Genomic DNA, 54,656 nt, shown 5'->3' with positions numbered 1-54,656 from the left:
GGTCGCCACCTCTCCGATCGACCGGAATGCCTCTGCGCCTTTCGCCATGGGGTCGGGCCGGGGCTATCGCTTGTTTCCGGCTGCCACGCGATCCTTCATCAGGTGCGAGGGCCGGAAGGACAGCACGCGGCGGGGCGTGATTGGCACCTCCTCGCCGGTCTTGGGATTGCGGCCGATCCGCTCGTTCTTGTCGCGCACCGAAAAGGTGCCGAAGGACGAGATCTTGACCTGCTCTCCCTGCACCAGCGCGTCCGAGATGTGGTCCAGCACGCTTTCGACCAGCTGTGCCGATTCGTGACGGGACAGGCCGACGTCACGGAATACCGCTTCGGCCAAGTCCATCCGGGTCAAGGTCTTGTCGCCCATGATTGATCCTCTTGAATGCGGGAAGGATGGTTCGAATTCCCATGGCTGTCAACGAGGCCCGCGGGGAAATCGTTCCCCGCCCGATACTTGTCATGCGCCGGCACGCCCTTGGACAGGGTAGGGCGATTGATTCCGGCGCGATGCATCCCATCTGTTGAGGACGCAGGATAGCGATGGAGGACAGGATGGCAGGCGGATGGGCCCGCGACGACGCGGTGAACGACCAGATCGATGTCAGCACGGCCGAGGCGATCGCCCGCGCCCGGCTGGCCGCGTCGCGCCGTCAGGCCGGCGACAGCGCACGGATCTGCGCGGAATGCGATGAACCGATCCCCGAGGCACGCCGCGCTGCGCAGCCCGGGGTACAGCTGTGCGTGGCCTGTCAGTCGGGCCATGATCGCGCAAAACGGCCCGCGGGCGGGATGAACCGCCGCGCCAGCAAGGATGCGTTGCTGAGATAGCCTACCAGCGCAGGACGACGGCGCCCCAGCTGAGACCGCCGCCGATCGCCTCGGTCACCAGAACCTGGCCCGGCGCGAACCGACCCTGGCCATCGGCGACGGACAGGGCCAGCGGGATCGACGCGGCCGAGGTGTTGCCGTGATCGGCCACGGTCAGCACAACCTTGTCCAGCGGCAGCTGCATCTTCTGTGCGGTGGCGGTGATGATGCGCATGTTCGCCTGATGCGGGACCAGCCAGTCCACGTCGGCAGGCGTCAGCCCGGCACGGTCCAGCGCGGTATGCGCGGTCTTGGCCAGCTTTTCGACCGCGTGGCGGAAGACCAGGTTGCCCTGCATCCGCAGCTGGCCTGCCGTTCCGGTGGATGACACGCCGCCATCGACATACAGAAGCTCGCGATAGGTGCCGTCGCTGTTCAGGTCGCTGGCCAGGATGCCCCGGTCATCGCTGGTGCCTGCACCGTCCTCAGCCTGCAGGACGACCGCGCCGGCGCCGTCGCCGAACAGCACGCAGGTGCCGCGGTCGGTCCAGTCCATGATCCGCGAGAAGGTCTCGGCCCCGATCACCAGGATGCGGTCAGCCTGGCCCGCGCGAATCATCGCGTCCGCATTGGCCAGCGCAAAGACGAAGCCCGCGCAGACGGCCTGCACGTCATAGGCAAAGCCGCGCTTCATCCCCAGACCGGCCTGGACCATGGTCGCGACGGCCGGAAAGGTGAAGTCGGGGGTGGAGGTCGCCAACACGACACCGTCGATGTCGTCTGCGGTCATGCCTGCGCGGTCAAGCGCGGCCTTGGCGGCACGGATGGCCAGGTCGCTGGTGGTCTGGCCCTCGGCCGCGAAGTGGCGACGCTCGATCCCGGTGCGAGAGCGGATCCATTCGTCGGTGGTGTCCAGCTTGTCCTCGAACCAGCTGTTCTCGACGATGCGTTCGGGCAGGTAATGCCCGGTGCCGCAGATGACCGAACGACGCGTCACAACGATGCTCCTGTATCGGTGGCGCTGGCGGATGCCGCGGCACCTTGGGCCACACGGGCAGCCAGGCGGTCCTGGAAGCCCGATTTGGCCAGGGTGAAGGCCAGCTTGATGGCTGCGGACACGCCGGTCGCATCGGCGGAGCCGTGCGATTTCACGACCGTGCCGTTCAGGCCCAGGAAGATGCCGCCGTTCACGCGGCGCGGGTCGATCCGCTTCTGCAGGCGCTTGAGCGAGCTCATGGCCAGGACGGCCGCAAATTTTGACATAATCGAATTCGAGAAGGCGTCCTTGAGGAAGTCGCCGACCAGCTTGGCCGTGCCTTCCCCGGTCTTCAAGGCGACATTGCCGGTGAATCCGTCGGTGACGATCACATCCACGCGGTCGGACGGCAGGTCGCCACCCTCGACGAAGCCGACATAGGTATAGCTGCCGGCGGCGGCCTGCTCGATCATCTCGTGGGCCTGCTTCAGTTCGGCGCGGCCCTTGTGTTCCTCGGTGCCCACGTTCAGCAGGCCGACGCGCGGCATGGGCAGGCCCAGGCCGTTGCGCGCATAGGATGCCCCCATCAGGGCATATTGCAGCAGGTCATGCGCATCGGCGCGGATGTCCGCGCCCACGTCCAGCATGATGTTGAACCCTTGGGGGTTGCGCGACGGCCACAGGCAGGCGATGGCCGGCCGGTTCACGCCCGGCAGCTTGCGCAGGCGCATCATCGACAACGCCATCAGCGCGCCGGTGTTCCCGCAGGACACGGCGACCTGCGCCTCTCCAGCCTTGACCGATTCCAGCGTGGACCACATCGACGTGCCCTCGCCCTTGCGCAGGACCTGGCTGGGCTTGTCATGCATCGTCACCACGCCCGCGGCATGGCGGATGTCACAGCGACCCGCCAGCACCTTGCGGCGCGCGATCAGACCCGCAAGCTCTGCCTCGTCGCCATGGACGATGAAGCGGATCTCGGGGTTCTTCTCGGCGCTTTCGGCCATGCCTGCGACGACGACGGCGGGGCCGCGGTCGCCACCCATGGCGTCAACCGATATCACCACGCTGCCCCCGGAATCGGGGACGCGCGGTGTCGGCGTGCTCGCGGAGGGGACGGACATCAGGACGGGCGCGCCGGAATCAGGCCGCGTCGTCGTCCAGGTCGATCTCGTTCGCCTTCGCGATCACTTCGCGGTCGGCGTAGTGGCCGCAGGACGGGCAGACGTGATGCGGGCGCTTCAGCTCGCCGCAGTTGGAGCATTCGTTCGGATTGCCCGCGACCAGCGCATCATGCGCACGGCGCATGTTGCGCTTGGACCGGGTTACGCGATTCTGAGGGACAGCCATGTCACCACCTCGGTTGTCAGGGTGCGGCGCCAGAACGCGATCACACCAGATTTGAATTCGTAAATGAACCGCGCAGATACGCCATGACGACCGCGCCCGCAAGCCCCGAAGGCCAGGGGACGGCCGCAAACGCACCGCACATGGCCCCCCTTTGCCGCGAACGGGCCGCGATTGCGCCCCCCGGCGGCGGGTTCGGGCGCATTTCGCGCCCGCCTGTGGCCCGATGGCCACGCAGCCCGGGTCAGGATTCGCCGTTCTTGCCGCCCAGCAGCTTGTCCAGCCCGGCAAAGGGACGCCGTGTGTCGCCGGCGGCATCGTCGTCGGCCGCCGCGGCCTGCGGCAGGCTTGCCCCCTCGGCCCGCGGATAGGCGGGCAGGGCCAGCGACAGGGCCTCGACCATGATTGCGGTCAGGTCGATGAAGCTGCCAAGGGGTTCCAGCGTCTCGTCCGGCATCTCGATCTCGTCACCCTCTGGGGCGGCCACATGCGGAGAGAACTGGATGCGGACCGGTTCCGAAATGTCAGTGCGCACGGGCTTCAAGGTGATGACGCAGGGTTGCGTCACCCGCGCGGCCAGCGTCGCTGTCAGCAGCCAGCTGTCGGTGCCATGCGCGCGCAGCGTGCCTCGAAAGTCCAGGCGCGTCAGCGCGTCCAGTCCCAGCTCGGCCGCCAGGGCCTCCCGCACGCCTTCGTCGGGGCGCAGGTGAAAGGTCGTCGGCGCGTTCGGGTTCAGATGCGCAACGCGCAGCCGCTGCGGATGCGATTCGGGGGTGATCATGTCGGGCCTTTGTCGATGCGGCGCGGGGCGCGTGACCCCGAGGATTGATATTCTTGAGCAGGGTGGCCGAGTTTGCTAGGCAGGGCGGGCCGCGTCAACCGCCCCAAGGAGGGAACCCGCCCATGTCCGCCATCAGAAGCCTGATGACACTGGCGTTTCTGGCTGTCCTCGGGCTTGCCGCCTGTGCACCCATCGAACGGAACCACGGATACGTCCCCCCCGATCTGGAGCTGGCGCAGGTCGTGCCGGGGCAGACCACGATGGAGGAACTGCCCGGCCTGATCGGTCGCCCGTCGGCCCAGGGCCTGCTGACGGGGTCCGGCTGGTACTATGTCGGATCGCGCTGGCGCCGCCTCGGCCCAGCCGCCCCGCGGGAGATCGACCGCAAGGTCGTCGCCATCTCGTTCGCGCCGACCGGCGTGGTCAGCAATGTCGAGACCTTTGGGCTGGAACGCGGCCGCGTGGTCAGCCTGTCGCGCCGCGTGACCGACGGCAGCGTTACCGACATCTCGTTCATCGGACAGCTTCTGGGCAACCTGGGCAACTTCCAGGCCGGCGATTTCGTCGACTGACGGCGCAGGCCACGCGCGTTCGCCTAGACCGCGCCGGCCAGCTGTTCCGCCAGACGGTGCAGGTCGTCACGGTGCCCGGTGCGCCCCGACGGCAGGTCCGGGTCCGACGTCATCGCGATGGACAGGGCCGGCTGGCGCCGCGTCGCGGGGAACACATAGACCATCTGCCCGCCATAGCCCCAGCCATAGCGCACGTCCCGCCCGGCCATCCGCCCCAGGAACCAGCCATAGCCGTATCCCTGGCCGCTGAAGATGCTGGAGGTGCGGCGCCGCCAGCTTTCGTCGATCCAGGCCGCGGGGACGACCTGTCGCCCGCCCGCCCGACCGCCCCGCGCGTATGTCGCACCGAAGGCCAGCAGCGACCGGGTGCTCATCGCCATCTGGTTGCCGCCCAGATAGATGCCCTGCGGATCGCGGTCCCATCCGGTGATGCGAAATCCGGGAATGGGCGACAGCCAGTCGCGTGCGACGTCCAGCAGCGGGCGGCCGGTGACGCGGGTCAGGATCGCCGCGACCAGATGCGTCGATGCGGTCGAATACTGCATCCGCGTGCCGGGATCCTGGACGAAGGGCGCGGCCAGCGCGCTGCGCACCCAGTTCGGGCTGCTGACCCATCGGCCGTAATTCTGTCCCGACTGGCGTTCCAGCCCGGCCTGCATCGACAGCAGGTTGCCCAGGGTGACGCGTGCCAGCCGCGGGTCGGCCGATGCGGGCAGGTCGCTGCGCAGCAGCGGTGCGATGGGCTGATCCGCGCTCTCCAGCAGGCCGCGGCCGATGGCGATGCCCGCCAGCGCCGACACCACCGATTTCGACGCCGACTTGATGTTCGTCGGGCTGTCCGGCGTGAAGCCGTGATAGCCCTGGGCCGCCAGTTCCACCCCTTGGGCGCTGTCGTCCTGCCACAGGGCGATGGCACGCAGGGGCGGCATCGATCCGGCCTGCGACAGCAGGGGGGCCAGGCTGGCGCGGGCGATGCGGGGGGCTGCCAGCAGGGGCAGGGCGGCGGCGGTCAGGATCAGGGCGCGTCTTTTCATGCGCACAATATGGGGCGGGGGGCCGGGCATGGGCAATCACGCTTGCGTGGGCACGGCGCGGGCTTTACCGCTTGGCCAGCCAATTCGGAAAGGCCCGACCATGAGCGCGCTGGATGATCTTGCCCCCGTCCCGTTCCACGACGCGGATGCGCCGCAGCGGGCGCGGATGCTGTCGCGGCTGGCGGATACCGAACTGACCGTGGCCCTGCTGCGCGAGCCGGTGCATGACCAGGTCGAGTTGCAGATCTTCGATCTGGACGGCGCGCGCGTCGCGCTGGCCTGCGACGCCGAGGATCGGCTGGCGGATTTCTTCGGCCATCCCGTGGCTTACGCGGCGCTGCCGGGGCGGGTGCTGGCGGGACTGCTGAATGCGGACGGAGCGGGGTTGCTGGTCAATCCCGGCCACCCGTCCGAGATGCTGCTGGACAGCGGCATGCTGGATTGGCTGACCGGTGCGCTGGACGCCGCCCCTCAGGAGGGCCAGGCCCGGCTGCGCCTGACCGCGCCCGACCCGCAGGTGGCGCAGGCCTTGGCGGATCCGCTGGCCGAACGGCTGGCCGACCTGCGCGGACTGGTCGCAGGCGCGGCGCTGGTCGGTGCGTCGGGGGACGGTGCCGGGCATCTCTTGGTCATCACCGGCGCGCCCGTCGACCGCCAGCCGGCCATCGCCAAGGCCCTGGCCGAGGCGCTGGCGTTCCTTCCCGCCCAGCCCGGCGGCGTCGACATCAGCTTTTCGGACGCGCCGCCCCCGGCCGGTGCACTGCTGTTCGACCTGACGCCCCCCGCGCCCGAGGAACCCGCACCGCGCCCGAAAGGCCCCCCGATCCTGCGCTGACCGGGCAAGTGCGGTTGCGTTGGGGGGTTCAACCTGCGATTAAACCGCATGCATATGCGTCACAAAGCCCTTTCCGTCCATCTTTTGACCGCCACCGGAGCCGTTCTGGCGATGCTGGCCATGCTGGCCGCCGTGCAGGCGGACTGGGCGCTGATGTTCCTGTGGCTGGTGGTGGCCTTCGTCGTCGACGGCATCGACGGCCCGCTGGCGCGACGTTACGACGTCAAGAAGAACTGGCCCGCCTATGACGGCGTGCTGATGGACCTGATCATCGACTATCTGACCTACGTGTTCATCCCGGCCTTTGCGCTGTTCCAGTCGGGGCTACTGTCGGGCTGGACGGGCTGGTTCGCGATCATCGTGATCGTGTTCACCAGCGTCGTCTATTTCGCGGACACGCGGATGAAGACGCGGGACAATTCCTTCGCGGGCTTTCCCGGCTGCTGGAACATGGTCATCCTGGTCCTGTTCGCGGTCAAGCCGCACTGGACCATCATCCTGCTGATCGTCACGGCGTTGAGCGCCGCGATGTTCACCAACATCAAGTTCATCCATCCCGTCCGGACCAAGCGCTGGCAGGCGATCTCGTTGCCGGTGGCGTTGGCTTGGGTGCTGTTCGCGGGCTGGGCCGCGGTGGTCGACTTCCACCCGGAAAGCTGGGCGAACTGGGGTCTTGTCCTGACCTCGGCATGGCTGCTGGTGGCCGGTGGCGCGCAGCAAATGATCCCGGTACGTCGCCGCCGCCGCCCTTAGGCCGCGCGCAGCCGTCCGGTCAGCCGCCGCAGCAGCGCACGCAGGGTTCCGCCGTGGCGCGTGGCGTTCAGTGCGCCGATCTGATGGGGCAGCAGGAACAGCCCGGCGGTTGGCCGCGGCGCACGGCGCGCCATCGCCCGGCCGGCGTCGTCAAGATACAGTCCGTAATAGGCAAGCATGGGGGTGGTCCTTTCGCAGATCCTAACCCCTATGTTGGCGCTATCAGCCCGGCAGGCAACCGCTTGGCTGGTCAATGCTGCGTTGCAGCATCCGCATGGCGGGTCGAGCGCAGGTCGAACAGCCCGAAGGCCGCGACGACCAGGAAGCACAGTCCCGGCACCACATAGGACAGCGCCGCGCCGTGGGAATCCATGACCGCGCCATGGATCAGCGGCACGGTCGCACCGCCCAGGATCGCCATGACCAGGCCCGCCGCGCCGAACTTGGTGTCGTCGCCCAGGCCGTGCAGGGCGATGCCGTAGATGGTGGGAAACATCAGCGACAGGCAGGCCGATACGGCGACCACCGCCCAGACACCCGCCAGCCCCGGCCCGGTGGCCGCGAACAGGCACAGACCCGTCCCCGCCACGGCCATCACCGTCAGCAGCGCCGCGGGGCGGATCACGCCCATCACGCCGACCATCACGAAGCGGGCGATCAGGAACACGATCAGGCTGGCCTGCAGGTACCATCCGGCCTGCGCCTCGGTCCCGCCGATGGCGGCGATCACGTACTGGATGGTGAAGGTCCAGACGCAGGTCTGGGCGGCCACGTTGAAGAACTGGGCCACCACCCCGAACACGTAATGCCGGTTCGACAGCAGCCGCCGCAGCGTCGGTGCGAACTGAACGCGGGCGGCGTCGGGGGCGATGGATTCGCGGTCGGTCGGGATGCGCAGGAAGGCGATGGCGATCCAGATGACCAGCAGCACGAAGGCCAGACCGACATAGGGCGTCATGACCGCGGACAGTTCGGCGCGCTGGATCTGCTCCAGCGTCGCGGCGGGCATGGCGGCGCGTTCGGCGTCGGTTGCCGGGTTTAGACGCGGCAGGATCAGCGTCGCGGCCAGGAACACGCCGATGTTCGTGCCGACCGGGTTGAAGGCCTGGGCCAGGTTCAGGCGGCGCGTGGCATTGCCCTCGGGGCCCATCGCGATGACGAAGGGGTTGGCCGAGGTCTCCAGGATCGACAGCCCCCCCGCCAGCAGGAACAGCGCGGCCAGGAAGTACCCGAAGGTCATCGCCTGCGCCGCCGGATAGAACAGGAAGGCGCCCGCCACCGCGCAGCCCAGGCCCGTCAGGATGCCGGTCTTGTAAGAGAAGCGCCGGTTGATGAAGGCCGCGGGCAGGGCCAGCAGGAAATAGGCCCCGTAATAGGCGAACTGGACGAAGGACGCCTGCAGCGTCGACATCGAGAAGATGCGCGAGAAGACCTGGACCAGCGGGTCGGTCATGTTCGCCGCGATCCCCCAGGCCGCGAAGCAGGTCACCAGCAGCGCGAAGGGCAACCGCATTCCGGGATGGACGAAGGGGGGCTTTGGCATCGAGGTTCTCCTGCGCGGACCGGCGCCGTTTGGCACAGATCGTCCGCGCGGACCACCGCGAATGAAAAGGGGGGCGGTTCCCCGCCCCCCTGGTCGCGTCGCTGTCGCGGGCGTTATTCGTACTTGCGGATGTCGCCGGATTTCAGACGGCTCAGATAGCGGTTCATCTCGGCCTTGACGACGGGCATCAGCAGGTACAGCGCGATGATGTTGGGGATGGCCATCGCAAAGATCATCGCGTCCGAGAAGTCGATGACCGGGCCCAGGCTGGCCGAGGCGCCGATGACCACGAACAGGCAGAAGATGATCTTGAAGATCAGCTCCTTGGTCTGGCCCTCTCCGAAGAGGAAGGTCCAGGCCTTCAGCCCGTAATAGCTCCACGAGATCATGGTCGAGAAGGCGAACAGCACCACCGCCAGCACCAGCACATAGCGGAACCAGCCGAACGCGCTGCTGAAGGCATCCGACGTCAGGGCAACGCCCGTGTTGCCGGTCACGGTGCGGATCTGGTCGCCCGCCTCGTTCAGGACGAACATGCCGGTCGTGGGGTCGGCGATCAGCTGCCCGGTGATGATGATCACCAGCGCGGTCATGGTGCAGATGACGACGGTGTCGATGAACGGCTCCAGCAGCGACACGAAGCCTTCGGTCACCGGCTCCTTGGTGCGCACGGCGCTGTGGGCGATCGCGGCGGAACCGATGCCGGCCTCGTTCGAGAAGGCGGCCCGGCGGAAGCCCTGGATCAAGGCCCCGATGGCCCCGCCCACGACACCGTCATTGGTGAAGGCGCCCGCGAAGATCTGGTAGAACGCCTGGCCGATCATGTCATAGTTCATGACGATGATGATCAGCGCCGTCCCGACGTAGAGCGCGGCCATGAAGGGCACGATCTTCTCGGTCACGCTGGCGATGGATTTCAGGCCGCCGACGATGACCAGGAACACGATGATCGCCATCACCACGCCTGTGATCCAGCCGGGATAGTCGCCCACCACGTTGATCAGCTGGGCATGGGCCTGGTTTGCCTGGAACATGTTCCCGCCGCCAAAGCTGCCCAGGATGCAGAAGATCGCGAACAGCACGGCCAGGATGCGCCCGCCCGGCAGGCCGCGTTCGGCGAATCCCTTGACCATGTAGTACATCGGGCCGCCCGACACGGTCCCGTCCGCGTATTCGTTGCGGTATTTGACGCCAAGCGTGCATTCGGTGAACTTGGCCGCCATGCCCAGAAGGCCCGCCAGGATCATCCAGAACGTGGCGCCCGGCCCGCCGATGCTGACGGCCACCGCGACGCCCGCGATGTTGCCCAGGCCCACGGTGCCCGACAGGGCGGTGGTCAGCGCCTGGAAGTGGCTGACCTCTCCGGCGTCGTTCGGATCCGAATAGTCGCCCCGGACCAGCGCAATGGCATGGCCGAAGGCGCGCAGCTGGATCACGCCGAAATAGATGGTGAAGGTCGTGGCCGCGATCACCAGCCAGGCGACGATCCAGGGAAAGCTGGTGCCGGGAAAGTTGGAAAAGATCAGGCTGACGAACCAGCCCGTGGAATTGGCAAAGACCTGGTTCACGGTCTCGTCGATGCCCTGGGCCGCGGCGGGGCCTGCGGCCAGTGCCGCGAGGGCCGCGGCTGTGATGCGTGTTCTCATTGCTCTTGTCCCTGTTGGTTGGCCGGTCACGGCACGATGACCACGGGCACCGGCGCGACCTGCGCCAGCGTCGCCGCGACCGATCCGAAGATGCGCGAGGCAAAGCCCGAATCGCCCATCCGGCCGATGAAGATCATCGCCGCGCCCTCATCCTTGGCGATGCGGCACAGCGTTTCGGCGATATGGCCGTATCGCAGCGTGGTCGCGCAGGGGATGCCCGCGTCCTCGACCCGCTTGACCATGGGGGTCAGGATGGCGGCTTCGGCGCGCTGCAGCTCCTCCTTGCGGCGGCGGTGTCGTTCCTCGACCTCGCTTGGCGTCAGGAAGCTGTAGGGCGACCATTCCAGAACATGCGCGATCAGGATGTGGTCGCCCTGCGCCTGCGCGCGCGAGATGGCAAAGTCCAAGGCGCGGATCGAGGCATCGCTGCCGTCGAAACCGACGACGATCTTGCGTGACATTCGTTGCCCTCATCTGTTGGTTGTCGTTTTTCGTTGTCGTGATCAAAGGATAGGCAGGCTTGCCGGGCGGGGCCAGACATAAATGTGTCGCTACAATGGCAAAGGTCGGAACTGCCTTGCGGACGGGCGCTGTCGATCAGGGGTTTTCAAGATGCGCGCGGGGGGGCATATTCGCGGCCATGACCCGGATGCGCCACATCGCCACCGCCCGCACCGCGCCCCACGGCGCGCGTCTGGCCGTGCAGCTTCGCGGTCTGCTGCTTCTTACGCTGCGCTGAGCGGGTCTTCCGGGCCGCCGCTCAGACAGGTCAGCGCCCGGGAAACCCCACAGGACCACGTAAGAAGGACCAAGCCAATGACCGAACAGAACCGCGTCGTGATCTTTGACACCACGCTGCGCGACGGCGAACAGTCGCCCGGCGCCACCATGTCCCATGCCGAAAAGCTGGAAATCGCCGCCATGCTGGACGAGATGGGCGTGGACGTGATCGAGGCCGGATTTCCCATCGCCTCGGAAGGCGACTTTGCAGCCGTGTCCGAGATCGCGAAACAGTCGAAGAACAGTGTGATCTGCGGCCTGGCCCGCGCCCAGCTGCCCGATATCGACCGCTGCTGGGAGGCCGTGAAGCATGCCCGCCAGCCGCGGATCCACACCTTCATCGGCACCTCGCCGCTGCACCGGGCGATCCCGAACCTTGACATGGACCAGATGGCGGACCGCATCCACCAGACGGTGACCCATGCGCGCAACCTGTGCGACAACGTGCAATGGTCGCCCATGGACGCCACCCGGACCGAGCATGATTACCTGTGCCGGGTGGTGGAAATCGCCATCAAGGCCGGCGCCACCACGATCAACATCCCCGACACGGTGGGCTATACCGCGCCGCGCGAAAGCGCCGCCCTGATCGCAATGCTGCTGGAGCGCGTGCCCGGCGCGGACCAGATCATCTTTGCCACGCATTGCCACAACGACCTGGGCATGGCGACCGCCAACGCCCTGGCTGCGGTCGAGGCGGGCGCGCGCCAGATCGAATGCACCATCAACGGTCTGGGCGAACGCGCGGGCAACACCGCGCTGGAGGAGGTGGTGATGGCGATGCGGGTCCGCAACGACATCATGCCGTTCCGCACGGGCATCGACACGACCAAGATCATGGGCATCTCGCGTCGCGTGGCCGCCGTGTCGGGCTTTCCGGTGCAGTTCAACAAGGCCATCGTCGGCAAGAACGCCTTCCTGCACGAATCCGGCATTCACCAGGATGGCGTGCTGAAGAACGTCGAGACCTTCGAGATCATGCGCCCCGCCGATATCGGCCTGACCGAGAACAACATTGCCATGGGCAAGCATTCGGGCCGCGCCGCGCTGCGCGCCAAGCTGGCCGATCTGGGATACGAGGTCGGGGACAACCAGTTGAAGGACATCTTCGTGCGGTTCAAGGCCTTGGCCGACCGCAAGAAGGAGGTCTATGACGACGACATCGTGGCCCTGGTCCTGGACGCCGCTGCCAACACGGCCGAGGATCACCTGCAGGTCAAGCACCTGCGCGTCGTCTGCGGCAGCGACGGCCAGTCCGCCGCCCTGACCATGATCGTGGACGGGGTCGAGAAGCGGGCCGAGACGACCGGCGACGGTCCGGTCGATGCATGCTTCAATGCGGTGCGGGAAATCTTTCCGCACGACGCGCGGCTGCAGCTGTACCAGGTTCATGCCGTGACCGAGGGCACCGATGCGCAGGCCACCGTCAGCGTCCGCATGGAGGAGGAGGGCCGCATCGTCACCGGCCAAGCCGCCGATACGGACACGATCCTGGCCTCGGTCAAGGCCTATGTGGGGGCGCTGAACCGGCTGATTCTGCGCCGCGCGATGACCGGTCGCGACACTGACGCCAAGCAGATCAGCATGTATTCGCACTGAGGCGCGCGGGGGGCATCGTGTCCCCCCGGCACCACCCCGGCGAGAAATGCCGCTGTCGGCCCAATGCGCGCATCGGGGCTTTTCCGGTGCGGCGCACGGCTCTATACGGGGCCACGTCCGTCAGGGCGATCACGCACCATCAAAACAGGGCAGGCCGGGCCAACCGGCGGGAAAAGGATACGGGCATGGCATTCGGCGGTTTGTTTTCGACCGACATCGCAATCGACCTGGGGACGGCGAACACGCTGATCTATGTCAAGGGCAAGGGCATCATCCTGAACGAGCCCTCGGTCGTGGCCTATCACGTCAAGGACGGCAAGCGCGTCGTCCTGGCGGTCGGAGAGGACGCCAAGCTGATGCTGGGCCGCACGCCGGGAAGTATCGAGGCCATCCGCCCGATGCGCGAGGGCGTCATCGCCGATTTCGACAGCGCCGAGCAGATGATCAAGCATTTCATCAAGAAGGTGTTCAAGCGCACGACCTTCTCCAAGCCCAAGATCATCGTCTGCGTCCCGCACGGCGCGACCCCGGTCGAGAAACGCGCCATCCGCCAGTCGGTCCTGTCCGCAGGCGCGCGCAAGGCGGGCCTGATCGCCGAACCCATCGCGGCGGCCATCGGCGCGGGCATGCCCATCACCGAACCCACCGGCAGCATGGTCGTCGACATCGGCGGCGGCACGACCGAGGTCGCGGTCCTGTCCCTGGGCGACGTGGTCTATGCGCGCTCGGTGCGCATCGGCGGCGACCGCATGGACGAGGCGATCATCAACTATCTGCGCCGCAACCAGAACATGCTGATCGGGGAATCGACCGCCGAACGCATCAAGACCAGCATCGGCACCGCCCGCATGCCCGATGACGGGCGCGGCGCGACCCTGATGGTGCGCGGCCGCGACCTGCTGAACGGCATCCCCAAGGAGATCGAGATCAGCCAGGCCATGGTCGCCGAGGCGCTGTCCGAGCCCGTCCAGGCCATCTGCGAGGCCGTGATGGTCGCGCTGGAGGCGACGCCCCCGGATCTGGCCGCCGACATCGTCGACCGCGGCGTGATGCTGACCGGCGGCGGCGCCATGCTGGGCGAGCTGGACCTGGCGCTGCGCGAGCAGACCGGCCTGTCGATCAGCTTGGCCGACCAGCCGATGAGCTGCGTGGCCCTGGGCACCGGCAAGGCGCTGGAGTTCGAAAAGCAGCTGCGTCACGTCATCGACTACGACAGCTGATCGCGCAGGCAGGGAGCGCCTGAATGGCGCAGAAGAGCACCGATTTCGCCACACCCGTGCGCCGCGTCCTGATCGCGGTGCTGGCGCTTGCGCTGCTGGCGGTGTTCCTGTTCTGGCGCATCGACAGCCCGCGGGCCGAGATGATGCGCACGGCGATGATCGACCGCATCGTGCCGCGGTTCGAATGGGCCGTGGCCCCGGTGACCAAGGTTACCCAGATGGTCGCGGGCTTTCAAAGCTATGCGCGCATCTATGAGCAGAACCAGGAACTGCGCCGCGAATTGCAGCGCATGTCCGCCTGGCGCGAGGCCGCCGTTCAGCTGGAGCAGGAGAACTCCAAGCTGATGGCGCAGAACAACGTCCGCATCGACCCGGCCCTGACCAGCGTCACGGGCGTGGTGATGGTCGACAGCGGTTCGGCCTTCCGCCAGTCGGTGCTGCTGAACGTCGGCGCCCAGGACGGGATCATCGAGGGCTGGGCCACCATGGACGGGCTGGGGCTGGTCGGGCGCATTTCCGGCGTTGGGAACCGGACCAGCCGCGTCGTGCTGTTGACGGACCCCTCGTCGCGGTTGCCGGTGACGGTCCAGCCGACCGGCGAACGGGCGCTGCTGACGGGCGACAACACGCCGCTGCCGCTGCTGGAATTCGTCGAGCAGGCCGACAACGTCCGTCCCGGCGACCGGGTCGTGACCTCGGGCGACGGGGGCGTCTTTCCCGCCGGGGTTTTGGTGGGCCAGGTCGCGCAGGGCAGCGACGGGCGGCTGCGCCTTCGCATGGCGGCCGATTACGAACGCCTGGAGTTCCTGCGCGTCCTGCGGTCGCATCCGGCTGAGGCGGTGGTCGACAGCGCCGCCATCATCCTGGGCCAGGACAGCGGTCTGATCGGGCCGCAGCTGCCGGTCTCTCCGGTCGACGCGGCGGCGGCCAGCGATCCGCTGGACCCGGGTTCCACGCCATGATCCAGCTGCCCAGCCGCAGCTTCGTCCTGGGAACGCTGGTGTTTCTGGCCTCGGTCTGGGCGCTGCTGTTCGTGCGGCTGCTGCCCCTGTCGGCGGGCATCATGGGCTGGCCCGGTCCCGACCTGGCGCTGGCGCTTATCTTGGCCTGGGTGCTGCGCCGCCCCGACCAGCTGGCCGCGCCGGTTATCGTGCTGGCCATCCTGGTCGAGGACGTGCTGCTGATGCGCCCCCTGGGCCTGTGGACCGCCATCGTGCTGCTGGGGTCCGAGGCCGCACGTCTGCGAGAGCCCCGTTGGCGCGATCAGCCATTCATGGTTGAATGGTTCCGCGTGGGCGTGCTGATCGGGCTGATGATGCTGGGCTATCGCCTGGTGCAGGTCGTGTTCGTGCTGCAGGTGCCGGCCCTGGGGCAGGTGATCCTGCAGTTTCTGGCGACGGTGGCGGCCTATCCGCTGGTCGTCTTCGGGGCACGCTGGCTGATCGGGCTGCGCCGCCTTGGCCGCGGCGATCCGACATGAGGACAAGGGCATGAAGAAGTCCCAACGCGAGATCCTGGACAGCTCCCGCCAGATCACCCGGCGCGGGCTGATGCTGGCCGGCATCCAGGTGGCCACCGTCACCACGCTGGCGCTGAAGATGCGGTCGATGCAGCTGGACCATGCCGAGGAATACCGCACGCTGGCGGACGGCAACTCGATCAAGATCCGGCTGCTGCCGCCGTCGCGCGGGCTGATCCTGGACCGCAACGGGATCATCATCGCGGGGAACGAACAGAACTATCGCGTCACCCTGACGCGCGAGGAGGCGGGCGGCGACGTCCAGGCCGTGCTGCGCCGCCTGTCGCGGCTGGTGCCCATGACCGACGCCCGCATGGCCGAGCTGATGGACGAGTTTTCCCGCCGCAGCGCCATCACCCCCATCGTGCTGGCCGACCGCCTGACCTGGGAGCAGTTCAGCGCCATCGCGGTCAACGCCCCGTCGCTGCCCGGCGTCACGCCCGAATCGGCGCTGTCGCGCGCCTATCCGCGGGCGGGCGATTTCGCGCATGTCATGGGCTATGTCGGCCCCGTCAGCGATTACGACCTGTCGCGGATCGAGGACCCGGACCCGGTCCTGCTGCTGCCGGACTTTCAGCTGGGCAAGATCGGGGTCGAGGGCCGCATGGAGGATATCCTGCGTGGCAAGGCGGGCGCCCGCCGCGTCGAGGTCAACGCCCAGGGCCGCGAGATGCGCCAGCTGTCGCGCCAGCAGGGCGAACAGGGGGCCACGCTGCAGCTGACGCTGGATGCCGCCTTGCAGAACTATGCCGCGCAGCGGATGGGCACCGAAAGCGCCGCCGCCGTCATCACCGACTGCCAGACCGGAGAGTTGCTGACGATCTGTTCGTCGCCCAGCTTCGATCCCAACAAGTTCGTGCGCGGCATCAGCAGCCCCGAATACCGCGCGCTGATGGATCACGACCACCGCCCCTTGGCCGACAAGACGGTGCAGGGCGTCTATCCGCCCGGATCGACCTTCAAGATGGTCACGCTGATGGCCGGGCTGGAGGCCGGGGTGATCGACGCGGGCACCCGGTTCTATTGTCCGGGCCACACCGAACTGGGCGGGCGGCGGTTCCACTGCTGGCGGCGCGGCGGGCATGGCACCGTCGATGCGATCAAGAGCCTCGAGGAAAGCTGCGACGTCTACTACTACGAACTGGCGCAGCGGGTGGGCATCGACCGGATCGCGATCATGGCGCGCAAGCTTGGCCTGGGCCAGCGCCACGACCTGCCGATGTCGGCGGTGGCCGAAGGGATTGCCCCCGACCGCGAATGGAAGATGGCCCGCCACGGCCAGGCCTGGCAGATCGGCGACAGCCTGAACGCCTCGATCGGGCAGGGCTTCGTGCTGGCGTCGCCGCTGCAGCTGGCGGTGATGACCGCCCGCATTGCGTCGGGCCGCGAGGTTCGGCCCCAGCTGATCCGGTCCGTCGACGGCGTGCGGCAGGCGCCGCCCGAATACCTGCCGCTGGACATCAGCCCGGAATCGCTGCGCGTCGCGCGGCTTGGCATGGACGCGGTGATGAACAGCGCCCGCGGCACCGCCCGCGGCGCCCGCATCACCCGCGAGGAATGGCGCATGGCCGGCAAGACCGGCACCAGCCAGGTCCGCAACATCACCGCCGCCGAACGCGCCCGCGGCGTCATCTCGAACGATCAGCTGCCCTGGGCGCGGCGCGACCATGCGCTGTTCGTGGCCTATGCCCCCTATGACGCGCCGAAATACGCGATCTCGGTGGTGGTCGAACATGGCGGCGGCGGATCGGCCGTGGCCGCGCCCATCGCGCGTGACATCCTGCTGTTCGCGCTGAACGGCGGGCTGCCGCCCCTGGACGCCGTGCCCTCGGATCAGCGGGCCGCGCTGGAGGAGCGTCACAACGCCATGCACCTTTACCAGCCCGAGGCCCCGCGCCCCGGCCGCAGCAGGGCGTAAGGCGATGTCCTATCTCGACTATCAGGTGGCGCAGGTTCCGACGGGGTTCCGCAAGGTCCTGTACATCAACTGGCCGCTGGTCCTGCTGATCACCGCCGTGTGCTGCATCGGGTTCCTGATGCTGTATTCGGTCGCGGGCGGCCGCATGGACACCTGGGCGGAACCGCAGATGATCCGCTTTGCCGTGGGCATGGTGATCATGCTGGGGCTGGCCTTCGTGCCCATGTGGTTCTGGCGCGGCATCTCTGTCGCGGCCTATGTGATGTGCTTCTTGATGCTGGTCGCGGTCGACCTGTTCGGGGTCATCGGCATGGGCGCGCAGCGATGGATCGACATCGGCCCGATCCGCATCCAGCCGTCCGAACTGATGAAGATCGCGCTGGTCCTGCTGCTGGCGGCCTATTACGACTGGCTGCCGCTGAACCGCGTGTCGCGTCCCTTGTGGGTGATCGTGCCGGTGGTGCTGATCCTGGCGCCGACCGCGCTGGTCCTGATGCAGCCGGATCTTGGCACGTCGATCATGCTGATCGCGGGGGGCGGGATCGTGATGTTCGCGGCGGGTGTGTCGCTGTGGTATTTCGGGGCGGTGATCGGCGCCGCGGTGGGCCTGGTCGTGGCCGTCATGCGCAGCCGCGGAACGGACTGGCAGCTGCTTCGCGACTATCAGTTCCGCCGGATCGACACCTTCCTGGACCCGACCTCCGACCCGTTGGGGGCCGGCTACAACATCATCCAGAGCCAGATCGCGCTTGGTTCGGGCGGGTTGTCGGGGCGCGGCTTCATGCAAGGCACGCAGTCGCGGCTGAACTTCCTGCCCGAAAAGCACACCGACTTCATCTTCACCGTCCTGTCCGAGGAGTTCGGCTTCATCGGGGCATCGTCGCTGCTGGTGCTGTACATGCTGATCCTGGGCTTCTGCCTGTATTCCGCACTCAGCAACCGCGACCGCTTTGCCAGCCTGATCACCATCGGCATCAGCGCGACGTTCTTTCTGTACTTCTCGATCAACATGGCGACGGTGATGGGCCTGCTGCCCGCCAAGGGGTCGCCGCTGCCGCTGGTCAGCTATGGGGGGACGTCGCTGATGATCCTGATGCTGGGATTTGGTCTGGTGCAATCCGCCCATGTCCACAGGCCCCGATGAGGGTCCGGTTCTCTGCCCGCGACGATGCGTGGTCCGATTGGGCCCCGGCCCTGCGCGCGGCCTGCCCCGAGATGCATCTGGACCGCGACGGCGATCCGGCCACGTTCGATGCGATCATCTACGCCCCAGGCGGCGACATCACCGATTTCGCGCCCTATGCAAATGTCCGGCTGGTGCAGAGCCTGTGGGCCGGGGTCGAACGCATCGTGGGCAACGCCACGCTGACCCAGCCCTTGGCGCGGATGGTCGATCCTGGATTGCGCCAGGGGATGGCGGAGTATTGCGCCGGATGGGCCATGCGCGCCCATCTGGGCATGGACCGCTATGCCCAGGACGGCATCTGGCGCAATGGGCAGATCCCGCCGCTGGCCGCGGAACGCCCAGTGACCATCCTGGGCATGGGCGAACTGGGACAGGCCGCCGCAGCCATGCTGACCGCCCTGGGCTTTCCGGTCACCGGGGTCAGCGCCTCGGGGCGAGCGGTGCCGGGGGTTTCGGTGCTGCCCATCGCGCTGCTGGACCAGGCCCTGGCCCGCGCGCAGATCCTGGTCTGCCTGCTGCCCGATACGCCGGCCACCCGCGGGCTGCTGGATGCGGACCGCCTGTCGCGCCTGCCTGACGGCGCCTGGCTGATCAATCCGGGACGCGGCACGCTGATCGATGACGAGGCGCTGTTGCGGGGGCTGGACCGGGGGCGGCCGGGGCACGCGGTGCTGGACGTGTTCCGCACCGAACCGCTGCCCCAGGATCACCCGTTCTGGGCCCATCCCGCGGTCACCGTCACGCCCCATATCGCCGCCGAGACCCGCCCCGCGACCGCCGCCCCCGTCGTCGCCCAGAACCTGCGGCGCGCGATGGCGGGACGGCCGTTGCTGCATCTGGTGGACCGCGACCGCGGTTACTGACCCGGACCGCCCCTGGCCCGATCCGCCTTCAGCTGTGCCGCGCGGGCCGAGGCGCGGGCGATGCGCTCTGCCATCTTCTTCTCGCGGCGGCGCTGATAGGCGATGAAGATCGGGACGGTCAGGTAATGCGTGATGACCCCCGCGATGGACCCCAGGATGACGCCGCCGACCATGTAGGGCCAGAATACCTGCGCCAGAAAGTCGCTGAGGTTGTACCAGTGCATCTCGGACGGGCCGAACAGGGCGCTGAGGTTGTGCCACAGCTCTCCGGTGGCCTTCGAGAATTCGTGGAAGATGAACTGGGGCGTCAGCTCGCCCTCCTGGCCCAGGATCTCGCGGCCCAGCTTGACCGACATCAGCGCGATGAAGGGCAGGGTTACCGGATTGCCCACGAAGGTCGCCAACAGCGCGGCCAGCACGTTGCCGCGGATGATCCAGGCCACCGCCGCCGCCGACAGGAAGTGGAACCCGAACAGCGGCGTGAAATTCACCATGATCCCCGCCGCGACCCCGCGCGCGATGCGATGCGGCTGGTCGGGCAGGCGGCGCAGCCTGTGGGCCACATAGGCGCTGGCCCGCCGCCAGCCGCCCGGCGGATAGATCATCTGGCTGGCCAGTTGGCCGTAGCTGCGCGGTTTGCGGCGTTTGAACAAGGCGAACCCGATCCGTGACGGGCAGGGGGCGCCTGCCTCAGGGTTTCAGCGCCGGGTCCCGCACGCGCGAGACCTGCGCGACATCGCTTTCCGCCTCGAGGGCGGTCAGCAGGTTGTGCAGATGTTCATGGTCGCGCAGCTCGACCTCGACCTCGATGCGGTAGAAGTCGGGCTTGCGGGCGATGAACTCCAGGTTCGAGATATTCGCCCCCTGCGCCCCGATCAAGGTGCAGATGCGTCCCAGCACGCCGGCGTCGTGGCGGATCGTCAAATTGAGCACGGTCGAATAGGCGGCGGGGTGGCGCCCCTCGCGCCATTGCAGGTCGACCCACCGGTCGGGGCTGTCCTCGAACTCGGCCAGCACGGGACAGTCGATGGCATGGATGACCACGCCGGCGCCGCGATAGGTGATGCCCACGATCCGCTCGCCGGGCAGGGGGGCGCAGCAGGGCGCGCGCTTGAAGTTCGCGTCGGCCTCCAGCCCCGCGAAGGGGCGCTTGCCGTCGATCTCGTCCTGGTGGTCGGCCAGTTCCGGATAAAGGACGCCCAGGACCTCCTTGGCGGAGTTCTCGGCGCTGCCGATGCGGGCCAGCAGATCCTCGGCCGAGGGCAGACCCATCTGCTTGGCCGCGGTGCGCAGCGCCTTGTCGGTGACCTTGCGGCCCACATGCTCGAAGCTGACGCGCACCAGTTCGCGCCCCAGGCGCATGAAGCGGTCGCGGTCCTCCTCGCGCAAGGACCGCCGGATCGCGGCCTTGGCGCGGCCGGTGACCACGATATCCAGCCAGGTCGCCTGCGGGCGCTGCCCCGAGGCAGAGATGATGTCGACCGACTGGCCGTTCTTCAGCCGCGTCCACAGGGGCACGCGGATGCCGTCGATCTTGGCGCCGACGCAGGAATTGCCCAACCGGGTGTGGATCGCATAGGCGAAATCGATCGGCGTCGCGCCCCGCGGCAGCTGCATCACGTCGCCCTTGGGGGTGAAGCAGAACACTTGGTCCTGGTACATCTCCATCTTGACGTGTTCCAGGAACTCGTTGTGGTCCTCGGTGTCGAACCGGTCGGTCAGCTGGGCGATCCATTCGGCGGGATCGACCGCAAAGGGGTTCCGGGTGCGCACGCCGTCGCGATAGGCCCAATGCGCCGCGACGCCGGCCTCGGCGACCTCGTGCATCTGGCGGGTGCGGATCTGAACCTCGACCCGCTTGCCGTCGCGACCCGATACCGTGGTGTGGATCGAGCGGTAGCCGTTCGATTTCGGCTGGCTGATGTAATCCTTGAACCGCCCCGGAACCGCGCGCCAGCGATGGTGAATCACGCCAAGCGCGCGATAGCAGTCCATCTCGGTCCGCGTGATAATCCGAAAGCCGTAGATGTCGGACAGGCGCGAAAAGGCCAGCTGCTTTTCCTGCATCTTGCGCCAGACGCTGAAGGGCTTCTTGGCGCGGCCGAACACGTCGGCCTCGATGCCCTCCTTCTCCATCTCGGTGCGGATGTCGGCGGTGATCTGGCCGATGATGTCGCCGCTGTCGCGCTGCAGGCTGACAAAGCGGCGTATGATCGAACTGCGCGCCTCGGGATTGATGACCTTGAAGGCCAGGTCCTCCAGCTCCTCGCGCATCCACTGCATGCCCATCCGGCCCGCCAGGGGGGCATAGATGTCCATCGTCTCGCGCGCCTTCTTGACCTGCTTGTCGGGACGCATGGAGCGGATGGTGCGCATGTTGTGCAGCCTGTCGGCCAGCTTGACCAGGATCACCCGCATGTCGCGGGACATGGCCATGAACAGCTTGCGAAAGTTCTCGGCCTGCTTGGACTGGGTGCTGGACAGCTCCAGGTTGGTCAGCTTGGTGACCCCGTCGACCAGTTCGGCGATCTCGGCGCCGAACATGCCGACGACCTCGTCCTTGGTCGATCGCGTGTCCTCGATCGTGTCGTGCAGCAGCGCGGTCACGATGGTCGCGTCGTCCAGCCGCATCTCGGTCAGGATGGCGGCGACGGCGATGGGATGGGTAAAATACGGCTCGCCGGAATGACGAAACTGGCCCTCGTGCATGCGCATGCCGTATTCATAGGCGTCGCGGATGAGGGTGCAGTTGCTGCGCGGGTTGTAGTTGCGGACAAGGGCCAGCAGGTCTTCGACGTCGATCATGATGGTGTCGAAGACCTCTGCAGTGTGACCGTGTCAGGCGCGCTGGTTGGCTTCCAGCATCATGCGCAGCATCCGTTCCTCGGATTCCTCGTCGGACGGCTTGGGGCGATCGACCTCGGCGCCCAGCAGCAGGGCCATGGCGTCCTCCTCGGGCTCGTCGACCTCGATCTGGGTCTGGGTCGATTCGATCATCCGCTCGCGCAGATCGTCGACGGGCTGGGTCTCTTCGGCGATTTCGCGCAGGGCGACCACCGGGTTCTTGTCGTTGTCGCGATCGACGGTGGGGGCGCTGCCAGCCGCGATCTCTCGGGCGCGATGCGAGGCGAGCATCACCAGATCAAAGCGGTTGGGAACCTTGTCGACGCAGTCTTCGACCGTTACGCGGGCCATGGATCACCTGTGCAGTTGCGAATCGGACATTCGGGGCGAACCGGACTGATGGTCGCCACAGCGCCGATTGTCAAGGAAAACCTGGGGATTCGACCGGCGTCATTCCGTCCAGCGCGCGGGGTCCAAGCGCCTCCAGCATCGCCGCGACGCTGAGCCCGGTCGCCGGATGACGCCAGTCCGGCGCGATCTCGGCCAGGGGGGCCAGGACGAACGCGCGGTCCTGCATCCGCGGATGGGGCAGGATCAGCCGGTCGGGCGCCTGCACCCCCTGGCGGTCGGGGGACAGGTCCATCCAGTCCCGCAGATGGCCCGCATCGGGTTCGATCCGATCGTCCAGCGCGATCAGGTCCAGGTCCAGGACGCGTGCCGACCACCGGCCCGTACTGCGGTCGCGGCCATGCTGTGCCTCGATCGCGTGCAGCGTCTCAAGGACCTGCGGTGCGTCCAGGGACGTGGCGATCAGCGCCACCGCATTGGCGAAATCGGGCCCCGATCCCGCAGGCATGGCGGGAGTCCGCCAGATGCGACTGATCGCGGTGATTGAAATGCCCGGGGCGCTGTGCAGAATGCCCATCGTCGTGCACAGGGTCGTTACGGGGTCCTGATCCGACAGGGGAAGGTTGGCCCCAAAAGCAACGATACCAAAAGACAGGTTAACCACGCTTTCCTCTTTCCTTACAGGTCCATGGCATGGGCCCGCGCATCTCAGGTCCCTCACCCTGGCCCGCGCTTGTGCCGTGAAGGACCGGGTTCATCAAAGGCAACATCCATGTTTTACAAAGACGACCGATTGGCAATCTTCATAGACGGGGCCAATCTTTATGCTGCCGCGAAGGCACTGGGCTTTGATATCGACTACAAGCTGCTGCGCCAGGAATTCGATCGCCGCGGCAAGCTGATGCGTGCCTATTACTATACCGCCCTGATCGAGGGCGAGGAATATTCCCCGATCCGTCCGCTGGTGGACTGGCTGCATTACAACGGTTTCTGCGTCGTGACCAAGCCGGCACGCGAATACATCGACGCCCTGGGCCGCCGCAAGGTCAAGGGCAACATGGACATCGAACTGACCGTCGATGCGATGGAACTGGCCCCGCGGATGGATCACGCGGTCCTGTTCTCCGGCGACGGCGATTTCCGGCCGCTGGTCGAATCGCTTCAGCGTCAGGGGGTCCGGGTGTCGGTCGTGTCCACGATCCGCAGCCAGCCACAGATGATCGCCGACGACCTGCGGCGCCAGGCCGACAATTTCATCGAGTTGGACGCACTGCGCGACATCATCGGCCGCCCGCCGCGCGAGCCGGCCCAAGTGGAGACGTGAGCCCGCGTGCACCGGGGCCTGACGGCGCCGGTGCCGCATGACGCGATGATGGTGCGGACGGCGGGACTTGAACCCGCACTTCCGTTCGGAAAACAGATTTTCGTACCACTTCGACTTTCGCCGCCGGGGGTGCGATACCCCGTTCGTGGTCTGGACTATCCCTTCGCCATGGTCCGCAAGGACGTTAGGCGCCGCCCGTCTAGTCTCTACACCTTCCCCGTCTCCGGGGCTTGGCTCGGGATTGGCACGGGGCCGGGGCCCCACAGCTTTCCCCGAATTTGAGCGGTTCTGCACCGGCGGTTTCCCGACCGGGCACTCCAATTGTCAAAGTCTGCTGCGTCTACCGATTTCGCCACGTCCGCATCATCATCACTCCTGCGTATCGCAGGCTGCGCGGCGCAGGGCAAGCGGGTGAACAAAACATAGCCCCCCGAATCAGGAACCGTTTTCATCGGCCTTTGTTGGACAGGCAACGCGCCAGCACAGGAGGACGTCATGTCCAGCATCAGCGAGACACGCGGCAACGGTGGAGAGACCCACCAGACCGGCGGCGAGGCCCTGACCACCAATCACGGGGTCCCGATTTCCGACAACCAGAACAGCCTGAAGGCCGGGGCCCGCGGTCCCACCCTCTTGGAGGATTTCGTCCTTCGCGAAAAGATCTTCCATTTCGACCATGAACGCATTCCGGAGCGGATCGTCCACGCCCGCGGCTCGGGCGCGCACGGCTATTTCGAATGCACCGATCCGATCCCGGAACTGACCCGCGCGGGCGTTCTGGCCAATCCGGGCAAGACGCCGGTCTTCGTGCGATTCTCGACCGTGGCCGGCGGCGCCGGCAGCGTCGACACGCCGCGCGACGTGCGGGGCTTTGCGGTCAAGTTCTATACCCAGGAAGGCAACTGGGACCTGGTCGGCAACAACATCCCGGTGTTCTTCATCCAGGACGCGATCAAGTTTCCCGACCTGATCCATTCGGTCAAGATGGAGGCCGACAAGGGCTATCCGCAGGCCGCCAGCGCCCATGACACCTTCTGGGATTTCGTGTCGCTGATGCCGGAATCCATGCACATGATCATGTGGGCGATGTCTGACCGCGCGATCCCGCGCAGCCTGCGCATGATCGAGGGGTTCGGCGTCCACACGTTCCGCCTGGTCAACGCCCAAGGCAAGTCGACCTTCGTCAAGTTCCACTGGAAGCCTAAGCTGGGCCTGCAGAGCCAAGTCTGGAACGAGGCTGTCAAGACCGCCGGCGCGAACCAGGACTATCACCGCCAGGACCTGTGGGAGGCCATCGATTCGGGCGACTTCCCGGAATGGGAACTGGGCATCCAAACCTTTGACGCGGAATGGGCCGCCAAGCAGCCTTATGACGTCCTGGACGCGACCAAGCTGATCCCCGAGGAGGACATTCCCGTCCGCATCGTGGGCCGCATGGTGCTGGACCGGAACCCCGACAACTTCTTTGCCGAAACCGAGCAGGTGGCCTTCCTGCCGACGAACGTCGTGCCCGGTATCGACTTTTCCGACGACCCGCTGCTGCAGGGACGGCTGTTCAGCTATATGGACACCCAGAAGTCGCGGCTTGGCACCACGAACTTCCACCAGATCCCGGTCAATGCGCCGAAATGCCCGATGCACAACTTTCAGCGCGACGGCATGATGCAGATGGCGGTGCCAAAGGGCCGCGCCAACTATGAGCCGAACAGCCTGGATCAGGCCGGAGAGGAGCCGGGCCCCCGCGCCACCGACCAAGGCTTCGCGACCTATAAGGACATGACCGACCTGGGCAACCAGCCGGACGAAAAGCTGCGCGTGCGGGCGGACCTGTTCGGTGACCATTACAGCCAGGCACGGCTGTTCTATCGCAGCCAGACCGAGGTCGAGCAGACCCACATCGCCGACGCGATCACGTTCGAACTGTCGAAGGTCGGCCTTGGCCATGTCATCCAGCGCGTTCTGGGTCATCTGCGCGTCATCGACGAGGATCTGGCCGAAACCGTGGCCAAAGGTCTGGCCGAGGATCTGCCCGATGCCGCGACCCCCATGCGCGAGCCGATCGACATGGCACCTTCGGATGCGCTGTCGATCATGAAGCAGGCCAAGCACAGTCTGAAGGGTCGCAAGGTCGGCATCCTGATCGGCGACGGCGGGGATCAAGCCAAGGTCGATGCGCTGCGCGACGCGGTCGAGGCCCAGGGCGGCACCGTCATGCTGATCGCCAAGGAGCGTGGCAAGGCCGAGGCGCAGTTGGCGGGATCGCCGTCGGTCCTGTTCGACGCGGTGGCGCTGGTCATCGGCGCCGATGACGCGGCCAAGCTGGCCAAGTTCAAGCCCGCGGTCGACTTCGTGTCGGATGCCTTTGCGCATCTGAAGGCGATCGGCGCCGACGATGCCAGCGCCAAGCTGCTGGCGGCGGCCGGGGTGCAGCCCGACAAGGGCGTGACCAAGCTGGACCCGGCGGCGTTCGTCGAGGCGGCGGCGCAGCGGTTCTATGACCGCGAAGCCAAGGTCTGGTAGGCCTCAGCCGTTCATGACCGGAATGAAAGGGGGCGGGCCGGTGGTCCGCCCCTTATCCATAGCTGCGGGTCGGGCGGTCAAAGACCTTGCGGCCCATCAGGCTGCCGACCAGATCGACCATCAATTTTGCGGTCCGGCCGCGTTCGTCCAGGAACGGGTTCAACTCGACCAGGTCCAGCGATGTGACCAGCCCCGATTCGTGCAGCAGCTCCATCACCAGATGCGCCTCGCGGAAGGTCGCGCCGCCGGGCACCGTGGTTCCCACCGCGGGCGCGATCGAGGGGTCCAGGAAATCCACGTCCAGGCTGACATGCAACAGGCCGTCGGCCGCGCGCACGCGGTCCAGAAAGGCCCGCAGCGGGGCCACGATGCCCTGTTCGTCCAGTACCCGCATGTCGTTCACGGTGATGTCCGTGGGCTGCATCAGGGCCAGTTCGGCGGGGTCCACGCTGCGGATGCCGAACATGCAGATGTTTTCGCCCGGGATGGGTGCGGGGAAGGGCGGGAAGGGGTCGAAACCGTCCAGCCCGTTGGCATAGGCCATCGGTGTGCCATGCAGGTTTCCCGATGTGGTGGTGGCTACTGTGTGAAAATCGCTGTGCGCGTCCAGCCAGATCACGAACTGCGCGCGGCCCTGCGCGGCGGCATGCGCAGCGACCCCTGCGACGGTGCCCAGGGCCAGCGAATGATCGCCCCCCATGATGATCGGCATGCCATGCGGCAGGGCGTCCTGGGTGGCCTGGCGCAGGGCGCCGGTCCAGGCGATCGTTTCGGGCAGGTGATGGACGGCGGGGTTGGCGCAGCGATGGTCGCCCAGGGGGTCTGGCGTGACGTCGCCGCGATCCTCGACCGTGTGGCCAAGGGTCGCCAGGGTCGCGGCCAGGCCCGCGGTGCGATAGGCGGCGGGGCCCATCAGGCAGCCGGGGCGGCGCTGGCCCTCGTCCACGGGGGCTCCGATCAGGATGCAATGGGTCATGGGGCTCTCCGGCTGGATGGTGCCCCGTTTGAACACGCCCGGCCGGGGAAAGTCCACCGGCCGGGCGCATCCCCCTAGAAGTTCGAGGTCAGGCCCAGCCACAGGCGGCGGCCCTCGCCCTCGGTGTTGTTGGCGGCCATGGTGATGTCGCGGTCCAGCAGATTGTAGATCGCGCCGTTCAGGCTGACCCGGTCGGTCAGTTGGTAATCCGCCCCCAGGTCCACCGTCAGGTAGGATCCGTATTCATAGGCGATGGCTGTCCCGTCCGCGTCGAAGGCCACCGGTCGGCCGTTGGTGCCGATGCGGGCTCCGGCGGCTGTTTCCCGGCCGTGATAGATCACCGACCCCCAGGCCCCCAGCCCCGCGACGGGGGTGACCCAATCGGCGGTCACGCTGGCCTGATGTCGCGGCGTACGGTCCAGCGGCAGGCCCGCGAAATCGCCGGTCCGCTGTTCGCTGTCGGTGAAGCTGTAGCTGGCGCGCAGCATCAGGTCGGGGGTGGCGTCCCAGTCCGCGGTCAGCTCGACCCCCTGCAGGCGGGCGCGCCCGACATTATACCATTCCCATCGGTTGAAGCTGGTGCCGCCGATCACGACCTGGTCGTCGGTGCGGGCGCTTTCGATCTTGTCGTCGAAATCGGTGCGGAACAGCGTCGCACCCACCTGCCACGTCGGCGCATCGTAAAGCGCCGCCAGCTCATAGCTGGTGCTTTCCTCTGGCTGCAGGGCGGGGTTAGAGACGATCGCGCCTGCGCCCCGTTCGGTGGTGTAGAAATAGCCCGGCACGACGGAGCGCAGATCCGGCGCGCGGAACCCCGTCGACACGCCCCCCTTGAGGGTCAGGCCCTGCGTCGCGTTCCACACCGCATAGGCGCGCGGGGTCAGGTTGCTGCCGTATTCGGCATGATCGTTCAGCCGCGCCCCAAGGGTCAGGGCAAGATCGTCGCGCAGGCGCCATTCGTCCTCCAGGAACACCGCGCGCTGCGAGGTCGCAAAGGAATAGGTCCGCCCATCGCCCAGGCCGGGGTTCTGGTCGCGCAGCCCCGTGCGGTTCACCTGCCCGCCAAAGACCAGCGTATGGCTGCCCTGCCATTCCAGCGGCGCGGTGAATTTCGCGTCATAGACGGTGTTCGTGACCTCTGGCGCGCGGTCGCCTGCGACAAGCGCGCCATTGCCCGATGCCGTCTTGCGCTGGCCCACCTCGCGCAGGACCGACAGGTCGGCCGCGACATTGCCCCACTGCCCGGCATAGGACAGGGCGGCGCGGTCGCGGGTGTTGTCCTGCAGGCTGTCGTTCTGCGGCGTGCCGCGGAAATCGACGGGCGCGATGGTGCGGCCGACGCGGCCCAGATCCTCGATTGTGGTGCGCCCGCCCTCCAGGTGGACGGTGTGATCGGGGTCGGGCGTCCAGCTGAGCCGCGCCGACAGGTCCGTCAGTTCGCGGTCGCGCAGCCCGTCGACGACCCGCGACTCGGACCGGTCGAGGCGGCGTCCCCAGACCTGCAGGCCCAACCGGTCCGCAACGACCGGCCCGCTGCCATAGAAGGACAGCTGGCGCGAGGACGCGTCGCCGCCGTCCTGGGGCAGGGTGGCCTCGGCCGTGATCGACCCGGTCCAGCGGTCGGCGACCGGCTTGGTGATGACGTTGACCACGCCGCCCATCGCGTCCGATCCGTACAGCGACGACATCGGGCCGCGAACGATCTCGATCCGGTCGATGGCGGCGACGGGGGGAATCCAGTTCTGCTCGATCCCGGCGCTGCCGTTGGTGCGCGATTCGCGCGTGCCCTGACGTTTGCCGTCGACCAGGATCAGCGTGTACTGGCCGGACAGGCCGCGGATGGTGATGTCCTGTTCGTTGGTGACGCCCGTCGTGGCCACGCCCTGCACCCCGCGCAGCGCGTCCGACAGGCTGGTGATGTTGCGCCGCGCCAATTCCTCTCCGGAAATGACCGAGATGCTGGCAGGGGCGTCGGCGATGTTCTGTTCGAACCCGGACGCGGTGATCACGATCTCGTCCAGCAGGATGGGGGCCGTGTCCTGGGCCAATGCCGGCGCGGTCAGGGCGGTCAGCGACAGGAATGTCACGCGAAGGGAGGGGGTCTTGGGCATCATGGGCCTCGGGGTCGGAGGGGACATGCTGCCTGGGGTCGTGGCCAGAGGGAAAAGCCGATTACCTGGGTAATTCAGTCGCCTTTACGGCGGGTGGGCGCGGGGGACAAGGCCTACGCCCGCCCCCTGCGCCCCTGTGGCACGAATGCGACAGTCAGGCGCGGACGCCCTGGAAGCGGGCGGCCCAGGCCTCTCGGTCCTCGTCGCTGATCTTGGCGAACATCACCTCGGGGACGGTGAAGGCATGGCCGGGGGCCAGCGCCTGCAGGGCCTGCGCCACGTCGTCTGGCCAGCCCGCATCCTGCGCGTCCATCGCCTGCAGCATCGCGGCCGATGCAAAGGGGATGAAGGGCTGCGACAGGACCGCATAAAGGCGGATCAGGTTCAGGCCCATGCGCACCTGCATCGCCGCCTGGTCGGGGTCGGTCTTGAACACCGTCCAGGGCGCGGCCGACTGCAGGTATTCGTTGCCCGACACCCAGATGGCGCGCAGCTCGGCGGCGGCCTTGCGGACCTCCATCGCCTCCATGTTCGCCTCATAGGCACGGACGCGGGCGGTCAGCGTGTCGATCAGCGCCAGTTCGGCAGAGCCCCAGGCCGGGCCTTCGGGAACGGCCTCGCCGAACTTGGCGCGGCAGAACTTGGTGATGCGGCTGACGAAGTTGCCCAGCACGTCGGCCAGGTCCTTGTTCACGGATTGCTGGAAATTCTCCCAGGTGAACTCGCTGTCGCCGGATTCGGGGGCGTGCGACAACAGCCACCAGCGCCAGTAGTCCGCCGGCAGGATCTCCAGCGCGTGGTCCATAAAGACGCCGCGCCCCTGCGAGGTGCTGAACTGTCCGCCCTGATAGGTCAGATAGTTGAAGGACTTGATGTAATCGACCATCTTCCACGGCTCGCCCGAGCCGATCAGGGTCGCGGGAAAGGAGAGGGTGTGGAAGGGCACGTTGTCCTTGCCCATGAACTGGGTGTAGGTCACGTCCTCGGCGCCCTCATCCAGCCGCCACCAGCGGCGCCAGGCGGCGTCGTCGGCCCCCGCCGCATCGGCCCATTCCGCGGTCGCCGCGATGTATTCGATGGGCGCGTCGAACCAGACATAGAAGACCTTGCCCTCCATCCCCGGCCAGTCCTGATCGCCGCGTTTCACCGGCACGCCCCAGTCCAAGTCGCGGGTGATGCCCCGGTCCTGCAGACCGTCGCCGTCGTTCAGCCATTTCCGCGCGATCGACGTCGTCAGGATCGGCCAGTCGGTCTTGGCGTCGATCCAGGCGGCGATCTCGCCCTTCAGGGCGGATTGGCGCAGATAGAGATGCTTGGTCTCGCGCACCTCCAGGTCGGTGGAGCCGCTGATGGCGCTGCGCGGGTTGATCAGGTCGGTGGGGTCCAGCTGCTTGGTGCAGTTCTCGCATTGGTCGCCGCGGGCCTTGTCATAGCCGCAATTGGGGCAGGTGCCCTCGATGTAGCGGTCCGGCAGGAAGCGGCCATCGGCATGGGAGTAGACCTGCTTTTCGACGACCTCGCGGATATAGCCCTGATCGGCCAGGCGGCCCGCGAAATGCTGGGTCAGGCGGCGGTTGCGGTCGCTGGAGGAGCGGCCGTAATGATCGAAGGACAGCCCGAACCCGTCGGCCAGCGCGGTCTGGACGTCATGCATCCGGGCGCAATAGTCGGCCACGGCCTCTCCGGTCTTGGCGGCGGCCAGTTCGGCGGGGGTGCCGTGTTCGTCCGTGGCGCAGATGAACATGACCTCATGGCCCCGCGCCCGCAGATAGCGGGCATAGAGGTCGGCGGGCAGCTGTGAACCGACAAGGTTCCCCAGATGCTTGATGCCGTTGATGTAGGGCAGGGCAGAGGTGATCAGGTGGCGGGCCATGGCATGCGTCCTTTCGGGGTCGCGCATCTCTAGCCCTGTTGCGCCGTGATGAAAAGCGGTGCGCACGCCCGGCGCACCGGGCGTGCGCAGGTCGTCAATGGGCCAGCATCTCGTCCACGATCTGGGCGGGGGTCATGTCGGCGGGATAGTAGGTGGGCCAGTTCGTCACCTCCTCCAGCAGGGCGGCGCGGTCGTCGCCCCAATACAGGTGGAAGTGGTCGGCGCGGGCCGGGGCGATCCCATGATCGCTGAACTGGATGAAGGCGGGTGCGCCCGCGTCGCCGGCAGTCTTGGCAAAGATGAAACGGACGCCGCGGTTGCCGCGGGCATAGGTCAGGATCTCGTGCCCGTCATCGGCATAGGTGCCCGACAGCTGCGTGCCGTCGCTGTAGAACGTCATCACGTCACCCTCGATGGTGATGCGGTCCGTATCGGTGGCATAGCCGGTCTGGTAATAGGCGGTGTATTCCTCGGCGGTCTGGTCGCCCTTCTGGGCCTTGCGGTCCATGACCGGCGCCAGGGTGCCGTCCTGCAGCAGGGGATAGACCGACTGCCAGTCGCCCGCATAGTCGGACAGGGGGCGGTCCTTGACCTGATCGTCGTCGAAATAGCCGTCATAGATGGCCTGTGCCTCGGGGCTGCGGGCATGGGCGTGATCGTGGTCATGATCGTGGTTGTGGTCGTGGTCGTGGTCGTGGTCATGATCGTGGTCGTGGGAGTGGTCATGCGCGGCTGGGGAGGCACTGTCCTGGGCCAGCGCAGGCCCGGTCAGGGCAAGCGTCGCGGCGATCAGCAGACTGGCAGGGAGGGGCGAGCGGAGGGGCATGGGGCGGTCCTTCTATAGATATGACGAGTCATGGAATGATATATCATCACATAACAGGACCGCAGTAAGGCGCGCGTACGGGGATGGCAAGGGCGGGTCGGGAGCGGGCGGACCTTTGCGGCCCGCCCGAAAGCGATCAGCGGCGACGGTCGCGGCGCGAGGACATCGGCTGGAACGCGACGCCGACATGCGCCTCGCAATAGGGTTTTCCCGCGACCGACGGCAGGCCGCAGAACCAGAACTTGTCGGTTGCCGGATCGCCGATGGGCCATTTGCAGGTCCGCTCGGTCAGTTCCATCAGGGTCAGTTTCTTGGCGCGCTTCTCGACCTCGCGGACCGAGGCCAGGGCTTCGGGAGAGATCTCGTTGGCCGAAGGCTGGGGCGGCAAAGGCTGTCCCGCCGGCACGATCGGGCGGCGGGGAACCGGCACGAATGCCGGCTGCGTGCTGGGTTCGGGTTCCGGTTCGGGCTGGACCGCCACGGGTTCAGGCGCGGGTTCGGGGCGCAGAGGGGCCGCCGCTGGCTGCGGGACCGCGCGGGGTGCCGCGGGCTTTTCGCGGGCGACCGGTTCCGGCGCGGGGGCGGGAGCCGGGGCTGCGGCTTCCGGCTCCTCGGTGCGGTTCGACAGCCCCAGGCGATGGACCTTGCCGATCACCGCGTTGCGGGTCACGCCGCCCAGTTCCTTGGCGATGGCGCTGGCCGACTGGCCCTCGGACCACATGCGTTTCAGTGTCTCGACGCGATCATCCGTCCAGGACATGGCAGCCTTTCCGGGCGGGTCTGACCTGCCGCCCCATCTTGTAACCTGCGATTGGTCCCGTCACATACGGGATGCCGAGATTTAGCCGCCGAAGCGCAGAAATTCAAGGACCGCCAGATGACCCCGCCCACAATGCCCGGCCTGCCCCCGCTTTCCGACAGCCCCGCCATGGGCGTGCGCCGATTTGGCCGCGTCAACTGGCTGGGCCTGCGCACGCTGGCGCGGCGCGAGGTGATGCGCTTCATGGCCGTCTGGCAGCAGACGATATTCGCGCCGCTGATGACGGCGGGCCTGTTCGTGGTCGTGTTCGCGATGGCCCTGGGCCAGGGACGCGGAGAGATCATGGGCCTGCCCTACCTGGTCTTCCTGGGGCCGGGCATCCTGATGATGACGGTCATCCAGAACGCCTTCGCGAACACCTCCAGCTCGATCACCGCGGCCAAGGTGCAGGGCAACATCGTCGACACGCTGATGCCACCCTTGTCCGCCGGAGAGCTGCTGGCCGGCTATCTGGCCGGGTCGGTAGTGCGCGCCGGACTGGTGGCCACGGTCATCGGGACCGGCATGGTGCTGGTCACCGGGCGCGGCATCGCGCATCCGGGCTGGGCGGCGATGTTCGTGCTGCTGGCCGCGCTGATGCTGGGCGGCCTGGGCATCCTGGCGGGGATCATGGCGCAGAAGTTCGACCAGATGGCGGCGATCACCAATTTCATCATCACGCCGCTGTCGTTCCTGTCGGGCACCTTCTATTCGGTGCAGGCGCTGCCGCAGCCGTTCAGCACGCTGTCGCACTGGAACCCGATCTTCTACCTGATCGACGGCGCGCGCTATGGCGTGACCGGGGTCAGCGACGCGCCCGTCTGGCGCGGCGCGCTGATCTGCGCGGGCGTCGTCGCGGGCGTGCTGTATCTGGCGTGGCGGTGGCTGCGGTCGGGCTATCGCATGAAGGCCTGATTAGCGCTTGCCTTGACAGGCAAAGCTGCGCATCCTTCGCGCCATGACGAAACGACGCACCACCCGTTCGCGACGCTGACGCCGGCCCCTTCGCGGGCCCGCGTCCCTGTTGCCGTTTCCGCCATTCCCCTTCCATCGCCGGAGCCTTGCCATGATCCCGCACGTCCTGCCGACCTATAATCGCGCCCCCCTGGCGTTCGAACGCGGTGAAGGCGCCTGGGCCGTCACTGCCGACGGGACGCGATACCTGGACCTGGGCGCGGGCATCGCGGTGAACGTGCTGGGCCATGCCAATCCCGATCTGGTCGCCGCGCTGACCGAACAGGCGGGCCGGATCTGGCACGTGTCGAACCTGTACCAGATCCCCGAGCAGGAGCGTCTGGCCGACCTGCTGGTCGAACACACCTTCGCGGACACGGTGTTCTTCACCAATTCCGGCACCGAGGCGGCCGAACTGGCCATCAAGATGGTGCGCAAGCACTGGGACCACGCGGGTGATCCGGAGCGGATCGAGATCCTGACGTTCTCGGGCGCGTTCCACGGACGCTCGACCGGGGCCATCGCGGCGGCAGGGTCCGAGAAGATGGTCAAGGGCTTTGGCCCGCTGATGCCGGGGTTCCGCACGCTGCCCTTCGGCGATCACGAGGCGCTTAAGGCCGCAGTCACCGACCGCACCGCCGCGATCATGGTCGAGCCCGTGCAGGGCGAGGGCGGCATCCGTCCGCTGCCCGACGCCTGCCTTCAGGGGCTGCGCGAGCTGTGTGACCGGACCGGCGCGCTGCTGGTCCTGGACGAGGTGCAATGCGGCATGGGCCGGACAGGGCGTCTGTTCGCGCATGAATATGCCGGGATCGCCCCCGACATCATGATGGTCGCCAAGGGCATCGGCGGGGGCTTTCCCCTGGGCGCGGTGCTGGCGACGGAAGGCGCGGCTGCGGGCATGGTCGCAGGGACGCACGGCTCCACCTATGGCGGCAACCCGCTGGCCTGCGCGGTCGGCGCGCGCGTGATGCAGATCGTGGCCGATCCGGCCTTCCTGGCCGAGGTCAACCGCAAGGCCGCCCTGTTCCGCCAGAAGCTGGAGGGGCTGGTCGCCGCCCATCCGCAGATGTTCGAGGGCGTGCGGGGGCAGGGGCTGATGCTGGGCCTGAAATGCCGGGTCGCGCCGACCGATCTGGTCCGTGCGGCCTATGATCAGCATCTGCTGACCGTGCCCGCCGCAGATGACACGCTGCGCCTGCTGCCGCCGCTGAACATCACCGAAGATGAGATCGCCGAGGCCGTGGCGCGCCTGGACAGGGCCGCCGCCAGCCTGGATGGCTGACTACGCCTTCAGGCCGGTCACCGGGGACGACCTGCCCGTGCTGGCCCGATGGCTGGCTCAGCCGGAGGTCGCTGCCTGGTGGCCCGGCCCCGATCGCCAGATCGCCCTGATCCGCGTCGATCTGGGGCACCGGGTGATGCGGCAGAGGATCGTGGTGCGGAACGGCGCTGCCCTGGCCTATGCGCAATCCTATCCGGCCCATCACTGGCCCGCGCCGCATTTCGCGGGGCTGTCGGCGGATGCCGTGGCGCTGGACGTGTTTTCCGGGCCTGACGGGATAGGGCGGGGCGGCGCATGGCTGCGCGCCCTGGGCGATCTGCTGCTGCTGGACTGTTCGACCCTGGCGATCGATCCCGCCCCCGAAAATCAGCGCGCCATTGCCGCCTACCGCAAGGCGGGCTTTGCGGGCGACGATCACCGCCTGGACGGGCAAGGCCGGCCCGTCCGCGTGATGACCCGCCTCCGATGAGGCGCATGCGCCCTTCTTCTTTGCCCAAATACCCATCTTCTCCGGCCCGGCCGGGCACCACCACCGCGAGGGCGCGGAACGCCCGATCCACCCTTGACCCGGCCCGTCCGGCGGGGCTTGCTGGAGAAAAGCCGAAAGACCAAGACGATGACCCATTTCCTGGATATCCACACCACCGACCGCACCGCCCTGCGCAGCATCATCGACAGCGCTCACGCGATGAAGGCCGCTCGCAACGGCCGCCCCAAGGGCAGTCCCGATGACGAACAGCCGCTTGCCGGCCGCATGGTCGCGCTGATCTTCGAAAAGCCTTCGACCCGCACGCGGGTCAGCTTCGATGTCGGCGTGCGCCAACTGGGCGGCCAGACGATGATCCTGTCGGGCTCGGAGATGCAGCTGGGTCATGGCGAAACCATCGCGGACACCGCGCGCGTGCTGTCCCGCTATGTCGACCTGATCATGATCCGGACCTTCGAGGAGGCGACGCTGCTGGAGATGGCCGAGCATGCGACCGTTCCGGTGATCAACGGGCTGACGAACCGCACGCATCCATGCCAGATCATGGCCGACGTGATGACCTTCGAGGAACATCGCGGCCCCATCGCCGACAAGAAGGTCGTCTGGTCGGGCGACGGCAACAACGTGTTTGCAAGCTTTGCCCACGCGGCGGGGCAGTTCGGCTTCGATCTGACCTTCACCGGCCCGCCGCCGCTGGATCCCGAAGCGGCCTGCCTCGACTATGCGGCATCCCAAGGGCGTCCCGTCACGATCGAGCGCGATCCGGCGCGGGCCGTCATCGGTGCCGACCTGGTCGTGACGGACACTTGGGTCAGCATGCACGACCCGCAATCGGCCAAGGAGCGGCGCCACAATCAGCTGCGCGGCTATCAGATCAACGAGGCCCTGATGGCGCAGGCGCGGCCGGATGCGCTGTTCATGCATTGCCTGCCCGCGCACCGCGAGGACGAGGTGACCAGTGCCGTCATGGACGGCCCCGCATCCGTCATCTGGGACGAGGCCGAAAACCGCCTGCACGCGCAGAAGGCGATCATGCGCCACTGCCTGGGACTGTGACCTGATTGACGGGCGGCCAAGGGCCGCCCGACGACACTTGAACCGGCCCCGCGAGGGCAGGGTAGGTTCGGTCCGGTGCTCTGCATCGGCATCCGAATGCAAAGGAAGGCTGATGCTAACTTTTGCGCCTTAGACCTAGCTCTTTACTTGGGCTAAGTGGGACGATCTTGGAAACAGCGCTATTCATTGCGAAGGGCGCCCTAATTCGCTCTCAACTACAAGGACCAGTCGGCAGTGCCTCAATCGCTGTAATGACGATCAGCGAAGCATGCCGCGTACGGGCTATTCCATTTGTCAAAAGTGAGTACGGCAAGCCTATTCACTAGTCCGCTTTCCGCAGTATCGTGTTCCATCAATAGGATGCAGGGGCTACAACCAATCTGGCCGCGCGCTTCCTACGTCAAAGATGTCGCTGCTGATGCGCGGGTGGAAGGCGCGCCCGCCAAAATGGATGCCATGTCACGTGGCTGGGACCGGACGTGGCTCCTGCTGTCTTACCGTTACAATCACCGCGTCAATCGATCGGGTCGGGTTGGACCCAATTTGTTGAGACCAAAGATAACAGCACGATTGCAAGGGCCGAGGTGTCTCTGGGCTAGCGGTCGTCTGAATAAGGTTAAGGACAAGCCCTGCCGGATATGAGTACCGAAGCAGAGGCCTGTCGATCGCCGCGATCGAATAGAGCGACGGCCCCGCGTGGGGGCCGTCATGTCGTTCAGCCAATGGCTGCAGCGCGGATCTCATCGTCGATCGCGTCGAGATACTGGGCGAAGTTGTCGCAGAACATCTGCACCAGCTTCTTGGCCTGGGCGTCATAGGCGGTCGGGTCGGCCCAGGTCTGGCGCGGGTCCAGAAGGACAGGGCTGACGCCGGGGACGCTGACCGGCACGTCGAAGCCAAAGTTCGGATCGCGGCGGAACTGCACCGTGTTCAGGCTGCCGTCCAGGGCGGCGGCCAGCAGGGCGCGGGTGGCGGCGATGGGCATGCGCTTGCCCGTGCCGAAAGCGCCCCCGGTCCAGCCGGTGTTCACCAGCCAGCAGGATGCGCCGTGCTGGGCGATCTTGTCCTGCAGCAGCTTGCCATAGACCTCGGGGCGGCGGGGCATGAAGGGCGCACCGAAGCAGGTCGAGAAGGTCGGGATCGGCTCGGTCACGCCGACCTCGGTGCCCGGCGTCTTGGAGGTGAAGCCCGACAGGAAGTGATACATCGCTTGTGCAGGCGTCAGCCGCGCGATCGGGGGCAGCACGCCATAGGCGTCGCAGGTCAGCATGATGACGTTCTTGGGATGCCCGCCAAGGCTGGTCTGGGACGCGTTGCTGATCGCCTCCAGCGGATAGGCGCAGCGCATGTTGTCGGTGATCGAGTTGTCCTCGAAGTCCAGCTCCAGCGTCTCGGGGTCGAAGACCATGTTCTCGATCACGGTCGCGAAGCGGCTGGTGGTCGCATGGATCTCAGGTTCGGCCTGGGCCGAAAGGTTGATCGTCTTGGCGTAGCAGCCACCCTCGAAGTTGAAGATGCCGGTGTCGGACCAGCCATGTTCGTCGTCGCCGATCAGGACGCGCGACGGATCAGCCGACAGGGTGGTCTTGCCGGTGCCCGACAGGCCGAAGAAGACCGCGCTGTCATCGGGATTTCCCGGCGCGTGGTTGGCGCTGCAGTGCATCGGCATGATGCCTTTTTCCGGCAGCAGGTAGTTCAGCAGCGTGAAGACCGATTTCTTGTTCTCGCCGGCATAGGCGGTGTTGGCGATCAGGATCAGCTTCTTGTCGAAGTTCATCGCGATCACCGTCTCTGACCGGCAACCGTGACGCGCCGGATCGGCCTTGAAGCCGGGGCAGTTGATGATGGTGAATTCGGGCGTGAAGGTCGCCAGCTCGTCGGCCTTGGGCCGGCGCAGAAGGTGGCGGATGAACAGCCCGTGCCAGGCAAGCTCGGTCACCACGCGCACGTCTAGGCGGTTATCGGCATCCGCGCCGCCGAACAGGTCCTGAACGAAATAGTCGCGACCCTTCATGTGCTGAAGCATGTCGGCATGCAGCAGATCGAACGCCGCCGGGTCCATCGGCTTGTTGTTGTCCCACCAGATGCTGTTCTCGACCGACGAGGTGCGGACGACGAACTTGTCCTTGGGCGAGCGGCCGGTATGCGCGCCGGTCGAGACCAGGAACGCCCCGCCCAGGCCCAGCTTGCCCTCTCCGCGGGCGACGGCCTGTGTCATCAGGGCGGGTTCCAGCAGGTTGTAGTGCACTTGGCCCAGCCCCGTGATGCCTTGGTCTTCCAGTCGGCAGGTCGGGTTTACGCGCGTGGTCATGTCGGGGGCTCCGTGGCTTGGGGTGCGGCGTTTCATCGGGCTATAGCACGGCGGATTCGACCCGAAACAAGTCAGCGCAAACAGTTAGCGGAAACATCAAATGTTATCGCCATCAGGACCGTTTAGCTGCCGCGACGCCGTGCCACAGGCGGAAAATTAACCTGTTTTCGGGCAGGATCGGATCAGGAGGTGATTCGCATGATGCAGGTTCACGCGACCACGGTCGCGCTTGACGGGGGTGGTCTTGTCATCCTGGGACAGTCCGGATCCGGCAAGTCCACCTTGGCGCTGCAGCTGATGGCAGTGGGCGCGACGCTGGTCGCCGACGACCGCACCGACCTGCGCCTGTCCGCAGGCCGGCTGATGGCGCAGGCGCCATTGCCGCTGCTGGGACGCATCGAGGCGCGGGGCGTGGGCATCCTTCAGGCAGAGCCGTCGTCGCCGGTCCCGGTGGCCTTGGCCTGCGACCTTGGACGCGACGAAGAGGACCGGTTGCCACAGGTGCGCCATCAAGATTGGCTGGGGGTCCGGGTTTCGCTTGTGCTGGGGCCCTATCGCCCCCATCTTTACGCTGCATTGCGGCAGCTGATGCTGGGCCGACGGCTGGCATGACCGCGCGCGCAGCGCCATAGGGAAGGACGCATGGACCACGACGCCATCGAACCCGAGGCCCAACGGCTGGTGCTGGTTACCGGGCCGTCCGGGGCAGGGCGATCGACCGCCATCAACGTGCTGGAGGATCTGGGCTTCGAGGCGATCGACAACCTGCCCTTGTCGCTGATCCCGCGCCTGCTGGACGGACCCGCGCGTCCGACGCCGCTAGCCTTGGGGCTGGACGTGCGCAACCGCGACTTTTCCGCATTCAATGTCATCGAGCTGATCGACCGACTGACGCGCCTTCCCGGCTATGCGCCCGAGGTGCTGTATCTGGACTGCGACGCCGATACCCTGGTCCGCCGCTACAGCGAGACGCGCCGCCGCCATCCCTTGGCCCCCGATGAGGCGCCGATGGCCGGGGTATTGGCCGAGATCGACCTGCTTGCACCGATCCGCGTGCGGGCCGATGTGCTGGTCGATACGACCGAACTGTCGCCCCATGACCTCAAGGCCGAGCTGACGCGGTGGTTCGACGTGCGCCCCGACCGGCGGCTCAGCGTGTCGCTGCACTCCTTCAGCTACAAACGCGGGGTGCCTCGGGGCCTGGACCTGATGTTCGACTGTCGGTTTCTGGCCAACCCGCACTGGAACCCGGACCTGCGGCCGCTGGACGGTCGTGACAACCGCGTGCAGGCGCATGTCGCCGCCGATCCGCGATTCGCCGAATTTTTCCAGCGGACCCGGGATCTGGTCGAATTTCTTCTGCCCGCCCATATGGACGAGGGCAAATCGCACCTGGCGGTCGGTTTCGGCTGTACCGGGGGACAGCATCGTTCCGTCACTTTGGTGGAAAAGATGGCCCTGGCGCTTGCAGATGCGGGCTGGCCGGTGTCAATAAGGCACAGGGAACTGGAGCGTCGGGGCATGACGCTGCAGTCTGGTGCGGACGCATCGCCTGCGGGCGAGGCTCGCGCGTCGCAAAGGCAGGCGTCATGAGGTTTGGGGTGTTTTGGAAGTCTTCTGGGCTTGGTGAGGCGCGTTGATCGGTATTGTCATAGTGGCGCATGGGGGATTGGCCCGAGAGTATCTCTCGGCCGTCGAACATGTCGTGGGTCCGCAGGTCGGCATCGCCGCCGTCGCGATCGAGGATGATCATGATCGCGCAGCTAAGACCGCCGAGATCAAGGCGGCCGCGGATGCGGTCGATCTGGGCGACGGCGTCGTCCTGGTGACCGATCTGTTCGGTGGTTCTCCTTCGAACCTGTCCCTGCCGGCCTGCGCGGTGCAGGACCGCACCATCCTCTACGGCGCGAACCTGCCCATGCTGGTCAAGCTGGCCAAGTCGCGGCACCTCAGCGTGCCGGTCGCGGTGGGCTTTGCCAAGGACGCGGGGCGCAAGTACATCAATTCCTACAACGTCCCGCCCGAGGCCGCGCTGGACAGCGGACGGTATCCGCGATGACCGATGCGATCACCCGCGACCTGTCGATCATCAACGTCAAGGGCCTGCACGCCCGGGCCAGCGCCAAGTTTGTGGATGTGGTCGAACGCCATGACGCGCAGGCGAGGGTCGAAAAGGACGGCATGGCCGTCTCTGGCGACAGCATCATGGGTCTGCTGATGCTAACCGCCCCGCGCGGCAGCCAGATCCGCGTGACCACCTCCGGCCCCGAGGCGCAGGCCCTGGCGGACGCGCTGGAAGCGCTTGTGGGGGACTATTTCGGCGAAGGCATGTAGTGCCCGCGCCCGTCACCCCCGACCGCAAGTCCTATCACCACGGCAACCTGCGCCAGGCCCTGGTCGAGGCGACGGCCGATCTGGTCCAGGAGCAGGGCCCGCAGGCCTTCACCCTGACCGAGGCCGCGCGCCGCGCCGGCGTGTCCCCAGCCGCCCCTTATCGCCACTTCAAGGGTCGCGACGACCTGCTAGAGGAGGTCGCGCGCCAGGGCTTCATCGAATTCGCCGCCCGGCTGGAGGCCGCATTCGACGGTGGCCGTCCGCGGCCACTGACCGCGTTCCTGCGCATGGGCCAGACCTATCTGGACTTTGCCGCCGAACGGCCCGGTTATTACATGGCGATGTTCGAAAGCGGCATCTCTGTCATGGGCAATGTCGATCTGGCGGCTGCCTCTGCGCGGGCGCAGGGCGTGCTTGTAACCGCGGCCGAGGCGATGGCCGCCCGCCTGCCCGAAGACCGCCGTCCGCCCGCCCGCATGGTGGCCAACCACATCTGGGCGTTGAGCCACGGTGTGGTCGAGCTGTTCGGCCGCGGCAAGCCCGGCTGCCGCAGCCCGGTCGAGCCGTCCGAAATGCTGGAAAGCGGGGCGCTGATCTATCTGCGCGGGCTTGGACTGATCCAGGATTGAATAGTTGCACGACGATCTTGACGGAACCCTCCGCGCCACCCATCTATGTAAATGTAATTCACATTAACATAGGGAGATACCACAGATGACCATCGCAACCCCCGTGCTTCGCCCGGCGACGACCCAGCAGCGCATCACCGATGTGCTGGCCCGTGGTCGCGACTGGCTGGATGCGCGCGGTCGCCCCGCCTGGCTTGTCGCCATGGTGCTGGGTTTCATCTTCGTCTGGCCCGTGGGCCTGGCCCTTCTGGGCTACATGATCTGGAGCAAACGCATGTTCGGATGCAGCAAACGCACCGCCGCCCCCCGCTATTCCGCGCCGTCGACCGGCAACAGCGCCTTCGACGCCTATCGCGCCGAGACGTTGAAGCGGCTGGAGGACGAGCATCGCGAATTCATCGACTTCCTGGCCAAGCTGCGCGAGGCTAAGGACAAGGCGGAATTCGATCAGTTCATGGAAAAGCGCGACGCCAAAACCGACGCGTAAGCAGATCAGGGGCCGGGTGACCGACCCCCGTTCCTATTCGCCACGGGGAAACCGCTGGTTTTCCTCCAGCACGTTCAGGTCCATGTGATTGCGCATGTAGCGTTCGGACGCACGCTGCAGCGGCTGGTGGTCCCATGGATAATAGGCCCCGTTGCGCAACGCCTCGTACACGATCCAGCGGCGGGCCTGCGAATGACGCACCTGCGCGTCATAGGCCGACAGGTCCCACCGCTGCGCCGCCTGTGCACGTAGCTCGGAGAGGACCGCCGCATTGGCCGGATCGCCGGCCAGGTTCACGCGCTCTGCCGGGTCGTTGTCCAGATCGAACAGCATTTCGGGATCGGCGTCGCAGGCGATGTATTTCCAGCGCCCATCGCGCAGGGCGACCATGGGTGCGATGCTGCCCTCGGCTGCATACTCCATCGGCACCGGACCGCGCGGCGCGCCTCGCGCCAGCGACCGGCCATCGGTCCAGGGCGCGATCTCGTCCATCGGAAGGCCCGCCAGGTCGCACAGCGTCGGCAGCACGTCGATGGTGCTGACCGGCTGGTCGACACGTCCCGGCGCCATGCCCGGCGCGGCGATCATCAGCGGCACCCGGGCCGAGCCTTCGAAGAAGTTCATCTTGAACCACAGCCCGCGTTCGCCCAGCATCTCGCCGTGGTCGGACAGGAACAGGATGATCGTGTCCTGCTGGCGCGTCGCCTCCAGCACGTCCAGGATCTGGCCGATCTTGTCATCGACATAGCTGATATTGGCGAAATAGCCCTGCCGCGCGCGGCGGATATGATCGTCGGTGATCTCCAGCCCGCGCCAGTCGCACGCATCCATCAGGCGCTGCGAATGCGGGTCCTGCTGGTCATAGGGGATCGGCCGCGGCGGCTCCAGTTCCGGGATGCCGTCGTACAGGTCCCAGTACTTGCGCCGCGCCACGAACGGGTCGTGGGGGTGGGTAAAGCTGACGGTCAGGCACCACGGCCGGCCGTCGGCCCCGCGTGCCAGATCGTACAGCTTGCGCGTCGCGTGATGGGCGACCTCGTCGTCATATTCCAGCTGATTGGTGATCTCGGCCACGCCCGCGCCGGTGACGGATCCAAGATTGTGGTACCACCAGTCGATCCGCTCCCCCGGCTTGCGGTAATCCGGGGTCCAGCCGAAATCGGCGGGATAGATGTCGGTGGTCAGACGCTCCTCGAAGCCGTGCAACTGGTCAGGGCCGACGAAATGCATCTTGCCCGACAGGCAGGTGTGGTACCCCGCCCGGCGCAGGTGATGCGCATAGGTCGGGATGTCGGACGCGAATTCCGCCGCGTTGTCATAGACCCGCGTGCGGCTTGGCAACTGGCCCGACATGAAGCTGGCCCGCCCCGGCGCGCAAAGCGGGCTGCCGGTATAGGTGTTCGCGAACCGGGTCGACCGTTCGGCCAGTCGCCGCAGGTTTGGGGTGTGCAGGAAACCGGCGGGGCCGTCGGGGAAAAGAACCCCCGACAGCTGATCCGCCATGAGGATCAGGATATTCGGTTTCACGGGCTGTTATCCGGCGACGGCGGCCTGCACGGCATCCAGGCCGGGCTGCCCGTCCAGCGTGGTGACGCCGTCCAGCCAGGGACCCATCGCATCGGGATTGGCGGCCAGCCACTCGCGCGCCGCGTCCTGCGCGTCGGCGCCGTCGTCCAGGATCGCGCCCATCAGCTGGTTCTCCATCGACACGTCGAAGACCAGCTGGCTGAACAGCCGCGCGGCATTGGGGCACATTTCGGCCCATTCGCTGCGGGCAAGGGTGTGGACGGTCGCACCGCCAAAATCGGGGCCGAACTGTTCGTCGCCGCCCGACAGATAGGTGATCTCGATCGCCTCGTTCATCGGGTGGGGCGCCCAGGCCAGGAAGACGGTGGGCGTGTCGGCATTGCGGGTGACCTGCGCCAGCATCGCCTGTTCACCACTCTCGACCAGCTCCCAATCGCCCAGGCCGAACAGATCGGCGTCGATCATGCCCTGGATGTTCTGATTCGCGGGGGCGCCGGGTTCGATGCCATAGATCTTGCCCTCGAACGCGTCGCGATGGGCGTCGAGATCGGCGAAATCCCCGACACCAAGCGCCGCGGCGGCGGGGTTCACGGCCAAGGTGAACTTGGCGCCCTCCAGGTTCTGCGCCAGCTCGGTCACGCCGCCATCGGCGTCCAGATCCTCCCGGAACGCGGCCTGCGCCGGCATCCAGTTGCCCAGGAACACGTCGGTCTGCGCGCCCTTCAGCGCCTCATAGCCGACGGGAACGGACAGGGTGGCGATGTTCGGGGCATAGCCCAGGGCCTCCAGCACGACCGCCGCGACGCCGTTCGTCGCGGTGATGTCCGTCCAGCCCGGATCGGACAGGCGGACCGTGCCGCATTCGGCAGGATCGGCGGCATGGGCAGGCAGGGCGGCCACGCCCAGAAGCAGGGCGGCAAGGATCGGCTTGGTCATGGGTCTCTCCTGTCGGTGTGAAGATCTGCCCTCATGCTGGGCAGATTCTCAGGGCGCGCCCGCCTGAATGCGACAGTCAGCGCGTCGGAACTGGTGTATCGCCGCGATAATCATAAAAGCCGCGGCCCGTCTTGCGGCCAAGCCAACCGGCCTCGACATATTTCGTCAACAGCGGGCAGGGGCGGTATTTCGTGTCGGCCAAGCCGTCATGCAGCACGTTCATGATCGCCAGGCAGGTGTCTAGGCCGATGAAATCGGCCAGCTCCAGCGGGCCCATCGGGTGGTTGGTGCCCAGCTTCATCGCGCTGTCGATGCTGCTGACCGATCCGACGCCCTCGTAAAGCGTATAGACCGCCTCGTTGATCATCGGCATCAGGATGCGGTTCACGATGAAGGCGGGGAAATCCTCGGCGGTGGCCGATGTCTTGCCCAGCTTCTCGACGACGGCGTGCAGTTCGCGATAGGTCGCCTCGTCCGTGGCGATGCCGCGGATCAGCTCGACCAGCTGCATCACGGGCACTGGGTTCATGAAATGGAACCCCATGAATTTCTCGGGCCGGTCGGTGCGCGAGGCCAGCCGCGTGATCGAGATCGACGACGTGTTCGACGTCAGGATCGTCTCGGGCTTCAAGTGCGGGACCAGATCCTCGAAGATCGCCTGCTTCACCGTCTCGCGTTCGGTCGCGGCCTCGATCACCAGGTCGCATTGGCCCAGGTCCGACAGCTTCAGCGTCGTGCGGATATGGCCCATGGCGGTCGCCTTGACCTCGGCGCTGATCTTGTCGCGGGCGACCTGGCGTTCCAGGTTGCGGTCGATCAGGGCGATGGCCTTGTTCAACGCATCCTGGCTGATGTCAGTCAGCAGCACGTCATAGCCCGCCACCGCAAAGACATGCGCGATGCCGTTGCCCATCTGACCTGCGCCGATCACGCCAACCGATTGAACCGTCATGCCTGCATCCCCTGTTCCGACGCCGGGACGATAGGGCGGGGCGGGGCATGCTGCAATGCAAAACCGCCCCCCGTCGCCGGGGGGCGGTCCGTGGCAATCCTTGTGCGGGATTACAGCTTTTCGGTCAGTTCCGGGACGATGGTGAACAGATCGCCCACCAGGCCGTAATCGGCGACCTGGAAGATCGGCGCTTCTTCGTCCTTGTTGATGGCCACGATGACCTTGCTGTCCTTCATGCCGGCCAGGTGCTGGATCGCACCGGAAATGCCGACCGCGACGTAGAGCGCGGGCGCCACGACCTTGCCGGTCTGGCCCACCTGCCAGTCGTTCGGGGCATAGCCCGAATCGACCGCCGCGCGCGATGCGCCGACGGCGGCGCCCAGCTTGTCGGCCAGCTGTTCGATCATCACGAACTGCTCCTTGGAGCCCAGGGCGCGCCCGCCCGACACGACACGTCCGGCCGAGGTCAGTTCGGGGCGGTCGTTCTGGGCGACCTCGTCGTTCAGCCATTTCGACAGGGCCGGATCGTCCGCCAGCGCGGCGTCGGACACCGGCGCCGCGGGACCTTCGCCGGCCGCGTCAAAGCTGGCCACGCGGATGGTCATGACCTTCTTGCTGTCGGCCGAGGTGATCGTCTGGATGGCGTTGCCGGCATAGACCGGACGCTCGAACGTGTCGGCGTCGATCACGGCGGAGACGTCGGACATCACCATCACGTCCAGCAGGGCCGCGACACGCGGCATGACGTTCTTGGCGTCCGTGGTGGCGGGGGCCGCGATGTGGCTGTAATCGCCCGCCAGCGCCACGATCAGCGCGGCGGTCGGTTCGGCCAAGCGGTGGCCGTAACGCGGATCCTCGGCGACCAGCACTTTGGAGACGCCGGCGATGGTCGCGGCCTGATCGGCCGCCGCACGCGCCTGTGCGCCGGCGCACAGCACGGTCACGTCGCCCAGGGTGGTGACGGCATGGACGGCCTTGGCGGTCGCATCGCGGTTCAGTTCGCCGCCGGTGACTTCGGCCAGAAGAAGAACAGCCATCACACGATCCCCGCTTCTTTGAGTTTCGACACAAGCTCGTCGACCGAGCCGACCTTGATCCCGGCCTTGCGGCCCTCGGGTTCGCGGGTCTTGACCACGGTCAGGCGCGGGGTGACGTCGACGCCGTAATCGGCGGCGGTCTTCTCCTCCAGCGGCTTCTTCTTGGCCTTCATGATGTTGGGCAGCGACGCATAGCGCGGTTCGTTCAGGCGCAGGTCGGCGGTCACGATGGCGGGCAGCTTGACCTCGATGGTCTGCAGGCCGCCGTCGACCTCGCGGGTGACATGGGCCGCGTCGCCCGCGATCTCCAGCTTGCTGGCGAAGGTCGCCTGGCTCCAGCCCAGCAGGGCCGACAGCATCTGGCCGGTCGCGTTCATGTCGTTGTCGATCGCCTGCTTGCCGGCGATGACCAGCTGCGGCTGTTCGGCATCGACGATGGCCTTGAGGATCTTGGCGACGGCCAGCGGCTCGATGTCCTGATGCACGTCGTCGGCGGCGACGACCAGGATGGCGCGGTCCGCCCCCATGGCCAGCGCGGTGCGCAGGGTTTCGGCGGCCTGCTTGACGCCGATGCTGACGGCCACGATCTCGGTGGCCGCGCCCTTTTCCTTCAGGCGGATGGCTTCTTCGACGGCGATCTCGTCGAAGGGGTTCATCGACATCTTCACGTTGGCCAGATCGACACCCGATCCGTCCGCCTTCACGCGGGCCTTCACGTTATAGTCGATCACGCGCTTGACTGGCACGAGGACTTTCATCGGCCTCTCTCCCTTTGTTTGCGTCATCTGTCGCAGGATTGTTAGACAGGGAAATCCGGCAAGGACAGGGCAAAAGCGTCACAGGACGCAGCGTTTGCGGCGACGCCCCCGTCAGCGGCTGGCGCCCGGCACCCACAGGATATCATCGGTGCCGTCGTTGTTGGCCACGCGGCCCGCGACGAACAGCCAGTCCGACAGCCGGTTCAGATAGCGGATTGCGCTGGCGTTCACGTCGCCCCCCGCCAGCAGTTCGGTGGCGCGGCGTTCCGCCCGGCGCGCGACCGTCCGCGACAGGTGCAGATGCGCGGCCAGCGCGCTGCCACCGGGCAGGATGAAGCTGCGCAGCGGCGCGATGTTGGCGTTCATCGCGTCGATCTCGGCCTCGAGGCGGTCGATCTGGGCGTCGATGATGCGCAGGACCTGATAGCCCGCCTGATCGTCCGCGGCCATGTTCGGGCGCGACAGGTCGGCGCCCAGGTCGAACAGGTCGTTCTGGATCACGGCGATGCGTTCGGCCAGATCGCCCGTCGCATGCTGGCGGCACAGGCCCAGGGTCGCGTTCAGTTCGTCGACGGTGCCGTACGCTTCGACACGGGGGTCGTGCTTGGCCACGCGGCTGCCGTCGGACAGGGCGGTGTCGCCCTTGTCGCCGGTGCGGGTATAGATCTTGTTCAGAACGACCATCAAATCGACCTCAGCCACAGAAACAGCATCAGGATGACCAGCGCGGCGGCCTGGGCATACAGCCGCCAGCGCATCATGCGGTTGCCATGCTTGCGGTTGAAATCGCCGCCTTTGGCAAAGCCGCCGATCCCCGTCAGCAGGATCGCGATGACGACCCCGACGGACAGGATCGTGACAAGGAACAGGGATTGATCGGGCATGGGGGACACCGCCTTTCGGCCGCCAACCTAGTTGCGCCGCGCAAACCAGTCCAGAGCGCGGGTCGGCAGAACCCGCCGCGCGACCCCGGAAATGCGCGTCGGCGCCGTGACATAGTAGCGCGGGGCGGGATTCGCCGCCGTCAGTGCGGTCAGGATGCGGTCGCTGACCGCGCGCGGCGGCAGCTCGAACCGGTCCTTGCCCGAGGGCTCATAGAGACGCTTGAGCAGGCTGGCGCGGTACTGGTCGGCGCGCGGGCTGGCCTGCCAGTTCACCCACCGCTCGAAATGCGGGATGGCGTTTTCGCGGATGCGGCTGGTGATGGGCCCCGGCTCGATCAGGGTGACGTGGATGCCGGTGCCGTGCATTTCGAGGCGCAACACGTCGGTCAGCCCCTCCAGCGCGAATTTCGTGGCCACATAGGGGCCGCGCCACGGGATGCCGACCAGCCCTAGGACCGAACTGATGGTGACGATCCGCCCCGCACCGCGGTCGCGGAAATGCGGGATCAGCCGGGTGGTCAGGTCATGCGTGCCAAGCAAATTGACCTCGAAGATGGCGCGCAGGGCGCCGCGGGGCATGTCCTCCACCGCGCCAGGCAGGGCGAACGCCGCGTTGTTGACCAACGCGTCGATCGGACCGCCGGCCAGCGCGGCCTCGGCGCAGGCGGCGACGCTGTCCTCGGACGCAAGGTCCAGGGGCAGGCACTCCATCCCCTCGGCCTGCCGGGCGGCGATGTCCGCCGGGGTGCGGCAGGTGGCCACGACCTGCCAGCCCTGCGCCTGCAGGTGGCGCGCGGCGTCCAGGCCTATGCCCGACGAACAGCCGGTGATCAGCACGCGCCTCATGGGGCGTCGGACGTCAGGAACTGGGCCGAGACGAATCCCTGCCGGCCTTCGGCCGTCTGCACCTGCACCCACTCGCCGCCCGTCGGACCCAAGGCCTGCACCGCCGATCCGCCGGTCAGGCTGGCGACGACCGGATTGTCGGTGCCCGCGCCTGCGCGCATGTTCACCCGGTCGGCCGTGACATACAGCACCGGCCCGTCGGCAGGCACCACCTGCGCGGCCTCCGGTGTCGCCCCCGCATATTCGGGCGACGGTTCCAACGGCGGACCGGGAAAGCGCTGCGTGCGTTCCGGGGTCTGGCTGGCGGCGGGGACGATGTCGACCGGCGGGGTCGCGGGCAGGGTGCCGGCCGCAGGGGCGGTCAGCGACGGCGCGCCCGCATCGGTCGCGGCGCTGGCCCGCGTTGCCGGTTCCGGCTTGCGTTCGGTCCGCAGGTCGCCTTGGCCGAACCGGTCCAGCGTCATGAACACGCCCAGCAGCGTCACCAGCATCAGCAGTCCCAGCCTGATCATCGCGCCCGTCCCCCGTTGCGGCCATCGGATTAACCGATTTGATCGTCCAACGCCACGCGGACGGCAGCGTTCCCGGCCAGCTTTTCGATCTGGACCGGGCGGGCCATGGGGCCTATCCAAGGCGCATGGCCGACGATCTGATCCCCCAGCCCGAACAGGGCACCTCTTCCGAACCCCTCAGCCGTGCGATCGGCGAGCGGTACCTGACCTATGCGCTGTCCACGATCATGCACCGCGCGCTGCCCGATGCCCGCGACGGGCTGAAGCCCGTGCACCGCCGCATCCTGTACGCGATGCGCGAATTGCGGCTGGCGCCCAACGGTCCGTTCCGCAAGTCGGCCAAGATCACCGGCGACGTGATGGGCAACTATCACCCGCATGGCGACGCGGCGATCTATGACGCGATGGCGCGCCTGGCCCAGGATTTCGCCATGCGCTATCCGCTGGTGGACGGGCAGGGGAACTTTGGCAACATCGACGGCGACAACCCTGCCGCTGCGCGATACACCGAGGCCCGCCTGGCCGCGACGTCCGAGGCGCTGATGGATGGCCTGGCCGAGGATTCGGTCGACTTCCGCCCCAACTATGACGGCACGCTGAGCGAGCCGGTCGTGCTGCCCTCGGCCTTTCCGAACCTGCTGGCCAACGGTGCGTCGGGGATCGCGGTCGGCATGGCAACCAACATCCCCCCCCACAACCTGCACGAGGTCGTGGACGCCTGCCTGCATCTGATCAAGACGCCCGACGCGCGCGACGACACGCTGGCGACCCTGATCAAGGGGCCCGATTTCCCGACCGGCGGCGTGCTGGTCGAATCGGCGGAAAGCATCGCCGAGACCTATCGCACCGGGCGCGGCGCGTTCCGCCTGCGCGCGCGCTGGACGCAGGAGGATCTGGGCCGCGGGTTGTGGCAGATCGTCGTCACCGAGATCCCCTATCAGGTGCAGAAATCCAAGCTGATCGAACGGTTGGCCGAACTGATCCAGACGCGCAAGATCCCGATCTTTGCCGATGTGCGCGACGAATCCGCCGAGGACGTGCGCATCGTCATCGAACCGCGTGCCCGCACCGTCGACCCCGAACAGCTGATGGGCGCGCTGTTCCGCGCCAGCGACCTGGAGATCCGGTTCAACCTGAACATGAACGTGCTGATCGACGGCCGCGTGCCCAAGGTCTGCTCGCTCAAGGAGGTCCTGCGCGCGTTCCTGGACCACCGCCGCGACGTGCTGGTGCGCCGCGCGGCCTATCGTCTGGACAAGATCGCGTCTCGCCTTGAGGTGCTGGAGGGCTATCTGGTTGCCTATCTGAACCTGGACCGCGTGATCGAGATCATCCGGACCGAGGACGAGCCCAAGGCCGTGATGATGGGAGAGTTCGGCCTGAACGACGTGCAGGTCGAGGCGATCCTGAACATGCGCCTGCGCGCCTTGCGCAAGCTTGAGGAGATCGAGCTGCGCGCCGAACGCAACGCCCTGTTGACCGAACGCGAGGGGCTTCAGGCGATGCTGGACAGCGAGGCCGCGCAATGGGCGCGCATCGCGGACCAGCTGAAGGAGGTGCGGAACCTGTTCGGCAAGTCGCGCCCCGAGGGTCAGCGCCGCACCACGATCAGCGAGGCGACCGAGATGCCCGTGATCGACCTGGAGGCCATGATCGAACGTGAGCCGGTGACCGTGGTCCTGTCGAAGATGGGCTGGATCCGCACCCTGAAGGGCCACCAGCCGCTGGACGCCGAACTGAAGTTCAAGGACGGCGACGGCCCCGGTCAGGCGCTGCATGCCGAGACGACCGACAAGCTGATGATATTCGCGTCGAACGGGCGGTTCTACACCCTTCCGGTCAACACGCTGCCCGGCGGGCGCGGGATGGGAGAACCCTTGCGCCTGATGGTCGATCTGCCCAACGAGGCGCAGGTCATCGCCATGTTCCCGTGGCGCGAGGGGGCGAAGTATCTGGTGGCATCTCGGGCGGGCGACGGGTTCATCGTGGGCGCGGGGGACATCCTGGCCCAGACCAAGACCGGGAAGCAGGTCCTGAACGGCGACGCGCTGCTGTGTCGTCCGGTATCGGGCGACCACGTCGCCGTCGTCGGCGAAAACCGCAAGATGCTGGTCTTTCCCTTGGCCGAACTGCCCGAGATGGCACGCGGCAAGGGCGTGCGGCTGCAGCGCTTTGGCAAGGGCGGCGGGCTGGTCAAGGCTGATGAGCTGGTCGATGCGATCTGCCTGACGCTGGCGCAGGGCCTGTCCTGGCCCATGACCGGCGGCAAGACCCGGACCGAACCGGACCTGACCGAATGGCTGGGCAAGCGGGGCAGTGCCGGCCGAATGGCGCCGCGCGGTTTCCCGCGCGACAACCGCTTTGCCTAAAGCGGCACCCCTCGCGACGCCGAGACGTGCCGCGAGGGTCCAAGGCGGTTGAGCTGCCCGGAAGGGTCGCTTAGAGCCCGCCGCCGCCGACGGACCCGAAATATTCGCCGGTGATATAGCTGGCCTCGTCCGAGGCCAGCAGCACATAGATCGGCGCGATCTCAACCGGCTGCCCGGGGCGACCCAAGGGTTGGCTTGCGCCATGTTCCTTTGCCTTGTCGGTCGGCTGGCCGCCGCTGATCTGCAGCGCGGTCCAGTAGGGGCCGGGACAGACCGCATTCACGCGGATGCCGCGCGGGGCCAGCTGTTTCGCCAGCGACTGCGCGAATGCCACGTTCGCGGCCTTGGACTGCGCATAGTCGAACAGATGCGCCGACCCCGAGAACGCCTGCACCGAAGAGGTGATGATGATCGATGCGCCCGCATCCATGTGGGGCAGCGCGGCCCGCGTCACCCAGAAGGGCGCATAGATGTTGGTCTTCATCGTGGCGTCGAAATCCTCGGTCGTCAGGTCCTCCAGCTTTTCGCAGAACTGCTGGCGACCGGCATTGTTGACCAGGATGTCCAGCCCGCCCAGCTGGGACACGGCGCTCTCGACCATCTCCTTGCAGAAACCCTCGTCGCGCAGGTCGCCCGGAACGGCGACGGCCACGCGGCCCTCCGCCTCGATCAGCGAGATGACCGCGTCGGCATCGGCCTGTTCGTCGGGCAGATAGCAGATGGCGACGTCCGCACCCTCGCGGGCAAAGGCGATCGCTGCCGCGGCGCCGATGCCGCTGTCGCCGCCGGTGATCAGGGCGCGCTTGCCCGACAGGCGGCCTGCGCCGCGATAGCTGGTCTCGCCATGGTCGGGCAGGGGGTCCATCTTCTGGGCCAGGCCGGGAAAGGGCTGCTCCTGCGCCGGGAAATCGGGGACGGGAAGGCGCGGCTCGGCGATGGCGCCACTGCGGAACGGGGGACGGGCGGGGGTGTCGGACATCTGTGGCCTCATGCGTTTGCGGTTCGCAGGCCAACCGCACAGCACGGCGAATGTTCCGGTCCGTCCAGGGCAAGAAAGATCAACCGCGCATGAAAAAGCCGCCGCCCCGATGGGACGGCGGCGATGGTCGGCGCGGTCTCAGGCGCCGTTGTAAAGCGGCATCACGCCCGCCTCGGCATGGACGGCGTTGACGGTGGCGCGGTCCAGCTTCATCGCGGTTGCCAGGTCATTCAGGTACCGGGCCTCTGCCTCGCTGTCGAAGTCGATCGCCAGCAGCGACATCAGATAGACCTGACGCTCCATGCCTTCGGGGACCTCGCGGGCAAGGCCCGCCGCGTCGACGGGCGCGGCCATCTGGTCGCGGATGAACTGGCGTTCGTCATCGTCCAGATCGTCGCCCAGATGACCCAGCAGGCGCTGGCGTTCGGTGTCGTCGACATGGCCGTCGGACTTGGCCGCCTGGATCATTGCGCGCAGCATCAGCCCGGCGATGGCATTCTGTTCCGGCGTGGGCGCGACCTGCGGTTCGCCGTCATGGGCCAGCGCATCGTCGAACAGGGCACCAAAGGTGGCGTTGTTCTTTTCCTGCGATCCCTTCGTGGCCAGGTGGCCCGCCGCACTGCCCGCGGCCGCGCCGCCCAAGAGGCCGCCCAGCATTCCGCCCAGGCTGCCGCTACCCATGCTGCTGCCGCCGCGCTGGCCGCCCAGCTTGTCCAGCAGGCCGCCAAGCGAACCGCTGCCCGTCCCGGTGCCGCCGCCAAGGGCACGGCCCAGCATCTGGTTCAGGCTGCCGCCCGACGTACCGCCGGTGTTGTTGCCCAGCAGGTTGTCCAGCAGGCCGCCGCTGGCCTTGCGCTGGCCGGGACGCCCGCCATGCTGGTTGTTCATCATCGTGCCGATCCCCTTGGCCAGCATCACGCCGGCGGCGACCTTGGTCAGGCTTCTCATCAGGCTCATGCGAATCCCCCTTGTGGATGGGCGCGGACCTGATGGCCCGGCGCCTTGCGCTGCCAAACGATATGGGTCGCCCCGCGGTTCCTGCAAAGGGGCGGGCAGACGCCCCGACCCCGACATGATTGTCCACGGCACGCAAGCCCGCCCTTGATTTCCCCGCGCGCGCCTTATACATCGCGGCGCACGTCAATCCGGGGCCCTTTCAGCCATGCCCCGCGGATCCAGGAGGCCCACATGGCAAAGGCAAAGTTTGAACGGAACAAACCGCACGTCAACATCGGCACGATCGGCCACGTTGACCACGGCAAGACGACGCTGACGGCGGCCATCACGAAGTACTTCGGCGAATTCCGCGCCTAT

General features: G+C 67.0%; 57 protein-coding genes and 1 tRNA gene (1 of these 58 running past the window's edge). 25 read left to right on the top strand and 33 right to left on the bottom strand.

Annotated elements, in window-relative coordinates; all coding sequences use genetic code 11:
• Positions 1–48, bottom strand: partial view of a MerR family transcriptional regulator gene (locus LZ686_RS07105; RefSeq protein ID WP_349547379.1) — the beginning only. 432 nt of this gene lie to the left of the window's left edge; 48 of the gene's 480 nt are visible here — the first part of the coding sequence; its start codon is at positions 46–48; the stop codon falls past the left edge of the window.
• Between the two features lie 15 nt (positions 49–63).
• A complete protein-coding gene (ihfA, locus tag LZ686_RS07100) occupies positions 64–366 on the bottom strand; it encodes an integration host factor subunit alpha (RefSeq protein WP_042251331.1) in 303 nt (100 codons plus the stop codon).
• Between the two features lie 185 nt (positions 367–551).
• Between ihfA and LZ686_RS07095 the strand changes: the two genes are divergently transcribed.
• A complete protein-coding gene (locus tag LZ686_RS07095) occupies positions 552–827 on the top strand; it encodes a DksA/TraR family C4-type zinc finger protein (RefSeq protein ID WP_349547378.1) in 276 nt (91 codons plus the stop codon).
• Position 828: 1 nt separating this feature from the next.
• Here the strand turns inward: LZ686_RS07095 and LZ686_RS07090 are convergent, their stop codons facing one another.
• The 4 genes from LZ686_RS07090 to LZ686_RS07075 all read right to left on the bottom strand — a co-directional run bounded on the left by LZ686_RS07090 (position 829) and on the right by LZ686_RS07075 (position 3,910).
• A complete protein-coding gene (locus LZ686_RS07090; protein ID WP_045982723.1) occupies positions 829–1,803 on the bottom strand; it encodes a beta-ketoacyl-ACP synthase III in 975 nt (324 codons plus the stop codon).
• Entirely contained in the window at positions 1,800–2,906 is a 1,107-nt protein-coding gene (gene plsX, locus LZ686_RS07085) for a phosphate acyltransferase PlsX (protein ID WP_349547377.1), read from the bottom strand. The genes LZ686_RS07090 and plsX overlap by 4 nt, the downstream gene beginning before the upstream one ends.
• Positions 2,907–2,925: 19 nt before the next feature.
• Positions 2,926–3,132, bottom strand: coding sequence for a 50S ribosomal protein L32 (rpmF, locus tag LZ686_RS07080; protein WP_042251337.1), 207 nt, complete (start codon positions 3,130–3,132; stop codon positions 2,926–2,928).
• 241 nt (positions 3,133–3,373) lie between these two features.
• Positions 3,374–3,910, bottom strand: a complete 537-nt coding sequence (locus LZ686_RS07075) for a YceD family protein (RefSeq protein ID WP_349547376.1) — start codon at positions 3,908–3,910, stop codon at positions 3,374–3,376.
• 122 nt (positions 3,911–4,032) lie between these two features.
• On the opposite strand from LZ686_RS07075, the gene LZ686_RS07070 reads away from it, so the two are divergent.
• Positions 4,033–4,482: an outer membrane protein assembly factor BamE gene (locus LZ686_RS07070; protein WP_045982726.1), complete on the top strand. Its 450-nt coding sequence runs from the start codon at positions 4,033–4,035 to the stop codon at positions 4,480–4,482.
• Between the two features lie 23 nt (positions 4,483–4,505).
• Here LZ686_RS07070 and LZ686_RS07065 read toward each other — a convergent pair whose 3' ends face one another.
• On the bottom strand, positions 4,506–5,516 hold the full coding sequence (locus LZ686_RS07065) for a serine hydrolase domain-containing protein (protein ID WP_349547375.1): 1,011 nt from the start codon (positions 5,514–5,516) through the stop codon (positions 4,506–4,508).
• 100 nt (positions 5,517–5,616) lie between these two features.
• On the opposite strand from LZ686_RS07065, the gene LZ686_RS07060 reads away from it, so the two are divergent.
• Both LZ686_RS07060 and LZ686_RS07055 read left to right on the top strand, forming a co-directional pair.
• Entirely contained in the window at positions 5,617–6,351 is a 735-nt protein-coding gene (locus LZ686_RS07060; RefSeq protein ID WP_046000067.1) for an SseB family protein, read from the top strand.
• A 48-nt stretch (positions 6,352–6,399) separates the two neighbouring features.
• Positions 6,400–7,104, top strand: coding sequence for a CDP-alcohol phosphatidyltransferase family protein (locus LZ686_RS07055; protein ID WP_349547374.1), 705 nt, complete (start codon positions 6,400–6,402; stop codon positions 7,102–7,104).
• On the opposite strand, the gene LZ686_RS07050 is transcribed toward LZ686_RS07055, so the two are convergent.
• From LZ686_RS07050 to LZ686_RS07035, 4 genes are all read right to left on the bottom strand, one after another.
• Positions 7,101–7,283 carry a hypothetical protein gene (locus LZ686_RS07050; protein WP_046000069.1) on the bottom strand — a complete coding sequence of 61 codons (183 nt, stop codon included), beginning with the start codon at positions 7,281–7,283 and terminating at the stop codon, positions 7,101–7,103. The genes LZ686_RS07055 and LZ686_RS07050 overlap by 4 nt on opposite strands.
• Before the next feature lie 71 nt (positions 7,284–7,354).
• Positions 7,355–8,647, bottom strand: a complete 1,293-nt coding sequence (fucP, locus tag LZ686_RS07045; RefSeq protein ID WP_046000070.1) for an L-fucose:H+ symporter permease — start codon at positions 8,645–8,647, stop codon at positions 7,355–7,357.
• 113 nt (positions 8,648–8,760) lie between these two features.
• Positions 8,761–10,293 (bottom strand): alanine/glycine:cation symporter family protein, encoded by a 1,533-nt coding sequence (locus LZ686_RS07040; RefSeq protein ID WP_349547373.1) that lies wholly within the window; start codon positions 10,291–10,293, stop codon positions 8,761–8,763.
• Positions 10,294–10,319: 26 nt separating this feature from the next.
• Positions 10,320–10,754 (bottom strand): universal stress protein, encoded by a 435-nt coding sequence (locus LZ686_RS07035; RefSeq protein ID WP_045982732.1) that lies wholly within the window; start codon positions 10,752–10,754, stop codon positions 10,320–10,322.
• Between the two features lie 355 nt (positions 10,755–11,109).
• On the opposite strand from LZ686_RS07035, the gene LZ686_RS07030 reads away from it, so the two are divergent.
• From LZ686_RS07030 to LZ686_RS07000, 7 genes are all read left to right on the top strand, one after another.
• Positions 11,110–12,672 carry a 2-isopropylmalate synthase gene (locus LZ686_RS07030; RefSeq protein WP_045982733.1) on the top strand — a complete coding sequence of 521 codons (1,563 nt, stop codon included), beginning with the start codon at positions 11,110–11,112 and terminating at the stop codon, positions 12,670–12,672.
• Between the two features lie 185 nt (positions 12,673–12,857).
• Positions 12,858–13,892: a rod shape-determining protein gene (locus LZ686_RS07025; protein WP_045982734.1), complete on the top strand. Its 1,035-nt coding sequence runs from the start codon at positions 12,858–12,860 to the stop codon at positions 13,890–13,892.
• A 23-nt stretch (positions 13,893–13,915) separates the two neighbouring features.
• Positions 13,916–14,854 (top strand): rod shape-determining protein MreC, encoded by a 939-nt coding sequence (gene mreC / locus LZ686_RS07020; RefSeq protein WP_139599114.1) that lies wholly within the window; start codon positions 13,916–13,918, stop codon positions 14,852–14,854.
• On the top strand, positions 14,851–15,372 hold the full coding sequence (locus LZ686_RS07015) for a hypothetical protein (RefSeq protein WP_052714834.1): 522 nt from the start codon (positions 14,851–14,853) through the stop codon (positions 15,370–15,372). The genes mreC and LZ686_RS07015 overlap by 4 nt, the downstream gene beginning before the upstream one ends.
• A 10-nt stretch (positions 15,373–15,382) precedes the next feature.
• Positions 15,383–17,329 carry a penicillin-binding protein 2 gene (mrdA, locus tag LZ686_RS07010; RefSeq protein ID WP_349547372.1) on the top strand — a complete coding sequence of 649 codons (1,947 nt, stop codon included), beginning with the start codon at positions 15,383–15,385 and terminating at the stop codon, positions 17,327–17,329.
• Between the two features lie 4 nt (positions 17,330–17,333).
• Positions 17,334–18,473 carry a rod shape-determining protein RodA gene (rodA, locus tag LZ686_RS07005; RefSeq protein WP_045982737.1) on the top strand — a complete coding sequence of 380 codons (1,140 nt, stop codon included), beginning with the start codon at positions 17,334–17,336 and terminating at the stop codon, positions 18,471–18,473.
• A complete protein-coding gene (locus LZ686_RS07000; protein WP_349547371.1) occupies positions 18,470–19,378 on the top strand; it encodes a 2-hydroxyacid dehydrogenase in 909 nt (302 codons plus the stop codon). Before rodA ends, LZ686_RS07000 begins: the two co-directional genes overlap by 4 nt.
• On the opposite strand, the gene LZ686_RS06995 is transcribed toward LZ686_RS07000, so the two are convergent.
• The 4 genes from LZ686_RS06995 to folK form a co-directional block, all read right to left on the bottom strand.
• Positions 19,372–20,031, bottom strand: a complete 660-nt coding sequence (locus tag LZ686_RS06995; RefSeq protein WP_052715197.1) for a DUF2062 domain-containing protein — start codon at positions 20,029–20,031, stop codon at positions 19,372–19,374. The two genes, LZ686_RS07000 and LZ686_RS06995, sit on opposite strands and share 7 nt — an antisense overlap.
• 37 nt (positions 20,032–20,068) lie before the next feature.
• On the bottom strand, positions 20,069–22,183 hold the full coding sequence (locus LZ686_RS06990) for a RelA/SpoT family protein (protein WP_045982739.1): 2,115 nt from the start codon (positions 22,181–22,183) through the stop codon (positions 20,069–20,071).
• Positions 22,184–22,216: 33 nt separating this feature from the next.
• On the bottom strand, positions 22,217–22,573 hold the full coding sequence (gene rpoZ, locus LZ686_RS06985) for a DNA-directed RNA polymerase subunit omega (RefSeq protein ID WP_042245492.1): 357 nt from the start codon (positions 22,571–22,573) through the stop codon (positions 22,217–22,219).
• Positions 22,574–22,643: 70 nt separating this feature from the next.
• A complete protein-coding gene (folK, locus tag LZ686_RS06980; protein ID WP_349547370.1) occupies positions 22,644–23,234 on the bottom strand; it encodes a 2-amino-4-hydroxy-6-hydroxymethyldihydropteridine diphosphokinase in 591 nt (196 codons plus the stop codon).
• 108 nt (positions 23,235–23,342) lie between these two features.
• Here folK and LZ686_RS06975 point away from each other — a divergent pair, with 108 nt between their 5' ends.
• Entirely contained in the window at positions 23,343–23,894 is a 552-nt protein-coding gene (locus LZ686_RS06975; RefSeq protein ID WP_349547369.1) for a LabA-like NYN domain-containing protein, read from the top strand.
• 49 nt (positions 23,895–23,943) lie between these two features.
• Here LZ686_RS06975 and LZ686_RS06970 read toward each other — a convergent pair.
• Positions 23,944–24,015: transfer RNA gene (locus LZ686_RS06970), tRNA-Leu, on the bottom strand.
• A 374-nt stretch (positions 24,016–24,389) separates the two neighbouring features.
• On the opposite strand from LZ686_RS06970, the gene LZ686_RS06965 reads away from it, so the two are divergent.
• A complete protein-coding gene (locus LZ686_RS06965; RefSeq protein ID WP_349547368.1) occupies positions 24,390–26,414 on the top strand; it encodes a catalase in 2,025 nt (674 codons plus the stop codon).
• Positions 26,415–26,466: 52 nt separating this feature from the next.
• On the opposite strand, the gene rocF is transcribed toward LZ686_RS06965, so the two are convergent.
• The 5 genes from rocF to LZ686_RS06940 all read right to left on the bottom strand — a co-directional run bounded on the left by rocF (position 26,467) and on the right by LZ686_RS06940 (position 32,960).
• Complete coding sequence (gene rocF, locus LZ686_RS06960; protein WP_046000079.1) at positions 26,467–27,390, bottom strand: arginase; 924 nt, start codon at positions 27,388–27,390, stop codon at positions 26,467–26,469.
• A gap of 74 nt (positions 27,391–27,464) precedes the next feature.
• Positions 27,465–29,501, bottom strand: a complete 2,037-nt coding sequence (locus tag LZ686_RS06955) for a TonB-dependent receptor domain-containing protein (RefSeq protein WP_349547367.1) — start codon at positions 29,499–29,501, stop codon at positions 27,465–27,467.
• Between the two features lie 154 nt (positions 29,502–29,655).
• On the bottom strand, positions 29,656–31,374 hold the full coding sequence (metG, locus tag LZ686_RS06950; RefSeq protein ID WP_349547366.1) for a methionine--tRNA ligase: 1,719 nt from the start codon (positions 31,372–31,374) through the stop codon (positions 29,656–29,658).
• Between the two features lie 94 nt (positions 31,375–31,468).
• On the bottom strand, positions 31,469–32,200 hold the full coding sequence (locus LZ686_RS06945; protein WP_349547365.1) for a metal-binding protein ZinT: 732 nt from the start codon (positions 32,198–32,200) through the stop codon (positions 31,469–31,471).
• Between the two features lie 136 nt (positions 32,201–32,336).
• Positions 32,337–32,960, bottom strand: coding sequence for a GcrA family cell cycle regulator (locus LZ686_RS06940; protein WP_046000083.1), 624 nt, complete (start codon positions 32,958–32,960; stop codon positions 32,337–32,339).
• A 117-nt stretch (positions 32,961–33,077) separates the two neighbouring features.
• Between LZ686_RS06940 and LZ686_RS06935 the strand changes: the two genes are divergently transcribed.
• From LZ686_RS06935 to argF, 4 genes are all read left to right on the top strand, one after another.
• A complete protein-coding gene (locus tag LZ686_RS06935; RefSeq protein ID WP_349547364.1) occupies positions 33,078–33,914 on the top strand; it encodes an ABC transporter permease in 837 nt (278 codons plus the stop codon).
• A 151-nt stretch (positions 33,915–34,065) separates the two neighbouring features.
• Positions 34,066–35,238 (top strand): aspartate aminotransferase family protein, encoded by a 1,173-nt coding sequence (locus LZ686_RS06930; RefSeq protein WP_349547363.1) that lies wholly within the window; start codon positions 34,066–34,068, stop codon positions 35,236–35,238.
• Positions 35,231–35,707, top strand: a complete 477-nt coding sequence (locus tag LZ686_RS06925; RefSeq protein WP_349547362.1) for a GNAT family N-acetyltransferase — start codon at positions 35,231–35,233, stop codon at positions 35,705–35,707. The genes LZ686_RS06930 and LZ686_RS06925 overlap by 8 nt, the downstream gene beginning before the upstream one ends.
• Before the next feature lie 147 nt (positions 35,708–35,854).
• Positions 35,855–36,781: an ornithine carbamoyltransferase gene (gene argF, locus LZ686_RS06920; protein WP_046000086.1), complete on the top strand. Its 927-nt coding sequence runs from the start codon at positions 35,855–35,857 to the stop codon at positions 36,779–36,781.
• Between the two features lie 715 nt (positions 36,782–37,496).
• Here the strand turns inward: argF and LZ686_RS06915 are convergent.
• Positions 37,497–39,092 carry a phosphoenolpyruvate carboxykinase gene (locus LZ686_RS06915; RefSeq protein WP_349547361.1) on the bottom strand — a complete coding sequence of 532 codons (1,596 nt, stop codon included), beginning with the start codon at positions 39,090–39,092 and terminating at the stop codon, positions 37,497–37,499.
• 198 nt (positions 39,093–39,290) lie between these two features.
• Between LZ686_RS06915 and LZ686_RS06910 the strand changes: the two genes are divergently transcribed.
• From LZ686_RS06910 to LZ686_RS06885, 6 genes are all read left to right on the top strand, one after another.
• Complete coding sequence (locus LZ686_RS06910; protein ID WP_349547360.1) at positions 39,291–39,704, top strand: HPr kinase/phosphorylase; 414 nt, start codon at positions 39,291–39,293, stop codon at positions 39,702–39,704.
• 30 nt (positions 39,705–39,734) lie between these two features.
• Positions 39,735–40,685 (top strand): RNase adapter RapZ, encoded by a 951-nt coding sequence (rapZ, locus tag LZ686_RS06905; RefSeq protein WP_349547359.1) that lies wholly within the window; start codon positions 39,735–39,737, stop codon positions 40,683–40,685.
• 43 nt (positions 40,686–40,728) lie between these two features.
• Entirely contained in the window at positions 40,729–41,151 is a 423-nt protein-coding gene (locus LZ686_RS06900) for a PTS sugar transporter subunit IIA (RefSeq protein ID WP_045982754.1), read from the top strand.
• Positions 41,148–41,426 carry an HPr family phosphocarrier protein gene (locus tag LZ686_RS06895; protein ID WP_127897938.1) on the top strand — a complete coding sequence of 93 codons (279 nt, stop codon included), beginning with the start codon at positions 41,148–41,150 and terminating at the stop codon, positions 41,424–41,426. The genes LZ686_RS06900 and LZ686_RS06895 overlap by 4 nt, the downstream gene beginning before the upstream one ends.
• Positions 41,426–42,055 carry a TetR/AcrR family transcriptional regulator gene (locus tag LZ686_RS06890; protein ID WP_349547358.1) on the top strand — a complete coding sequence of 210 codons (630 nt, stop codon included), beginning with the start codon at positions 41,426–41,428 and terminating at the stop codon, positions 42,053–42,055. The genes LZ686_RS06895 and LZ686_RS06890 overlap by 1 nt, the downstream gene beginning before the upstream one ends.
• 85 nt (positions 42,056–42,140) lie before the next feature.
• Positions 42,141–42,542: a DUF2852 domain-containing protein gene (locus tag LZ686_RS06885; protein ID WP_052714837.1), complete on the top strand. Its 402-nt coding sequence runs from the start codon at positions 42,141–42,143 to the stop codon at positions 42,540–42,542.
• Positions 42,543–42,575: 33 nt separating this feature from the next.
• Here LZ686_RS06885 and betC read toward each other — a convergent pair whose 3' ends face one another.
• From betC to LZ686_RS06840, 9 genes are all read right to left on the bottom strand, one after another.
• Positions 42,576–44,069, bottom strand: coding sequence for a choline-sulfatase (gene betC / locus LZ686_RS06880; RefSeq protein ID WP_349547357.1), 1,494 nt, complete (start codon positions 44,067–44,069; stop codon positions 42,576–42,578).
• Positions 44,070–44,075: 6 nt separating this feature from the next.
• Positions 44,076–45,005 (bottom strand): choline ABC transporter substrate-binding protein, encoded by a 930-nt coding sequence (gene choX, locus LZ686_RS06875; RefSeq protein WP_148911879.1) that lies wholly within the window; start codon positions 45,003–45,005, stop codon positions 44,076–44,078.
• A 76-nt stretch (positions 45,006–45,081) separates the two neighbouring features.
• The gene (locus LZ686_RS06870) at positions 45,082–45,957 is read right to left on the bottom strand and encodes a 3-hydroxybutyryl-CoA dehydrogenase (protein ID WP_349547356.1); all 876 of its coding nucleotides are present in this window, start codon (positions 45,955–45,957) and stop codon (positions 45,082–45,084) included.
• A gap of 110 nt (positions 45,958–46,067) precedes the next feature.
• A complete protein-coding gene (locus tag LZ686_RS06865) occupies positions 46,068–46,994 on the bottom strand; it encodes an electron transfer flavoprotein subunit alpha/FixB family protein (protein WP_349547355.1) in 927 nt (308 codons plus the stop codon).
• The gene (locus LZ686_RS06860) at positions 46,994–47,752 is read right to left on the bottom strand and encodes an electron transfer flavoprotein subunit beta/FixA family protein (protein WP_046000093.1); all 759 of its coding nucleotides are present in this window, start codon (positions 47,750–47,752) and stop codon (positions 46,994–46,996) included. The genes LZ686_RS06865 and LZ686_RS06860 overlap by 1 nt, the downstream gene beginning before the upstream one ends.
• Positions 47,753–47,863: 111 nt before the next feature.
• Entirely contained in the window at positions 47,864–48,436 is a 573-nt protein-coding gene (locus LZ686_RS06855; RefSeq protein WP_349547354.1) for a cob(I)yrinic acid a,c-diamide adenosyltransferase, read from the bottom strand.
• Positions 48,436–48,636 carry a twin transmembrane helix small protein gene (locus LZ686_RS06850; protein ID WP_045982762.1) on the bottom strand — a complete coding sequence of 67 codons (201 nt, stop codon included), beginning with the start codon at positions 48,634–48,636 and terminating at the stop codon, positions 48,436–48,438. The genes LZ686_RS06855 and LZ686_RS06850 overlap by 1 nt, the downstream gene beginning before the upstream one ends.
• 27 nt (positions 48,637–48,663) lie before the next feature.
• Positions 48,664–49,482, bottom strand: coding sequence for an SDR family NAD(P)-dependent oxidoreductase (locus LZ686_RS06845; protein WP_295168400.1), 819 nt, complete (start codon positions 49,480–49,482; stop codon positions 48,664–48,666).
• Positions 49,479–49,994: an SH3 domain-containing protein gene (locus tag LZ686_RS06840; RefSeq protein ID WP_349547353.1), complete on the bottom strand. Its 516-nt coding sequence runs from the start codon at positions 49,992–49,994 to the stop codon at positions 49,479–49,481. The genes LZ686_RS06845 and LZ686_RS06840 overlap by 4 nt, the downstream gene beginning before the upstream one ends.
• 125 nt (positions 49,995–50,119) lie before the next feature.
• Between LZ686_RS06840 and parC the strand changes: the two genes are divergently transcribed.
• Complete coding sequence (gene parC, locus LZ686_RS06835; protein ID WP_349547491.1) at positions 50,120–52,363, top strand: DNA topoisomerase IV subunit A; 2,244 nt, start codon at positions 50,120–50,122, stop codon at positions 52,361–52,363.
• Between the two features lie 70 nt (positions 52,364–52,433).
• Here parC and LZ686_RS06830 read toward each other — a convergent pair whose 3' ends face one another.
• The gene (locus LZ686_RS06830) at positions 52,434–53,342 is read right to left on the bottom strand and encodes an SDR family oxidoreductase (RefSeq protein ID WP_217844790.1); all 909 of its coding nucleotides are present in this window, start codon (positions 53,340–53,342) and stop codon (positions 52,434–52,436) included.
• Between the two features lie 138 nt (positions 53,343–53,480).
• Positions 53,481–54,299 carry a DUF533 domain-containing protein gene (locus tag LZ686_RS06825; RefSeq protein WP_252926546.1) on the bottom strand — a complete coding sequence of 273 codons (819 nt, stop codon included), beginning with the start codon at positions 54,297–54,299 and terminating at the stop codon, positions 53,481–53,483.
• 231 nt (positions 54,300–54,530) lie between these two features.
• Here LZ686_RS06825 and LZ686_RS06820 point away from each other — a divergent pair.
• The coding region (locus LZ686_RS06820; RefSeq protein ID WP_232017738.1) for a GTP-binding protein at positions 54,531–54,656 on the top strand (126 nt) is incomplete at its 3' end.

Source organism: Paracoccus sp. NFXS7, assembly GCF_040148865.1.
GTDB classification, from domain to species: Bacteria; Pseudomonadota; Alphaproteobacteria; order Rhodobacterales; family Rhodobacteraceae; genus Paracoccus; species Paracoccus marcusii.
Note: the sequence above shows the minus strand (reverse complement) of the source record. Positions and strands in the feature narration are given on the sequence as shown.

What these genes read in the sequence shown, in the direction of transcription:
- LZ686_RS06825 (WP_252926546.1), bottom strand. Translation starts at nt 54,299, where the DNA reads ATGAGCCTGATGAGAAGCCTGACCAAGGTCGCCGCCGGCGTGATGCTG.
- rpmF (WP_042251337.1), bottom strand. Translation starts at nt 3,132, where the DNA reads ATGGCTGTCCCTCAGAATCGCGTAACCCGGTCCAAGCGCAACATGCGC.
- parC (WP_349547491.1), top strand. Translation starts at nt 50,120, where the DNA reads ATGGCCGACGATCTGATCCCCCAGCCCGAACAGGGCACCTCTTCCGAA.
- LZ686_RS06895 (WP_127897938.1), top strand. Translation starts at nt 41,148, where the DNA reads ATGACCGATGCGATCACCCGCGACCTGTCGATCATCAACGTCAAGGGC.
- LZ686_RS07065 (WP_349547375.1), bottom strand. Translation starts at nt 5,516, where the DNA reads ATGAAAAGACGCGCCCTGATCCTGACCGCCGCCGCCCTGCCCCTGCTG.
- LZ686_RS06840 (WP_349547353.1), bottom strand. Translation starts at nt 49,994, where the DNA reads ATGATCAGGCTGGGACTGCTGATGCTGGTGACGCTGCTGGGCGTGTTC.
- LZ686_RS07030 (WP_045982733.1), top strand. Translation starts at nt 11,110, where the DNA reads ATGACCGAACAGAACCGCGTCGTGATCTTTGACACCACGCTGCGCGAC.
- LZ686_RS06845 (WP_295168400.1), bottom strand. Translation starts at nt 49,482, where the DNA reads ATGAGGCGCGTGCTGATCACCGGCTGTTCGTCGGGCATAGGCCTGGAC.
- choX (WP_148911879.1), bottom strand. Translation starts at nt 45,005, where the DNA reads ATGACCAAGCCGATCCTTGCCGCCCTGCTTCTGGGCGTGGCCGCCCTG.
- LZ686_RS06850 (WP_045982762.1), bottom strand. Translation starts at nt 48,636, where the DNA reads ATGCCCGATCAATCCCTGTTCCTTGTCACGATCCTGTCCGTCGGGGTC.
- LZ686_RS06965 (WP_349547368.1), top strand. Translation starts at nt 24,390, where the DNA reads ATGTCCAGCATCAGCGAGACACGCGGCAACGGTGGAGAGACCCACCAG.
- LZ686_RS07055 (WP_349547374.1), top strand. Translation starts at nt 6,400, where the DNA reads ATGCATATGCGTCACAAAGCCCTTTCCGTCCATCTTTTGACCGCCACC.
- LZ686_RS06865 (WP_349547355.1), bottom strand. Translation starts at nt 46,994, where the DNA reads ATGGCTGTTCTTCTTCTGGCCGAAGTCACCGGCGGCGAACTGAACCGC.
- mrdA (WP_349547372.1), top strand. Translation starts at nt 15,383, where the DNA reads ATGAAGAAGTCCCAACGCGAGATCCTGGACAGCTCCCGCCAGATCACC.
- LZ686_RS06885 (WP_052714837.1), top strand. Translation starts at nt 42,141, where the DNA reads ATGACCATCGCAACCCCCGTGCTTCGCCCGGCGACGACCCAGCAGCGC.
- LZ686_RS06930 (WP_349547363.1), top strand. Translation starts at nt 34,066, where the DNA reads ATGATCCCGCACGTCCTGCCGACCTATAATCGCGCCCCCCTGGCGTTC.
- LZ686_RS07050 (WP_046000069.1), bottom strand. Translation starts at nt 7,283, where the DNA reads ATGCTTGCCTATTACGGACTGTATCTTGACGACGCCGGCCGGGCGATG.
- rpoZ (WP_042245492.1), bottom strand. Translation starts at nt 22,573, where the DNA reads ATGGCCCGCGTAACGGTCGAAGACTGCGTCGACAAGGTTCCCAACCGC.
- LZ686_RS07075 (WP_349547376.1), bottom strand. Translation starts at nt 3,910, where the DNA reads ATGATCACCCCCGAATCGCATCCGCAGCGGCTGCGCGTTGCGCATCTG.
- rodA (WP_045982737.1), top strand. Translation starts at nt 17,334, where the DNA reads ATGTCCTATCTCGACTATCAGGTGGCGCAGGTTCCGACGGGGTTCCGC.
- LZ686_RS06925 (WP_349547362.1), top strand. Translation starts at nt 35,231, where the DNA reads ATGGCTGACTACGCCTTCAGGCCGGTCACCGGGGACGACCTGCCCGTG.
- LZ686_RS06935 (WP_349547364.1), top strand. Translation starts at nt 33,078, where the DNA reads ATGACCCCGCCCACAATGCCCGGCCTGCCCCCGCTTTCCGACAGCCCC.
- LZ686_RS07015 (WP_052714834.1), top strand. Translation starts at nt 14,851, where the DNA reads ATGATCCAGCTGCCCAGCCGCAGCTTCGTCCTGGGAACGCTGGTGTTT.
- LZ686_RS06955 (WP_349547367.1), bottom strand. Translation starts at nt 29,501, where the DNA reads ATGCCCAAGACCCCCTCCCTTCGCGTGACATTCCTGTCGCTGACCGCC.
- LZ686_RS06910 (WP_349547360.1), top strand. Translation starts at nt 39,291, where the DNA reads ATGATGCAGGTTCACGCGACCACGGTCGCGCTTGACGGGGGTGGTCTT.
- LZ686_RS07000 (WP_349547371.1), top strand. Translation starts at nt 18,470, where the DNA reads ATGAGGGTCCGGTTCTCTGCCCGCGACGATGCGTGGTCCGATTGGGCC.
- plsX (WP_349547377.1), bottom strand. Translation starts at nt 2,906, where the DNA reads ATGTCCGTCCCCTCCGCGAGCACGCCGACACCGCGCGTCCCCGATTCC.
- LZ686_RS06860 (WP_046000093.1), bottom strand. Translation starts at nt 47,752, where the DNA reads ATGAAAGTCCTCGTGCCAGTCAAGCGCGTGATCGACTATAACGTGAAG.
- rocF (WP_046000079.1), bottom strand. Translation starts at nt 27,390, where the DNA reads ATGACCCATTGCATCCTGATCGGAGCCCCCGTGGACGAGGGCCAGCGC.
- LZ686_RS07060 (WP_046000067.1), top strand. Translation starts at nt 5,617, where the DNA reads ATGAGCGCGCTGGATGATCTTGCCCCCGTCCCGTTCCACGACGCGGAT.
- LZ686_RS07035 (WP_045982732.1), bottom strand. Translation starts at nt 10,754, where the DNA reads ATGTCACGCAAGATCGTCGTCGGTTTCGACGGCAGCGATGCCTCGATC.
- LZ686_RS06975 (WP_349547369.1), top strand. Translation starts at nt 23,343, where the DNA reads ATGTTTTACAAAGACGACCGATTGGCAATCTTCATAGACGGGGCCAAT.
- LZ686_RS06830 (WP_217844790.1), bottom strand. Translation starts at nt 53,342, where the DNA reads ATGTCCGACACCCCCGCCCGTCCCCCGTTCCGCAGTGGCGCCATCGCC.
- LZ686_RS07070 (WP_045982726.1), top strand. Translation starts at nt 4,033, where the DNA reads ATGTCCGCCATCAGAAGCCTGATGACACTGGCGTTTCTGGCTGTCCTC.
- ihfA (WP_042251331.1), bottom strand. Translation starts at nt 366, where the DNA reads ATGGGCGACAAGACCTTGACCCGGATGGACTTGGCCGAAGCGGTATTC.
- LZ686_RS06940 (WP_046000083.1), bottom strand. Translation starts at nt 32,960, where the DNA reads ATGTCCTGGACGGATGATCGCGTCGAGACACTGAAACGCATGTGGTCC.
- LZ686_RS06990 (WP_045982739.1), bottom strand. Translation starts at nt 22,183, where the DNA reads ATGATCGACGTCGAAGACCTGCTGGCCCTTGTCCGCAACTACAACCCG.
- LZ686_RS06870 (WP_349547356.1), bottom strand. Translation starts at nt 45,957, where the DNA reads ATGACGGTTCAATCGGTTGGCGTGATCGGCGCAGGTCAGATGGGCAAC.
- LZ686_RS06915 (WP_349547361.1), bottom strand. Translation starts at nt 39,092, where the DNA reads ATGACCACGCGCGTAAACCCGACCTGCCGACTGGAAGACCAAGGCATC.
- LZ686_RS06855 (WP_349547354.1), bottom strand. Translation starts at nt 48,436, where the DNA reads ATGGTCGTTCTGAACAAGATCTATACCCGCACCGGCGACAAGGGCGAC.
- argF (WP_046000086.1), top strand. Translation starts at nt 35,855, where the DNA reads ATGACCCATTTCCTGGATATCCACACCACCGACCGCACCGCCCTGCGC.
- metG (WP_349547366.1), bottom strand. Translation starts at nt 31,374, where the DNA reads ATGGCCCGCCACCTGATCACCTCTGCCCTGCCCTACATCAACGGCATC.
- rapZ (WP_349547359.1), top strand. Translation starts at nt 39,735, where the DNA reads ATGGACCACGACGCCATCGAACCCGAGGCCCAACGGCTGGTGCTGGTT.
- LZ686_RS07040 (WP_349547373.1), bottom strand. Translation starts at nt 10,293, where the DNA reads ATGAGAACACGCATCACAGCCGCGGCCCTCGCGGCACTGGCCGCAGGC.
- LZ686_RS07095 (WP_349547378.1), top strand. Translation starts at nt 552, where the DNA reads ATGGCAGGCGGATGGGCCCGCGACGACGCGGTGAACGACCAGATCGAT.
- fucP (WP_046000070.1), bottom strand. Translation starts at nt 8,647, where the DNA reads ATGCCAAAGCCCCCCTTCGTCCATCCCGGAATGCGGTTGCCCTTCGCG.
- LZ686_RS06945 (WP_349547365.1), bottom strand. Translation starts at nt 32,200, where the DNA reads ATGCCCCTCCGCTCGCCCCTCCCTGCCAGTCTGCTGATCGCCGCGACG.
- mreC (WP_139599114.1), top strand. Translation starts at nt 13,916, where the DNA reads ATGGCGCAGAAGAGCACCGATTTCGCCACACCCGTGCGCCGCGTCCTG.
- LZ686_RS07025 (WP_045982734.1), top strand. Translation starts at nt 12,858, where the DNA reads ATGGCATTCGGCGGTTTGTTTTCGACCGACATCGCAATCGACCTGGGG.